Annotated in this window: 54 protein-coding genes and 3 pseudogenes (1 of these 57 running past the window's edge); 37 read left to right on the top strand and 20 right to left on the bottom strand. The window is 38.6% G+C overall.

Annotated elements, in window-relative coordinates:
• The 11 genes from aroB to ACXM0J_RS06290 all read left to right on the top strand — a co-directional run.
• Positions 1-72, top strand: partial view of a 3-dehydroquinate synthase gene (gene aroB, locus ACXM0J_RS06340; protein WP_479750345.1) — the final stretch only. Its footprint begins 1,011 nt before the window's first position; the window shows 72 of its 1,083 coding nt (coding positions 1,012-1,083); its start codon lies off the left edge, out of view; the stop codon is at positions 70-72.
• A gap of 16 nt (positions 73-88) precedes the next feature.
• Positions 89-970: a hypothetical protein gene (locus ACXM0J_RS06335; RefSeq protein ID WP_086264800.1), complete on the top strand. Its 882-nt coding sequence runs from the start codon at positions 89-91 to the stop codon at positions 968-970.
• A gap of 461 nt (positions 971-1,431) precedes the next feature.
• Positions 1,432-5,907, top strand: a complete 4,476-nt coding sequence (gene gltB, locus ACXM0J_RS06330) for a glutamate synthase large subunit (protein ID WP_171265331.1) — start codon at positions 1,432-1,434, stop codon at positions 5,905-5,907.
• 69 nt (positions 5,908-5,976) lie between these two features.
• Positions 5,977-7,398: a glutamate synthase subunit beta gene (locus ACXM0J_RS06325; protein ID WP_002117101.1), complete on the top strand. Its 1,422-nt coding sequence runs from the start codon at positions 5,977-5,979 to the stop codon at positions 7,396-7,398.
• Positions 7,399-7,570: 172 nt separating this feature from the next.
• Positions 7,571-8,458, top strand: coding sequence for a metal-dependent hydrolase (locus ACXM0J_RS06320; RefSeq protein ID WP_086264802.1), 888 nt, complete (start codon positions 7,571-7,573; stop codon positions 8,456-8,458).
• A 130-nt stretch (positions 8,459-8,588) separates the two neighbouring features.
• Complete coding sequence (locus tag ACXM0J_RS06315; RefSeq protein WP_086264803.1) at positions 8,589-9,179, top strand: LemA family protein; 591 nt, start codon at positions 8,589-8,591, stop codon at positions 9,177-9,179.
• 24 nt (positions 9,180-9,203) lie between these two features.
• Positions 9,204-10,286, top strand: a complete 1,083-nt coding sequence (locus tag ACXM0J_RS06310; protein ID WP_086264804.1) for a TPM domain-containing protein — start codon at positions 9,204-9,206, stop codon at positions 10,284-10,286.
• On the top strand, positions 10,280-10,840 hold the full coding sequence (locus ACXM0J_RS06305; protein ID WP_086264805.1) for a TPM domain-containing protein: 561 nt from the start codon (positions 10,280-10,282) through the stop codon (positions 10,838-10,840). The genes ACXM0J_RS06310 and ACXM0J_RS06305 overlap by 7 nt, the downstream gene beginning before the upstream one ends.
• Before the next feature lie 350 nt (positions 10,841-11,190).
• The gene (locus ACXM0J_RS06300) at positions 11,191-11,637 is read left to right on the top strand and encodes a pilin (protein ID WP_017400494.1); all 447 of its coding nucleotides are present in this window, start codon (positions 11,191-11,193) and stop codon (positions 11,635-11,637) included.
• A gap of 56 nt (positions 11,638-11,693) precedes the next feature.
• Positions 11,694-13,007 (top strand): O-antigen ligase family protein, encoded by a 1,314-nt coding sequence (locus tag ACXM0J_RS06295; protein WP_086376080.1) that lies wholly within the window; start codon positions 11,694-11,696, stop codon positions 13,005-13,007.
• A 106-nt stretch (positions 13,008-13,113) separates the two neighbouring features.
• The gene (locus tag ACXM0J_RS06290) at positions 13,114-14,742 is read left to right on the top strand and encodes a PglL family O-oligosaccharyltransferase (protein WP_086265010.1); all 1,629 of its coding nucleotides are present in this window, start codon (positions 13,114-13,116) and stop codon (positions 14,740-14,742) included.
• 43 nt (positions 14,743-14,785) lie between these two features.
• On the opposite strand, the gene bfr is transcribed toward ACXM0J_RS06290, so the two are convergent.
• Positions 14,786-15,250 carry a heteropolymeric bacterioferritin subunit Bfr gene (gene bfr / locus ACXM0J_RS06285; RefSeq protein WP_017387045.1) on the bottom strand — a complete coding sequence of 155 codons (465 nt, stop codon included), beginning with the start codon at positions 15,248-15,250 and terminating at the stop codon, positions 14,786-14,788.
• Between the two features lie 243 nt (positions 15,251-15,493).
• Positions 15,494-15,688, bottom strand: coding sequence for a bacterioferritin-associated ferredoxin (locus ACXM0J_RS06280; protein ID WP_000289091.1), 195 nt, complete (start codon positions 15,686-15,688; stop codon positions 15,494-15,496).
• A gap of 102 nt (positions 15,689-15,790) precedes the next feature.
• Between ACXM0J_RS06280 and ACXM0J_RS06275 the strand changes: the two are divergent.
• Positions 15,791-15,874: pseudogene (locus tag ACXM0J_RS06275) on the top strand (hypothetical protein); the annotation flags it as partial.
• Positions 15,875-15,906: 32 nt separating this feature from the next.
• Here ACXM0J_RS06275 and ACXM0J_RS06270 read toward each other — a convergent pair.
• The 5 genes and pseudogenes from ACXM0J_RS06270 to gmk form a co-directional block, all read right to left on the bottom strand.
• Entirely contained in the window at positions 15,907-16,290 is a 384-nt protein-coding gene (locus ACXM0J_RS06270; RefSeq protein WP_002116996.1) for a RidA family protein, read from the bottom strand.
• A gap of 144 nt (positions 16,291-16,434) precedes the next feature.
• Positions 16,435-18,540 (bottom strand): RelA/SpoT family protein, encoded by a 2,106-nt coding sequence (locus ACXM0J_RS06265; RefSeq protein WP_002116807.1) that lies wholly within the window; start codon positions 18,538-18,540, stop codon positions 16,435-16,437.
• A gap of 18 nt (positions 18,541-18,558) precedes the next feature.
• A pseudogene (locus ACXM0J_RS06260) lies at positions 18,559-18,711 on the bottom strand (hypothetical protein).
• A gap of 38 nt (positions 18,712-18,749) precedes the next feature.
• On the bottom strand, positions 18,750-19,028 hold the full coding sequence (gene rpoZ, locus ACXM0J_RS06255; RefSeq protein ID WP_002116990.1) for a DNA-directed RNA polymerase subunit omega: 279 nt from the start codon (positions 19,026-19,028) through the stop codon (positions 18,750-18,752).
• 72 nt (positions 19,029-19,100) lie between these two features.
• Positions 19,101-19,730, bottom strand: a complete 630-nt coding sequence (gene gmk / locus ACXM0J_RS06250; protein ID WP_005804544.1) for a guanylate kinase — start codon at positions 19,728-19,730, stop codon at positions 19,101-19,103.
• 122 nt (positions 19,731-19,852) lie between these two features.
• Here gmk and ispH point away from each other — a divergent pair, with 122 nt between their 5' ends.
• From ispH to rplS, 12 genes are all read left to right on the top strand, one after another.
• Complete coding sequence (gene ispH / locus ACXM0J_RS06245; RefSeq protein ID WP_002116992.1) at positions 19,853-20,803, top strand: 4-hydroxy-3-methylbut-2-enyl diphosphate reductase; 951 nt, start codon at positions 19,853-19,855, stop codon at positions 20,801-20,803.
• A gap of 169 nt (positions 20,804-20,972) precedes the next feature.
• Positions 20,973-21,446 carry a pilus assembly FimT family protein gene (locus ACXM0J_RS06240; protein ID WP_086265009.1) on the top strand — a complete coding sequence of 158 codons (474 nt, stop codon included), beginning with the start codon at positions 20,973-20,975 and terminating at the stop codon, positions 21,444-21,446.
• Positions 21,440-22,000, top strand: a complete 561-nt coding sequence (gene pilV, locus ACXM0J_RS06235; protein ID WP_086265008.1) for a type IV pilus modification protein PilV — start codon at positions 21,440-21,442, stop codon at positions 21,998-22,000. Before ACXM0J_RS06240 ends, pilV begins: the two co-directional genes overlap by 7 nt.
• A complete protein-coding gene (locus ACXM0J_RS06230) occupies positions 22,000-23,001 on the top strand; it encodes a PilW family protein (RefSeq protein ID WP_086265007.1) in 1,002 nt (333 codons plus the stop codon). Before pilV ends, ACXM0J_RS06230 begins: the two co-directional genes overlap by 1 nt.
• Positions 22,998-23,807, top strand: coding sequence for a PilX N-terminal domain-containing pilus assembly protein (locus ACXM0J_RS06225; protein ID WP_086265006.1), 810 nt, complete (start codon positions 22,998-23,000; stop codon positions 23,805-23,807). The genes ACXM0J_RS06230 and ACXM0J_RS06225 overlap by 4 nt, the downstream gene beginning before the upstream one ends.
• An 11-nt stretch (positions 23,808-23,818) precedes the next feature.
• The gene (locus tag ACXM0J_RS06220; protein WP_213034399.1) at positions 23,819-27,673 is read left to right on the top strand and encodes a PilC/PilY family type IV pilus protein; all 3,855 of its coding nucleotides are present in this window, start codon (positions 23,819-23,821) and stop codon (positions 27,671-27,673) included.
• 10 nt (positions 27,674-27,683) lie between these two features.
• Positions 27,684-28,166, top strand: coding sequence for a type IV pilin protein (locus ACXM0J_RS06215; RefSeq protein WP_086265004.1), 483 nt, complete (start codon positions 27,684-27,686; stop codon positions 28,164-28,166).
• Complete coding sequence (locus ACXM0J_RS06210; protein WP_086265003.1) at positions 28,163-28,588, top strand: type IV pilin protein; 426 nt, start codon at positions 28,163-28,165, stop codon at positions 28,586-28,588. Before ACXM0J_RS06215 ends, ACXM0J_RS06210 begins: the two co-directional genes overlap by 4 nt.
• Before the next feature lie 147 nt (positions 28,589-28,735).
• A complete protein-coding gene (gene rpsP / locus ACXM0J_RS06205) occupies positions 28,736-28,987 on the top strand; it encodes a 30S ribosomal protein S16 (protein WP_000260334.1) in 252 nt (83 codons plus the stop codon).
• A gap of 19 nt (positions 28,988-29,006) precedes the next feature.
• A complete protein-coding gene (gene rimM, locus ACXM0J_RS06200; protein WP_002116736.1) occupies positions 29,007-29,555 on the top strand; it encodes a ribosome maturation factor RimM in 549 nt (182 codons plus the stop codon).
• A gap of 42 nt (positions 29,556-29,597) precedes the next feature.
• Complete coding sequence (gene trmD / locus ACXM0J_RS06195; RefSeq protein WP_086265002.1) at positions 29,598-30,353, top strand: tRNA (guanosine(37)-N1)-methyltransferase TrmD; 756 nt, start codon at positions 29,598-29,600, stop codon at positions 30,351-30,353.
• 219 nt (positions 30,354-30,572) lie between these two features.
• Positions 30,573-30,941, top strand: a complete 369-nt coding sequence (gene rplS / locus ACXM0J_RS06190) for a 50S ribosomal protein L19 (RefSeq protein ID WP_002116654.1) — start codon at positions 30,573-30,575, stop codon at positions 30,939-30,941.
• A gap of 49 nt (positions 30,942-30,990) precedes the next feature.
• Here rplS and ACXM0J_RS06185 read toward each other — a convergent pair whose 3' ends face one another.
• Entirely contained in the window at positions 30,991-31,932 is a 942-nt protein-coding gene (locus ACXM0J_RS06185) for a lipase family alpha/beta hydrolase (protein ID WP_081325856.1), read from the bottom strand.
• A 115-nt stretch (positions 31,933-32,047) separates the two neighbouring features.
• Positions 32,048-33,079 (bottom strand): lipase secretion chaperone, encoded by a 1,032-nt coding sequence (locus ACXM0J_RS06180; RefSeq protein WP_479750340.1) that lies wholly within the window; start codon positions 33,077-33,079, stop codon positions 32,048-32,050.
• A gap of 153 nt (positions 33,080-33,232) precedes the next feature.
• Between ACXM0J_RS06180 and truB the strand changes: the two genes are divergently transcribed.
• From truB to ACXM0J_RS06165, 3 genes are all read left to right on the top strand, one after another.
• Complete coding sequence (truB, locus tag ACXM0J_RS06175; RefSeq protein WP_002116937.1) at positions 33,233-34,138, top strand: tRNA pseudouridine(55) synthase TruB; 906 nt, start codon at positions 33,233-33,235, stop codon at positions 34,136-34,138.
• A 19-nt stretch (positions 34,139-34,157) separates the two neighbouring features.
• Positions 34,158-34,934: a sulfite exporter TauE/SafE family protein gene (locus ACXM0J_RS06170; protein ID WP_081404667.1), complete on the top strand. Its 777-nt coding sequence runs from the start codon at positions 34,158-34,160 to the stop codon at positions 34,932-34,934.
• Between the two features lie 211 nt (positions 34,935-35,145).
• A complete protein-coding gene (locus ACXM0J_RS06165; protein ID WP_086265000.1) occupies positions 35,146-35,589 on the top strand; it encodes a hemerythrin domain-containing protein in 444 nt (147 codons plus the stop codon).
• A gap of 7 nt (positions 35,590-35,596) precedes the next feature.
• Here the strand turns inward: ACXM0J_RS06165 and ACXM0J_RS06160 are convergent, their stop codons facing one another.
• The 3 genes from ACXM0J_RS06160 to serA all read right to left on the bottom strand — a co-directional run bounded on the left by ACXM0J_RS06160 (position 35,597) and on the right by serA (position 38,766).
• Positions 35,597-36,460, bottom strand: coding sequence for an EamA family transporter (locus tag ACXM0J_RS06160; protein WP_005067148.1), 864 nt, complete (start codon positions 36,458-36,460; stop codon positions 35,597-35,599).
• A 90-nt stretch (positions 36,461-36,550) separates the two neighbouring features.
• Complete coding sequence (locus ACXM0J_RS06155; RefSeq protein WP_086264999.1) at positions 36,551-37,435, bottom strand: EamA family transporter; 885 nt, start codon at positions 37,433-37,435, stop codon at positions 36,551-36,553.
• A 98-nt stretch (positions 37,436-37,533) separates the two neighbouring features.
• The gene (gene serA / locus ACXM0J_RS06150) at positions 37,534-38,766 is read right to left on the bottom strand and encodes a phosphoglycerate dehydrogenase (RefSeq protein ID WP_002116919.1); all 1,233 of its coding nucleotides are present in this window, start codon (positions 38,764-38,766) and stop codon (positions 37,534-37,536) included.
• A gap of 378 nt (positions 38,767-39,144) precedes the next feature.
• Here serA and ACXM0J_RS06145 point away from each other — a divergent pair, with 378 nt between their 5' ends.
• Positions 39,145-40,554 carry an FAD-binding oxidoreductase gene (locus tag ACXM0J_RS06145; protein ID WP_002116692.1) on the top strand — a complete coding sequence of 470 codons (1,410 nt, stop codon included), beginning with the start codon at positions 39,145-39,147 and terminating at the stop codon, positions 40,552-40,554.
• A 94-nt stretch (positions 40,555-40,648) separates the two neighbouring features.
• Complete coding sequence (locus tag ACXM0J_RS06140; protein WP_017400479.1) at positions 40,649-41,017, top strand: hypothetical protein; 369 nt, start codon at positions 40,649-40,651, stop codon at positions 41,015-41,017.
• A gap of 45 nt (positions 41,018-41,062) precedes the next feature.
• On the opposite strand, the gene ACXM0J_RS06135 is transcribed toward ACXM0J_RS06140, so the two are convergent.
• On the bottom strand, positions 41,063-41,377 hold the full coding sequence (locus tag ACXM0J_RS06135) for a putative quinol monooxygenase (RefSeq protein ID WP_032004859.1): 315 nt from the start codon (positions 41,375-41,377) through the stop codon (positions 41,063-41,065).
• 13 nt (positions 41,378-41,390) lie between these two features.
• Entirely contained in the window at positions 41,391-41,978 is a 588-nt protein-coding gene (locus ACXM0J_RS06130) for an NAD(P)H-dependent oxidoreductase (protein ID WP_017481707.1), read from the bottom strand.
• A 237-nt stretch (positions 41,979-42,215) separates the two neighbouring features.
• Between ACXM0J_RS06130 and ACXM0J_RS06125 the strand changes: the two genes are divergently transcribed.
• Together ACXM0J_RS06125 and craA are read left to right on the top strand one after the other, a co-directional pair.
• A complete protein-coding gene (locus ACXM0J_RS06125) occupies positions 42,216-42,584 on the top strand; it encodes a hypothetical protein (RefSeq protein ID WP_086264998.1) in 369 nt (122 codons plus the stop codon).
• 368 nt (positions 42,585-42,952) lie between these two features.
• Positions 42,953-44,182: a chloramphenicol efflux MFS transporter CraA gene (gene craA / locus ACXM0J_RS06120; RefSeq protein ID WP_068563916.1), complete on the top strand. Its 1,230-nt coding sequence runs from the start codon at positions 42,953-42,955 to the stop codon at positions 44,180-44,182.
• 40 nt (positions 44,183-44,222) lie between these two features.
• On the opposite strand, the gene yccS is transcribed toward craA, so the two are convergent.
• From yccS to ACXM0J_RS06100, 4 genes are all read right to left on the bottom strand, one after another.
• A complete protein-coding gene (yccS, locus tag ACXM0J_RS06115) occupies positions 44,223-46,373 on the bottom strand; it encodes a YccS family putative transporter (protein ID WP_086264997.1) in 2,151 nt (716 codons plus the stop codon).
• A 203-nt stretch (positions 46,374-46,576) separates the two neighbouring features.
• A complete protein-coding gene (gene sodC, locus ACXM0J_RS06110) occupies positions 46,577-47,146 on the bottom strand; it encodes a superoxide dismutase family protein (RefSeq protein WP_086265011.1) in 570 nt (189 codons plus the stop codon).
• 125 nt (positions 47,147-47,271) lie between these two features.
• Positions 47,272-48,390, bottom strand: a complete 1,119-nt coding sequence (locus tag ACXM0J_RS06105) for an AI-2E family transporter (protein WP_086264996.1) — start codon at positions 48,388-48,390, stop codon at positions 47,272-47,274.
• Between the two features lie 124 nt (positions 48,391-48,514).
• Positions 48,515-49,159: a ParA family protein gene (locus ACXM0J_RS06100; RefSeq protein WP_005804567.1), complete on the bottom strand. Its 645-nt coding sequence runs from the start codon at positions 49,157-49,159 to the stop codon at positions 48,515-48,517.
• A gap of 158 nt (positions 49,160-49,317) precedes the next feature.
• Between ACXM0J_RS06100 and ACXM0J_RS06095 the strand changes: the two genes are divergently transcribed.
• Together ACXM0J_RS06095 and ACXM0J_RS06090 are read left to right on the top strand one after the other, a co-directional pair.
• Entirely contained in the window at positions 49,318-49,785 is a 468-nt protein-coding gene (locus ACXM0J_RS06095) for a Holliday junction resolvase-like protein (protein WP_046811866.1), read from the top strand.
• A 139-nt stretch (positions 49,786-49,924) separates the two neighbouring features.
• Positions 49,925-50,488, top strand: a complete 564-nt coding sequence (locus ACXM0J_RS06090) for a hypothetical protein (RefSeq protein ID WP_046811865.1) — start codon at positions 49,925-49,927, stop codon at positions 50,486-50,488.
• 52 nt (positions 50,489-50,540) lie between these two features.
• Here ACXM0J_RS06090 and ACXM0J_RS06085 read toward each other — a convergent pair whose 3' ends face one another.
• Complete coding sequence (locus tag ACXM0J_RS06085; RefSeq protein ID WP_005078420.1) at positions 50,541-51,071, bottom strand: hypothetical protein; 531 nt, start codon at positions 51,069-51,071, stop codon at positions 50,541-50,543.
• Between the two features lie 26 nt (positions 51,072-51,097).
• Positions 51,098-51,886 carry a class I SAM-dependent methyltransferase gene (locus ACXM0J_RS06080; protein ID WP_086264995.1) on the bottom strand — a complete coding sequence of 263 codons (789 nt, stop codon included), beginning with the start codon at positions 51,884-51,886 and terminating at the stop codon, positions 51,098-51,100.
• A gap of 127 nt (positions 51,887-52,013) precedes the next feature.
• On the opposite strand from ACXM0J_RS06080, the gene ACXM0J_RS06075 reads away from it, so the two are divergent.
• From ACXM0J_RS06075 to ACXM0J_RS06060, 4 genes and pseudogenes are all read left to right on the top strand, one after another.
• Positions 52,014-53,291 carry a hypothetical protein gene (locus tag ACXM0J_RS06075; protein WP_086264994.1) on the top strand — a complete coding sequence of 426 codons (1,278 nt, stop codon included), beginning with the start codon at positions 52,014-52,016 and terminating at the stop codon, positions 53,289-53,291.
• Positions 53,292-53,704: 413 nt separating this feature from the next.
• Positions 53,705-55,138, top strand: a complete 1,434-nt coding sequence (locus tag ACXM0J_RS06070; RefSeq protein ID WP_017481699.1) for an amino acid permease — start codon at positions 53,705-53,707, stop codon at positions 55,136-55,138.
• Between the two features lie 1,035 nt (positions 55,139-56,173).
• Positions 56,174-57,445, top strand: coding sequence for a Glu/Leu/Phe/Val family dehydrogenase (locus ACXM0J_RS06065; RefSeq protein WP_086264993.1), 1,272 nt, complete (start codon positions 56,174-56,176; stop codon positions 57,443-57,445).
• Positions 57,446-57,581: 136 nt separating this feature from the next.
• Positions 57,582-57,671 (top strand): annotated as a pseudogene (locus tag ACXM0J_RS06060) (aminotransferase class III-fold pyridoxal phosphate-dependent enzyme); the annotation flags it as partial.

Genomic DNA, 57,671 nt, shown 5'->3' with positions numbered 1-57,671 from the left:
CAAGCAGTAATTACTAAGGACTTTGATGTTGAACTCATGAAACAAGCTATTTTGGCGAATCAACACGGATAATAAATTAAGGTAACACATGACTGTATCACGTACACTTTGGCAGAATGTTCAACAATATATCTGGTTGGTGGGTGGTATTGTCTGCTTGTTTCTGGCTTTTATTTTCTGGGTAATGACTGATAGTAAAAAGCTTGTCGAAGTTGAAAAAGCAGCTGATTCAGATGCCCCAGTACAAATCCAGCCAGAGAAGGTAGCAACAACTGCAAATTTAGGGGCACTAGCTGATGAAGTGAGGCCTCTTGATTTAACAACCCGTACGGTTGCGTCTGGTCAGCATGAGGCAGAGTTCCGCGGTACAAAGTTTATTAATGAAAACAAGAAACAATGGACGCTTGAGCTTTTTCGTGCGTCTGATGAAGATATTATTAAAAACTTTTTAAAAAATCGTCCAGAGCGAAATAAATTTATCTATTTCCGTTTAAGTGGAGATAAGCAATCTGAACAATATGTTTTGACGTATGGCGTATTTAAACGTTCTGAAGATGTAATTCAGCAATTAACTCAACTGAATCTTGATTTACCTGAGTCAATCAAACCTCAACCACAACAATTTTCAACTTATGCACCATTAGTCAATGATTTAGGTGCGGATGAAATGAAAGGTGGAATGAGTCAAACTTATGAAGTGCGTTTACGTCCAGCTGCCTTGCCTAAAATTGATGAGTCTTTACTCATAGGGACTGGCGTAAGCGGAGCTGCGAATACACAACCTAAGGTGGCTGCTCCCGCAACAAACTCTACAACTCGAACAACAATTATTCGTCGAGATGCTGAGGGAAATGTTGTGGATGTACATCAGTCTAATTCGGCAGTTGATGTGCCTAAAAAGGCTCAACAGAATCGTACAACAGAGCCTACAGTAAAAAATGCAACAAATGAGGGCACGCGAGGGAATTAATTATAAGGATGCGTTGCACAAATATGGTGCAACAATAATAGTTACATATATTTTTTGATCACCTGTGGTGCATATTTAGTCATTTATTAAAATGATAACGCGAATAAAAACTATCTATTTTCAACAATTATAAATACTTAGATGTAAAAAACAGTATTGGCATGGTTTTTGCTTTATTCTTGTGCTTATTAATGTGCTGTAAACTATTTTAGCGCTCTAAAGAGTAAATTCTATGCTGAGTCGAGGGGTCGAACTGCTTTAAAAGAGTGCGAAATAAGTCAAAACATTTTTCTAGCAAAAACCAGTGTACGTAAAAATGGAACAGCGTATATTGGCTTATCAGCCCAAAATTTTTTTTTGTGAAACATTGAGCTAACTGTCGTCCGTAGGCACTATCGCAAAAAGAAGTTGTTTGTTTGACGCTCGAAAGAGCCTTATTGAAAGAAGGGTACGCTATGCACATGCCATCGCCTAATACTGTAGCTCCCGCTCAAGGTTTATATCAGCCTGATGAGTTTAAGGATAACTGTGGTTTTGGACTGATCGCCCATATGAAGGGTGAATCAAGTCATCATCTAGTTGAAACCGCGATTCACAGTTTAAGTTGCATGACGCACCGTGGTGGTATTGCCGCAGATGGCAAGACGGGAGATGGTTGCGGCTTATTATTGGCGATGCCAAAGCAATTTTTCCGTGATGAAGCAAAAAAACTGAGTGATATTACACTGAGTGAAATTTTTGCTGTGGGTACTGTATTTTTAAATACTGATCCGGCATTAGCGCAACATTCTAAAAATATTTTAACGAAAGAAATCGAGTCAGATGGCTTACGTGTACTGGCTTGGCGTGTTGTCCCTACAAATAACGATGCACTAGGTGAAATTGCGCTTCAATCTTTACCAGCTTTTGAACAGGTCATTGTGAACTGTCCAATGGGTGTGACTGAAGTCGAATTTAACCGTAAATTATTCTTGGCACGTCGTCGTGCAGAACAACAATTACAAAATGATTCTTCATTCTATGTGACTACGCTTTGTTCGACAGTAATCAGCTATAAAGGCTTGATGATGCCGGCTGCAATTGCTGAGTTCTATACAGACTTAGCAGATGAGCGCTTAAAATCACATATCGTGGTATTCCACCAACGCTTCTCTACTAATACATTACCGCGTTGGCCGTTGGCTCAGCCGTTCCGTTACCTTGCTCATAATGGTGAAATCAACACAATTACAGCAAACCGTAACTGGGCGTTGGCGCGTACTCCTAAATTTGAAAACCCATTATTACCAGGTCTTACTAAGCTTAACCCAATCGTTAACCGTACGGGTTCGGATTCTTCAAGCTTAGATAATATGCTTGAGATCTTAGTCGGTGGTGGTATGGATTTATTCCGTGCCTTACGTATGCTCGTACCACCAGCTTGGCAAAACGTAGAAACTTTAGATGCAGACTTACGCGCATTCTATGAGTTCAACTCTAAACATATGGAAGCTTGGGATGGCCCAGCTGGTCTTGTTATTCAAGATGGCCGTCATGCGATTTGTATGCTTGATCGTAATGGTTTGCGTCCTGCGCGTTGGGTAATTACCAAAAATGATTACATTACCTTGGCATCTGAAATCGGTGTTTGGGGTTATGAGCCTGAAGACGTAGTTTCTAAAGGTCGTGTAGGCCCTGGCCAAATTTTGGTAGTTGATACCTTAACAGGCAAAGTACTTGATACTAAAGATGTTAGTACACATTTGAAAAACATGCGTCCGTACCGTGAGTGGTTACGTGATCATGCGATTCGTTTAAATGCAAACCCAGAACTTGAAGAGCAATTAGTCGATAAAGGTTTAACTGGCGATGCTTTAAAAGCGGCTCAAAAAATGTTTATGGTGACATTTGAAGAGCGCGACCAGTTGTTACGTCCAATTGCTGAAAGTGGACAAGAAGCTGTAGGTTCTATGGGTGATGATACGCCAATGGCTGTATTGTCTCGTCAAGTACGCCACGTAACAGATTACTTCCGTCAACAGTTTGCTCAAGTGACAAACCCGCCAATTGACCCGCTACGTGAGTCAATTGTAATGTCGCTTGAAACCTGTTTAGGGCGTGAGCAGAATGTATTTGAGCAAGGCCCTGAGCATGCTGACCGTGTCATCATCTCTAGCCCAGTTTTGTCAAATTCAAAAATGCAGCAAATCCGTAGCATTGAGCGTCCGGGTTATGAAGCAGTTGATATCAATTTAAACTATGCCGAAGAAGAAGGCTTGCAAGCTGCGATCACGCGTATCTGTGAAGAAGCGGCACAAGCGGTTCGTGATGGCAAAACTTTAATTGTTTTAACAGACAAAAATATCCGTCAAGGTTTATTGCCAGCAAACGCAGCACTTGCAACAGGTGCGGTACATCATTACCTCATCAAAACTGGTCTGCGTACTGATGCAAACATCATGGTTGAAACTGGTTTTGCACGTGATCCGCATCAATTTGCGGTATTACTTGGTTTTGGTGCAACCGCAGTTTACCCATATCTTGCATATGATGTGATCAATGACTTGATCGCTAAAGGTGAGCTTTTAGGTGACCCAATTCATGCGCAAGCAAACTTCCGTAAAGGTATTGAGAAAGGCTTATTAAAAGTTCTTTCAAAAATGGGTATCTCTACAGTTGCTTCTTATCGTGGCGGTCAGCTATTTGAAGCAGTAGGTTTATCATCTGAAGTGGTAGATCAGTGTTTCTTAGGTGTTCCAAGCCGTATTCAGGGTGCAACATTTGCTGACCTTGAAAAAGACCAGAAAAAATTAGCAGCGACAGCTTGGTCAAATCGTAAGCCAATTGATCAGGGTGGTTTGCTCAAATTCGTATTTGATAAAGAGTACCATGCATTCAATCCAGATGTGATTAACGCATTACACAAAGCCGTTCGCTCTGGTAAGTACGAAGACTTTAAAGAATATGCTGAGTTGGTGAATAATCGTCCAGTAGCGACTATTCGTGACTTATTTAAGTTAAAAACAACGAACTCGATTCCAGTTGAACAAGTTGAATCAGTTGAAGATATCTTGCCTCGCTTTGACTCGGCAGGCATGTCTTTAGGTGCTCTGTCTCCAGAAGCACATGAAGCAATCGCAATCGCGATGAACACGATCGGTGGTCGTTCTAACTCTGGTGAAGGCGGTGAAGATCCTGTTCGTTACGGCACAATTCGTAACTCGAAAATCAAACAGATCGCATCTGGTCGTTTTGGTGTAACTCCTGCATACCTAACTTCTGCTGAAGTCTTGCAAATTAAAGTTGCTCAGGGTGCAAAACCGGGTGAGGGTGGTCAGTTACCAGGTGGTAAAGTAAATGGTTTAATCGCACGTTTACGTTACTCAGTACCGGGTGTAACGCTAATTTCACCTCCTCCACATCACGACATTTACTCAATTGAAGATTTGTCTCAGTTAATTTTTGACTTGAAGCAAGTTAACCCGAAAGCAATGGTATCGGTGAAATTAGTATCTGAGCCGGGTGTGGGAACAATTGCTGCAGGTGTTGCAAAAGCTTATGCAGACTTCATTACCATTTCAGGTTATGACGGCGGTACGGCTGCATCTCCACTTTCTTCAATTCACCACGCGGGTTCTCCGTGGGAATTGGGTTTGAGTGAGGCGCACCAAGCACTTCGTGTAAATGACTTGCGTGGAAAAGTACGTGTACAAACTGATGGTGGTTTAAAAACGGGTCTTGACGTGATCAAGGCAGCAATTTTAGGTGCTGAAAGTTTCGGCTTTGGTTCAACACCAATGATCGCTTTAGGTTGTAAATACCTCCGTATTTGTCACTTAAATAACTGTGCAACCGGTGTTGCAACTCAACAAGATCATTTGCGTCAAGAGCACTACATTGGCGAGCCAGAAATGCTCATCAACTTCTTCCACTTTATTGCGGAAGAAACTCGTGAATGGTTGGCTGCATTAGGTGTTTCTTCATTGAAAGACTTGATTGGTCGTGTTGATTTGCTTGAAGTATTACCAGGTGAAACTGAAAAACATGCTCACCTTGATTTAAGTGCTCTATTAACTTCTCATCCTTCTGCCGAAGGTAAAGCACAATACTGTCAAGTGGAAGGTAATGCACCATTTGATAAAGGTGTATTGGCTGAGAGAATGGTCGCTGAAATGCTTCCTGCAATTGAGTCAAGCGCTGGTGGCCAGTTCAACTTCAACGTCGTGAACTGTGACCGCTCAATCGGTGCCCGTGTTTCGGGTGAAATTGCTCGTCGCTACGGCAACTTGGGTATGGAAGCTCATCCAGTTGTAATGAACTTAACTGGTACAGCTGGTCAATCTCTTGGTGTATGGAATGCTGGTGGTTTACACATTCGCCTTGAAGGTGATGCAAACGACTATGTAGGTAAAGGTATGGCGGGTGGTCGTATTTCGATTTTCCCACCACAAGGGTCGCCTTTCCAAACACAAAACACAGCAATTATTGGTAACACCTGTTTGTATGGTGCAACCGGCGGTAAGCTTTTTGCAGCAGGTACAGCGGGTGAGCGTTTTGCAGTTCGTAACTCTGGTGCGTTTGCTGTAATCGAAGGTGCGGGTGATCACTGCTGTGAATATATGACAGGTGGTGTTGTGACTGTACTTGGTAAAGTGGGCCATAACTTTGGTGCGGGCATGACGGGTGGTTTTGCTTATGTACTTGACCTCGATAATGACTTCGTAGATTACTACAACCACGAGTTAATTGATTTAAATCGTATTTCAACAGAATCTATGGAAGATCATAAAGAGTTCTTGTTGCGTATTATCGATGAGCATATCAAAGAAACTGGTAGTGCTTGGGCTTATAAAATCCGCAATGAGTTCGATTTCTACAGCCGTAAATTCTGGCTTGTGAAACCAAAAGCTGCTAATTTGCAAACGCTTTTGAAAACAACACAAGCTGACCCACAATAATTCCACGACTGCAAAGACATAGGCAGGTGCGGGCAACAAGGAAATCCGCGCCTACCCACGGAGAGAGACATGGCAGAACGCCTAAATAATGACTTTCAATTTCTGGATGTACCACGCCAAGATCCAGAGAAAAAAGATATTACTGTCCGCAAAGCAGAATTTGTGGAAATTTATAAACCTTTTACATCGGAAACTGTCACTAATCAGACTCACCGTTGTTTAGGCTGTGGTAATCCATATTGCGAATGGAAATGTCCTGTACATAACTACATTCCAAACTGGTTAAAACTTATCGCTGAAGGCCAAATTTTCCAAGCTGCTGAGCTTTGTCACCAAACGAACACATTGCCTGAGGTATGTGGTCGGGTATGCCCACAGGACCGTTTGTGTGAAGGTGCTTGTACCTTAAATGATGGTTTTGGTGCAGTAACCATTGGTAATGCTGAAAAATATATCAATGACACAGCTTTTGCTTTAGGCTGGCGTCCAGATATGTCAGGCGTAAAATGGACTGACAAAAAAGTTGCAATTATTGGTGCTGGTCCTGCTGGTTTAGGCTGTGCGGATATTCTAGCTCGCGGTGGCGTTAAACCAGTTGTATTTGATAAGCGTCCTGAAATTGGTGGCTTACTTACATTCGGTATTCCAGAATTTAAAATGGAAAAAGATGTGATGAAACGCCGCCGTGAAATTTTCACGGGTATGGGCATCGAATTCCGTTTGAATACTGAAATTGGTAAAGACATCACGATTGATGAATTACTTGCAGAATATGATGCGGTATTCATGGGTATGGGAACTTATACCTACATGAAAGGTGGTTTCCCAGGTGAAGATCTTGATGGTGTTTATGATGCACTTGATTTCTTAATCTCTAACGTGAATCGTTGCCAAGGTTGGGAAAAAGATCCAAGTGAATACATTAGCCTAGATGGTAAAAAAGTTATTGTTCTTGGTGGTGGTGATACCGCAATGGACTGTAACCGTACTTCTTTACGCCAAGGTGCTCACGATGTAACTTGTGCATACCGCCGTGATGAAAGCAACATGCCAGGTTCTGCGCGTGAAGTAAAAAATGCCTACGAAGAGGGTGTGAAATTCCTATTCAATCGTCAACCAGTCGAAATTGTTGGTGAAAATGGCAAAGTGACAGGCGTAAAAGTGGTAACGACACAAATGGGTGAACCAGATAGTCGTGGCCGTCGTAGCCCTGAGCCAATCCCTGGTTCTGAAGAAGTATTACCAGCTGATGCGGTTTTACTTGCTTTCGGTTTCCGCCCAAGCCCAGCAGACTGGTTTGGTAATGTGAATATCAATCTTGATGGTTCAGGCCGTGTTGTCGCAGCTGAAAAACAAGAATTCAAATTCCAGACATCAAACCCGAAAATCTTTGCTGGTGGTGATATGGTGCGTGGCTCAGACCTAGTCGTGACAGCGATTTGGGAAGGTCGTCAAGCTGCTGAAGGGATTTTAGACTACCTTGGTGTTTAATAAATTAATTTGTTAAAACACTCAAAAAGCCTACTTCAAGTAGGCTTTTTTATTGTCTACCATTAGTCACTTTGATGTTTTTGGCAAATATAATAAGCTTTTTTGCCCTTTTTAGCTTTTTAAGCTCGCGACATACTCGAAACTTCCTTCTTCAATACAGTAGGTGTTGAATATGAACATCGCAGATATGACGGCAGAAAAATCATATTTAAATCGTCGAAAAGCGTTGGGTATTACAGTACGTCGTCTTGAATTTAATCCAAAGGCGATCAAGCGCCACTATTTTGCAAATTCACCCCTCATGTCGCATTTTTTAACTGCACTCTCATCAACGTTTCCGGTGGGTGAGCAATTTTTTGTAAATAGCGTACGTAATGTGCGTAATAAAGTCTCAGATCCTCAGCTACAAGCACAAATTGCGGCGTTTATTGGACAAGAGGCCATGCATTCCAAAGCACATGGTGAGTTTAATGAAGCTTGGCGACGTGATGATTATAATCTGGACAATTTTCAAAATTGGCTAAATGAGCGCGATAAATATTTAAGAACAATTCCACCTAAGCTGCAATTGGCGTTGACGTGTGCATTTGAACATTTCACTGCTTTACTTGGGGGATATGTTTTACAACATCCAGAGTTATTAAAAACCCTAGATGAAGATGCGCTAAAACTTTGGGTATGGCATGCGATTGAAGAAATTGAACACCGTTCGGTCGCATTTGATGTTTATCAACATGTATATGGTGATGATCGTATCCGTCGTTTACTCATGCGTAGCGTCACTACAGGATTTGCGAGCCTCGCTTTTTATGGGACAACTCGTTTATTTTGGCAAGATAAATGGAATAGCTTACCTAAAATGGGGGGTAATTTATTTGGATTATATTTACTGATTAAGATGCTTGTTCAGTTAATGCCTGAATACTTCGCATATTACAAAAAAGACTTTCATCCGAGTCAAAAGGATTATGGCAGGATGGTTAATTATTGGAAAAGCTCTTTAGCAGAAGAATATCAAATGGCAAGTTTTGAACAAGAAAAAGATCAGCGATTGAGCTAATAGATAACCGGATTTAAAAGTCCGGTTTTTTAAAATCAATAAAATAAAAGCAACACAATAATGTCTAATTCATCATACAATCAGGTAAAGAGGTTAAAAATATAAAGAAAAACTTGAGGATAATGTGACGATGAAAACGTTGAAACAATTTGCGATCGCAACAACACTTGCCAGTACCTTACTGTTTTCGGGATGTGGCTATAACACTCTACAAGTAAAAGATGAGGCTGTAACAGCAGCGTGGTCTGAAGTACAAAACCAATATCAACGTCGTTCAGATTTGGTACCAAATCTTGTGAACGTCGTTAAAGGTTATGCTAAGCACGAAGAGCAAGTCTTAACTGAAGTGACACAGGCACGTGCTAATGTGGCAGGTTTAAAAGTTGATAAAGAAGTTTTAGAAGATCCGGCTTTACTTGAAAAATATCAACAGGCTCAAAGTCAATTAACAGGGGCATTATCTCGACTCATTGCTGTTTCGGAAAATTACCCGGATTTGAAGGCCAATACTCAATTCCAAGAATTACAAGTTCAGCTTGAAGGTACGGAAAACCGTATTGCTGTTGCACGTAATCGTTACATTACAACAGTACAAGACTATAACTCATATGTGCGTCAGTTCCCTCAGGCAGTAACAGCAAAAGTAATTGGTATGCATCCAAAAGCCAATTTCTCTGCAGAAGCATCCGCACAACAGGCTCCAAAAGTTTCTTTTGATTAATTTTATAAATCAAAGGAGTGCCGTATGAGAAATACTCTATTGCTTCAATCAAAGCAAATTAAGGTCTTTATTTCGACCTTAATTTTGCTCTGTTGTGGTGTTCTTTTTCAGAATACGGCATGGAGTGAAAGTAATATTGCAACTGCTACCGATGAGGCAGACACAATAGTTGCTGGCAAAATTATTCAAAAGCAACAAACTCAAGCTACTGCAACTAAACTAGAAGGGCAAGCTGCTTCAAGCCCTGCTCCTCAAGTCCAAGTTGCGAATGATATGGCTGATGGCGAATCAATTCGTGGTTTGCCAACTTTAAACCAGCCTGTTATTGATCAAGCCAATATCTTAAGCGAGGCTGAGAAGCAGCAACTTGATCAAAAAATTCTAAGTTTATATCAACAAGGCAAAGCGCAGATTGGTGTCGTTATTGTTCCTACCACTGGCCAAGAAGATATCTTTGATTATGCGTTACGTGTTGGTGAAAAGTGGCAATTAGGATCATCTAAACGTGACAATGGATTACTCATTGCAGTCGCTGTAAATGACCGCCGTATACAAATACTAACTGGCTATGGTTTAGAAGGTGTGTTGCCGGATATTGTGGCAAGTCGGATTATTCGAAACCAAATTACACCTTATTTTAAACAAGCCCAATATGCGCAAGGTTTGAGTGCAGGTATTGATGAAATCGGAAGAATTTTAAATTTAGATCCAGAAGTTGCTCAGCAAGCTGCGCAAGATTTAAAAGAACGTCAGCATCAAGCTGCAGAAGAACAGCAAGCCAAGCAGACAACGCTGACAATGGCTTTATTTATCCTTGTTGCTGGAATTGTGGGTTCGTTTATTGTTGGTCGTCCGCTTAGTGCATCTACAGCAGGGGTTGCTGCTGCGGTAGCAGGATTCGTAAATGGGGCAGGGTTGGTCACTAGCTTACTACTTGGTTTTGGTATTTTCTTTTTACTCATTACATCAATTGCCCAACTTATTTTACAGGCCATTTTAAGTGGGTCTGGCGGTGGCGGACGCGGAGGTGGCTTCGGCGGAGGTGGCGGAGGCTATGGTGGCGGCGGAGGTCGTTTTGGCGGTGGAGGTGCTTCAGGCTCATGGTAACAACATCAGAAACAACACAAATTATTACTCAACCAAAAATTGATGAATCTGTAGAACCTAGCCTAAAGCGTTGGTTCAAGCACTTTTGTTACTTGCCAGCCAGCAGCCGATATTTTTCCAAACAAGATAAACAAGCTATTGCAGATGCTGTACAGCAGGCAGAACATGGGCATGTTGGAGAAATACAGGTTGTAATTGAAGGTCATATTCCATGTTCACAAGCCTATAGGCAAAATACACGTTTAAGAGCACAGCAATTATTTGCAGAACTAGGCGTTTGGGATACCGCCTTAAATAGTGGCGTATTGTTATACCTAAATTTATGTGAACGAACAGTAGAAATTGTATTTGACCGTGGCATTAGAAATGCGACTAACGATCAAATCTGGCAACAGATTTGTGAAGCAATAGTACAAAAGCTTAAACAAAAAGAATATCAACGAGCTGTAGTGATTGGCGTACAACAAATTGGGGAGGTGCTGTCAAAGTTTTATGACGAAAACATGCCTGATCAATCCAATGAATTGGGGAATGCTCCGATTATTCTTAATTAACTCACTTTTTAAAATTCCTATATTAGCTAATTCTCATAATTTTGTTTTTAAAGGTGACTGACAAAAAATGTCACCTACTTGTTTATTTTTTAAAGTGATTTTTTTCACACAAATAAATATAAAATTTGAATTGTGTAATTTATTTTTTTTAATGCGTGAGGTGTTTTTATAAAAAGTTATATGACATTTTTTGTCAATTACTTACACCCATTTAATATTTAAGAATAGTTGAATTTTCATTAAGTATTTGTTTTTTTAAATAAAATAAGAGTTGGCATGGATACTGCACTATAGTTGATAGCTGAAAAAGCTTATATAAAAACATACATACAATCTTTGGGGAAAAGGCTATGAATGCACAAAAAGGTTTTACATTAATTGAACTCATGATCGTAGTTGCCATTATTGGTATTTTAGCTGCAATTGCGATTCCGCAATATCAGAATTATATTGCACGTTCTCAAGTTACTGAAGCGATCAACTTATCTGCTGCTTTAAAAACAAATGTTAATGAAACATATGGCCAAATTGGGACTCTTGCTGGTATTGATTCATCATCCCATGGAATTCCTGCCGCTACAGAAGTGAAAGGTAAATATGTAAACAATGTCGCTGTAGATGAAGGTGTTATTACAGCGACTTTTGCCTCTACAGGAGTTTCTAAAGGTCTCCAAAGTAAGACATTAATATTAACACCTACTGCAGATTCTAGTAACAATCTAACTTGGACTTGTACCTCTACAGGTTCTACCAAAATTGAGCAGAAATATTTACCTAATACATGTACAGCTTCTTAATATTTAATAAAAAAGAGAGAGGTTTCGACCTCTCTTTTTTATTAAAGAAAATAAATATGTTAAAAAAAACTATTCTATTTATTCTAATAGTAATTTATCTTGTCGCAGCTTTATTAGGTTATCAAATTGGCTGGTCAGTTATCCAATATGATGAACTTCGTTTATTACAATTTCCCTTAGCATTATCTGCTTTATCGGTTTTAATATTTACCAAAAAAATAGAATATTCAATTTTTACTCAAATTACTTTTTTTCTGATTGGTGTATTAACTGCTATAAAGATAACAACTTATAGCATTTTTCAATTTCAAGAACTTTGGTCTGCGATAGCATTACTATTTATATTTTCTGCTTTGCCATATGATTTAAAGAATGTAAAAAATATAGAACACGGCTTAGCATTAGTCGTTTTTTCAGCATTTATTCCTTGTTTATTTATTTGTATTTCTATCACTAATTTTATTTTCTACAAACAATGGTTTGACTGGCAATTTAACTCTGGCACGATCCGAATTTATGACAGTGTTATCGTGCCTATATTCTTTTTTCTAATTTTTTTAAAAAATAAAAATTTCCCTTATTTTTATTACTTTTATCCATTTGCTAGTTTCTTTTTTGCTTTAGCATGGTTCTTTGACGGAGCCAGATCCGCCTTACTTGCTGTAGTGATAGGATTGTTAGTTTTCTTTATCTACTCTCGAGAAAATCGAAAGCTCATTTTGCAAAGCTGTATTTACATTTTTTTAGCTTTTTTAGTTTATAAAACTACTATTTATTTCGCTGATAAAAATACTATGACCGTAATGAGAGTGGGAACATCCATGCGTGCAGAGATGTGGAGTTTCGTTTTTGAGCAATGGAAAGAAAAGCCATGGACTGGAGTGGGGGGAGGGTATCTCTCAGAAATTCAATATAAATATGGACATCACATACATAACTTATATTTAAGGTTAATTTTTGAATGGGGAGTCGTTGGGTGTATTTTTTTAGTTTGGATGATATATCAAGTTCTTAAGTTGTTTCGAAATAAGAATGTTTTACCTATTGCGAAAGCTGGCTTAATTGCAATTTTAGTTGATGCGATGTTCTCAGGAAGTATGGTTTATCCTGCTTCACAAATGGCCTGTATATTATTTTTAGCATTTGCTTTTTCCCAGCTGGAGCAGTCTAAAGAATATTTGAAATATCCTTATAGACTGACGAAACTATTAATTGGTTTATGGGGAGCTTTATTTTTGTACATTACGATTATGTACTTAGGACAAGATTTAACTTGCTGGGAGTGTACGAGTTATGTCGGACGGATGGCACCAAATTTTTGGGAGTATGGTAGTACACAGCACTTGATACCAGCTTCACACATTCCTTAATTTTTTTATACTAAATTTTATTAAGATCTTTTCATTTAGACTTCATACATTCTTTTTTAGACTTCCATGTATAATTCCCACAAGTTTTGGTCTCTAACCTCTCACTATGCAAGTATTCTTCCTATTCCTCGCTGCAATCCTGTTGGGCTTCGCATGGTTGTCTCCATTTCACTACAGCCCTTGGGTCATGTTCTCAAGTGAAGTCAGTACTTTTGGGGCTGGGTTATGCGTATTAGCTGCCCTAATTCAACAAAATATTAAAATTCCTAGAGCACAGATATTGTTGCTCCCATTTACTTTAATTCCTATTGTGCAGTGGGGCTTTGGTTTAGTTTTTGATTTAAGTACGGCCTTATTAAGTTCATTTTACTTATTAGGTTTTTGGTTTATGGTCGTGACTGGCTACAATCTATCTTTAGATCAAAAAAAGAGAGATCAAATTTTTTCAGGTTTTAGCTTATTAGTAATTATTACATCGCTATTAACCAGTCTTATAGCAATTTTCCAGTGGCTGAATATTGAATCACATTTAATTTATACACTTCATCTAATTGGTAATCGTCCTTACGGAAATTTTGGTCAACCCAACAACATGGCGACATTCTTAATTATTGGATTATTAGGATGTTTGTATTTATATGAAAAAAATAAAGTAACACTTTGGTTATTATTGCCTTCAGCGCTGATTATTTTGTTCACAATTGCTTTAAGTCAATCACGAACATCATGGATCGTTTTTCCATTCTTATTCATCTACTGGATAGTTAAACAATTTGGAAAACAAAAAAGATTTGGATTTATTCAAGGTTTTTTGTGGTGTGTTGGTTTTTTTGTAATGGCAGGCATAGTATTGCCGTTTGCTACTAGTTTAATTGAAGCATGGGCAAGTACTGATGTAACCCAGGCAAGTAGTTTGGTTGAAAGAGCAAGCTCTGGGTATTTGCGCTTTAATATCTGGTCACAAATGTTGCTTGCCGTACAGCAGCACCCTTGGTTGGGTTATGGTTGGAATCAAACCAGTGTCGCACAAATGACGGTTTATCATGCTTTCCCAACAGGAGAGTGGACCACCAGTGCTCATAATGTACTGCTTGATCTAATTATCTGGAATGGTATTCCACTGGGTGCTGTAATCATTACCTACTTTGCTTGCTGGTTTATTTGGTTAAATCAACAGGCTAAAAATGCCATCTCGATTATAGCGATTATGATGGTATGTACAGTACTTATTCATGCCATGTTAGAGTTTCCACAACGTTATGCTTATTTCTTACTTACTTGCGGGTTCCTACTTGGTATTGTGCAAGCCCAGACTCCTGTTCTGAAAGGAATTATCCTCAACAAACATATTCTTCGCTTATCATGGGGTGTAAGTTTACTGCTTATTATTGCGATTTTACGTGATTATAATGTCTATGTTTTAAATAGTAATTTGCTTTTTAATAATAAGCGTCCAAATGCCGAATTTATGGGAAGCGGTAAAATTTTTGTTTTAACGCAGTTTGAGCAGCGTTTACGTTGGATTGAACTTAATCCCCACACACTATTATCTGAAGCTAATTTGGATCAATGGGAAAATTTTGTGAAGAATAAACCTACTCCATATAACTTGCGTAAATACGCAAAATTACTGGCTTATAATGGAAAAGTGGAGCAGGCACAGCAGCAAATATTTATTTTACAGCGACTCTATAAGCAAAAAATAACGCTATCAGGGTTATTAAAAGAAAAGTAATAAAAAAATCCCCTTGTACTCAAGGGGATTTTTTTATGAGAAATTACATTTTGCTCTGGATATAGTTTTCAATACCTACGCTGCCAATAAGATCAATTTGGGTATCTAACCAATCCCAATATTCTTCTTCTTTTTCTAAAATTTCTTGAACAAGGTCACGGGTGACATAGTCTTGCTCTGTTTCAGCTAAAGCAACCGCTTTTTGAATTGCTTCTATATTTTCTTTTACTTTACGAATGTCACAGTGCAGAACTTCTTCTGTGTGTTGACCAATATAAAGCTTACCTAAATGTTGGAGGTTAGGTAGTCCTTCTAAAAATAAAATACGTTCAATGATTTTATCGGCATGTTTCATTTGACGAATTGATTCTTTATATTCAGCAGAGCCAAGCTGCTCAATTCCCCAGTCATTAAACATGCGTGAATGTAAAAAGTATTGATTAATTGCAGTTAAATGATGATACAGCACTTGATTAAGCTGATTAATGACATCACGATTGCCTTTCATTGTAGCTACTCCAAAACAATTTCTGCCTCAAACTTAATTAAGGCAATCTATAAATCCATTTTAGTGAACAATCATGGAGATGGCGAGTAATTTATGGAACAGCAAATGAAAATCGCAATCAAAAACAACACAATATTAGAAAGGGTATTTTCATGCCAAAAAAAACCGCTTGAATGAGGAACTATAAATGTTCCGCAAAAAGCGGTGGAGGAGTCAATAAATTTTGTTAAATATTAATTTTTATTATGCAGCTACAGAAATGCGAGCAGCGATTTCTGCTAATTCTTCGCTAATGATAGCGCGAGCTTCTGGTGCACAGCGTCCACAGCATGTACCAAGATCAAGCAAATCGCGAATTTCACGATAGCTTTCAGCGCCATTTTCAATAGCGTCTTTAATATCCTGATCGGTAATGCCACGACACAAGCAAACGTACATGGGAGTGATCCCCAAATATAAATGCGATAATTGATATTATTGATAATTATTATCGTTTGTCAATGAAATTCATTTAAAATCTCATTTATCATTATTGGGATTTTGAATAAAAAAAGACCACCTAAGCGGAAATCCAAGAAGAATTTAGATTTTTATGCAAAAGTGGTTCGTGTTTTAAAAACTAAATAGTGAAATTTAGATATTCTGATTTTTATATCTTATTGATTAATAATTACAATTCCGTCCATTTCCACTAATGCACCTTTTGGCAAGCTTGCTACACCAAGAGCTGCACGTGCAGGGTAGGGCTGAGCAAAATATTCACCCATAATTTGGTTTACGAGTTGGAAATTTGATAGATCAGTTAAAAAAATATTGAGCTTAGCAATATCTGCAAGTGAACCACCAGCAGCTTCACAAACTGCTTTTAAATTATCAAATACACGGCGAATTTGAGCTTCGATACCTTCTACAAGTTCCATACTGTATGGGTCTAAACCAATTTGCCCTGAAAGATATAGCGTATTGTCTACTAAAATAGCTTGAGAGTATGTGCCGATAGCAGCAGGGGCATTTTCAGTATGAATGACTTGGCGGGACATTTGGTTCTCCTTGATTAAATCTATTTCCATCATAATCGATGATAGCTTTGGACAAAAGTATCATCGATTTAATTGATTAAGTGAATTTGGAAAGTTTGATTTTGTTAAGGAAACATAAATCTAGTCAATAGTCTCTATAGAAATTTAGCTTACTTTTGAAATTTCCATTTGCGGAGCAGGAGCATCTAAACGTTCAATGCGCGGGAAACCATAGTGCATGCGTAAATCACGAATGACTTTTGCAATATGCTTACGGTTATTCACTACAATATTCACAAAAGTTCTTTGCTCATTTGAGTGAACCATCTCTACCCCAGCGTTATTTTTACGACATTGATAGATCAGGTCTGATACTTGTTCATCATTCATCGCCATATAAATAGCAAGGTACGCTGTAAAACGGACATCATCTACATCATCTGCTTTCCATTGAAGCGGCATGATATTTTCAGGATGTAGATGCTGTTCATGTAGCAAGTTATGACAGCGAATACGATGCACAATTAACCCGCGACGTGTTAAATGTCCTTGAATTGGATCGCCTAGAATAGGATTGCAGCAGTGTGCATATTTAACGTCGACTCCTTCCGTGCTTTGAATAAGTCGATCTGAGTTTTCTACTTGCGGATGTTTATCATGAGCAAACAGGTGGTTTGCTACAAGTTGAGGTAGTAAATCGCCAACCGCAATTTGTTCAAACAATGTATTTTTATTATCGATATGGCGCCATTGTAATAGATCTAACCAGTCAGCTTCGGAAAGATCATTGATTGAACGATTAAAGAGTTTTAGTGCTCGAGAAAGCGCTTGTGCACCAACAAGACGTTGTTCTTCGATATCTTGATCTTTAAGCACATGCTGTAATGCACGACGCGCTTTTTGCGTATTAATAAAGCTTAGCCAGTCTGGGTTTGGTGTTGCTAAAACATCAGTAATAATCTCGATAACCTGACCACTAACTAGTGGGGTAGAGAGTGGTTTAATCTCTCCATCGACTTTTGCACCAACTGCATGGTTACCTAAAAATAAACTTGCTGAATAAGCAAAATCAACTACGGTAGCGCCTTGCGGTAGCTCATGCAGTTGGCCATGGGGCGTATATACCCAGATTTTTTCTTGGTGCAGATAATCAAGCAAATCATTAAAAGTTGTTTTAGCACATTCACCGTCAATCAATGTATTTAAGTTCTGCATTGAAGCCTGAATGGCAGAGCGACAAGTTTGCGGCGCATTTTCACCTAACACTACCCCAAAACGGGCAGCTTTACGCATGAGCTCAGTTTGAATGGTAAGAGATAGTGTTGTTTTTTCGCCTTTAAGTTTAATCAATAAAGACTGATTACCGCCGGGTAATGGTCGACGAATGTGGTCTTGGTACTGGATAACCTGAAAGTTTTCTCTTAATGCTTCTTCTAAGCGGTCACAGTCGGCAATGCTTTGTAGAACAATTTCAAAAGCATGACTATGGGTAAGCTCTTGGAGATCCATCTCGTTTTTAACGAAATGGCGTAATAATTCGATATTGTTATTTTTCTTTTTAATACGGCCTTGAATATGATAATTATGCAGAAGTTCAGCGAGGTTTTGTTCCCAAATACTTTGATATTTACAGCGTTCTGGCTTTGTCTGTAGCAGAGCATTCTGAACGTTATCAAACATATCAAGGTCAAGGTTTTGATAGCAGAGATTCTCTAGATTATCGCCCATTTCATTCATGCCGACTAATCTTGCCATCGGTACAAATATATCAAAAGTTTCTTGAGCGATACGGGCTCGTTTATCTGGGCGTAAAGCACCTAGAGTTGTCATATTGTGATAGCGATCTGCTAATTTAATAATGATGACACGTGGATCTTGTAAGGTCGCTTGCAGAATTTTTCGGAATGAAGCTGCTTTATTATATTCTTTATCGCTTGATTGGCTAAGTTTGGTTACACCATCGACTAGCTCTGCAACGGTTAGGCCAAACTTTTCAATAATATCTTCTTTTGTATATTGAGTATCTTCAATAACATCATGCAAAAGTGCTGCCATTAAAGTTTCAGCATCTAAACGCATGTTTGCAAGAATGCAACTTACAGCGATAGGGTGCAGAATATAGGGCTCACCACTTTTACGTGTAATGCCAGTATGCGCTAGATCGGCAAAATCGCAGGCAGCAAGCACTTTTTCGACTTCGCTTACCGATAAGTAAGGGTCGATAATTAATTTGAGCTGTTGCTTGGCTTGGCTGACCTCTTCGCCTGGCATAAATCACCCTTTTTCCTATTACTGAAAAACTAAATCTATCTGCTTCTTAATGAAAAGCATATTGCGGAACTTGTCAATTTTTTCATTTGAAAAACTGTATTTTTTTTTCAATGAAAATAATTGCTTTTCTCAATATCTTTAAATATGGCGCAAAGCCAAATAAAAAACCATCGCAGAAAAACGATGGTTTTTTTATGAAACAGAGTGAATTAGAAAGAAAAACCTTCTAAATTCAAGCTGTTTGTAGAAAGGGCAAGATCAAGACTAGAAGTTTGGTAATCTTGCTCACGTTGTTTAAGAATTTCTTTCGTAACGTGCCCTGCCGCGATTTCGCGCAAAGAAACTACAGTCGGTTTGTCGTTATCCCATTCTACAGTTGGCTCCATGCCTTGACGTGCCAATTGACGAGCACGTTTACTTGCAACGAGCACAAGCTCAAAACGGTTGTCTACATGATCTAAACAATCTTCAACGGTGACGCGTGCCATAAAAGTTCTCGTTTTGGAATGGTGAATTTGAACAGACTAAATAGTATAAAAGGCTTTCGATCTAGACTCAAGTTATTCCTGTTTTGGTTGAGGAGTAATCAAGTCCTGAATTAAAGCTTGATGACGTTTTGCTTGCTGAGATAGCACCAAACGGTTCGCTGTAATTACAGCTTCAAGCTCATGTAAGGCTTTATTAAAATCATCATTGATAATGATGTAATCAAAGTTCGTGTAGTGCTGCATATCTTCTACTGCACAGCTTAAACGATGCTCAATGACTTCAACTGAGTCAGTGCCGCGATTAGATAAACGCTGACGTAGATCAAATTGAGTTGGAGGTAAAATAAATATTTGCTTGGATTCAGGGAAAAGCTTGCGTACTTGTTCTGCACCTTGCCAATCAATTTCAAGTAAAACATCGTGTCCTTGAGCTAACTGTTGTTTTACCGTAGCTTGAGAAGTGCCATAGTAGTTACCAAATACTTCAGCGTATTCGATAAATCCATCATGGTTGACTTGGTCTAGAAATTCATCTTTTGTAGTGAAGTGATAGTGAACACCATCTAACTCACCGGGACGTTGACCTCGGGTTGTATGTGAGACTGAAACATGTAAATTGCTCACACGGTCAAGCAGGGCTTTCACCAAAGATGTTTTGCCCGTTCCTGATGCAGCAGAAACGACAAACAATAGACCCGACATGATATTTTTCCTGATATGATAAAATATCTTCGCTATTGTAGTGTACCGTGCGTTTAAACTGAATAGTTTTAATTGCAAATATTCAAGAGAAATTCCCCTGTTTTATTAATTTTGAGGCTGTTATGGAAATTGTGTTAGCTAATCCGCGTGGTTTTTGTGCCGGTGTTGATCGAGCCATAGCAATCGTCAATCGGGCTTTAGAATGTTTCAACCCTCCTATTTATGTACGTCATGAAGTTGTACACAATAAATTTGTGGTAGATGACCTACGTCAAAGAGGGGCCGTTTTTGTTGATGAACTAGATCAGGTTCCGGATGACTCAATTGTAATTTTTAGTGCGCACGGTGTTTCAAAAGCAGTTCAACAAGAAGCTGAACGCCGAGGTTTAAAAGTTTTCGATGCGACTTGTCCTTTAGTGACCAAAGTTCATATTGAAGTGACTAAATATGCGCGTGAAGGTACTGAAGCGATTTTAATTGGTCATGAAGGGCACCCGGAAGTCGAAGGTACAATGGGGCAATATGACAAATTAAAAGGCGGTGATATTTATCTGGTTGAAGATGAAGAAGATGTTGCTGCACTTACCGTACGACATCCGGAGAAACTTGCATTTGTAACTCAAACAACGCTTTCTATTGATGATACAGCTAAGGTTATTGATGCTTTGCGTGCAAAATTTCCGCATATTCAGGGCCCACGTAAAGATGACATTTGCTACGCAACTCAAAACAGACAAGATGCTGTGCGTGATTTAGCTGAAAAGTGTGATGTGGTTTTAGTTGTAGGTTCACCTAACTCATCAAACTCAAATCGATTACGTGAGCTTGCAGAGCGTATGGGTAAAGCCGCTTACCTTGTAGATAATGCTGATCAGTTAGAGCAATCATGGTTCAATGAAACTTGCAAAATTGGTGTTACCGCTGGTGCTTCTGCGCCAGAAATTTTGATTAAACAAGTGATTCAACGTTTACAAGATTGGGGGGCTCAAGCACCGAAAGAATTAGATGGGCGTGAAGAGAACATAACTTTTAGTCTTCCTAAAGAATTACGCATTCATGTGACTCAAGCGTAAAGTGTGATGTGTTTAACACACTGATTTTAAAAATTTAAACAGATAATTGTTGATGTGACAGTTATCTGTTTTTTTATACCCTTTATCTGCTTTGTATTTGTTTTGTAAACATAAGACGTAAAATTTAATTAATAAATAAAAAATTTTAAAGTTTATTTGGGGTGTGGGGATGAGGGGAATTATTGCGCAAGACGGGTTCACCTTGGTTGAACTTATGGTGACGATTGCGGTCATGGCTATTATCGCGATGATGGCTGCACCATCTATGTCGAATTTATTAGAAAGCAAACGACTAGATGGAAACCAACGAGATCTAATCAATACTTTATCGGAAGCAAAGAGCCAAGCCATACTTGGTCGACAAGACGTTTCTATTAATCTGAATTCAACAGCTTTAAATACTCCCACTTCCTTGAATTGGAAAGCTGATTCCAATAACAGTCTTGAGCTTAAAAATATCGCTGCTGATGGTACGCAGAGTTCGTTAACAGCGACGACTTTAACTTTTAATGCGAATGGGGTGATAACCAATATCGCCCAAGACACACTTTTCTCTATCTGTAATTCAAAAATAAATAAAAAGAAAATTCTTATTTTAACAAAGCTTGGCATATTAATTTTTAAAGCTGAGGAGACATGTTAATGCAGGGCTCTAAACAAAAAGCTCAAGTTGGGGTGGGTTTATTAGAAGTGTTGGTTGCCCTAATTTTAATTGCGATAGGGGTTTTAGGATATATTGCCTTGCAAGTCCGAGCTATGGATGCTTCTTCAGAGGCATTAAGTAAATCTCAAGCGATTATGATCATGAGAGGATTAGCAGAAAACATTCGCGTAAATAGTTCTCAAGCTAGTCAGTATCCTGCATTTGTCCGTAGTTATAGCAACTATTCATCTGCCACCACTGCTCCTACTTTGTGTTTCAATGCAGCTTGTACACCTTCTCAGCTTGCCCAATTTGATGCATATCAAGCAGCAAGAAATGCTGATCAACTTGGCATGAAAATCACAATGACGAATTGCCCAGGGGTTACAAGCACAATGGCCCAGCAGAGGCAATGTTTGTTTGTTTTTTGGGGAAAAACCGCTCCAGTAATTACAACAAATGAGCGAGTCACTAGCGCGGATGTGTCGAGTTGTATGAGTACAAATGGCGTTTATGTCAATAATTCGAACTGTTTAATGATGGAGGCATATTAATGGCTCACTCATTTGTATCATTGAAGCAGCGAGGCTTTACATTAATTGAGCTAATGGTTGCATTGGCTTTAGGTCTAATTTTGGTAGCCGCGGCGACTCAATTATTTATTGGTGGACTTCTATCAAGCCGTCTACAAAAAGCAAATGCTGAAATACAAGATAGCGGTATTTTTGGTTTGGAATATATTGCCCGTGATATACGCCTTCTAAATTATGGAAATGTAACCAACCCAATATTAACTGATACAACCCCTTGGGGCGGTGTTGTATTAACTGGCTCCACTGCAACAAATAACAACAATGTTAATTTTGTCCCTAACGTGGGAACAAATACCTATATTGCTGACACATTACTTAGTCGTGGTGCTGGCGATACGGTGAGTACCGTGAGTAATCACTGGAAAGGTCTTTCAAATATACAGAACAGTTCAAATGCAGCTGTGCAAAGTGATCAGCTGACTATCCAATTTATTGCGCCTACGAATATGACCAATTGTGAAGGTGTAAATGTACTTGCAGGAGATTTAATTGTAGAGCGTTATTTTTTACGTCTGGATAGTAATGGTAGTTCCCAGCAAGATTATGCACTTGCATGTGATGCAAATACTCCCTCGGCTGTAGCCACAGCTCAACCGACCACTATTGCTGGGTTGGGCGACGCTGGTCAAATTGTATTGCCGCGTATTGACCATTTTCATGTGCTGTTTGGTGCAAAAAATGCGGCTGGCAATTTTGCTTATTATACCATTCCCCAATATCGCGCTGCTGCACAGGCTGCACGAGATGCCACACCATCTGTGATGCCGCCACGAATTCTTTCAATACAAATATCTGTATTAGCGCGCTCTACTAATAATGCCCAAAACAAAGCAATAGATCCTGCGCAATCTTTTCTTATGTTAGATCAAACCGTGCATGCTTCTGATAATACAACTCGATTCTTACGCCGCACTTATAACTTAACAATTGCTCTACGCAATGCGATGGGGGAAAGTCTATGACCCATTTAATTCATAAAAGTCGATCTAAAGAAAAAGGGGCAACCCTTATTGTTGTACTGATTATTTTATTGATTGTTATTTCTGTAGGCGTTTTAGCAATAAGAGTGGCTATTGTTTCTTTAAAAGTTGCTACGAATAGCCAAGTTAGCCAATTAAATTTTCAGTCATCTGACACTCCTTTAGAACTCATTGTGCAGATGAATCCTACTACCCTAACTAATATTACTAATGTGATTGGTGCCGCGCTTAAAGAGCATGAAAGTAACCCGGGTGCAGAGTACAATTTTTGTTATAAGCCTGTTTCTACATCAACAAATTTTGCTCAGACCAGAGGCGCAAGTTTACTTCGAGCAGGAAGTGCCAATAATGCGGTTGTCGAAGATGGCGGAGTGGCGGGTTTCTGCAATTTAACAAGTGACTATGGTAGTAATCGTCAAGCAGTGGTTACCCAAGTTGCTGTAAGTGTTCCAACAGATGCTGCTAGCGATATTCCAGGTTCAAATTTACCACGAGGAACAAACACCTCGGAAGGTACGCAACTTCCTAAAAGCATGTTGTCTACGCAACGTATTCGAGTGATTACAACTGCTTTTTTACCAGCCTATGCTTCTACCTCTATTGAAACTTTACAAAGAGATTGCTTAAGCACGAGTTCGGCAAAAATTAGTGATAATTTTGATACCGCATTAACGGCTAAACAAACATTGGCGGAGTGTTTGGCAAATCATAACGTGCCTTTTAGTACTCAAGTTCAAGAATTTAACTATACCAATAAACTCACTCAAATTACGGCACCAGGTTCATAACGGGGAATATCGTGAAAATAAAATTGAAGAATTTTAAGCCAAATAATTTATGGTATGCCATCTGTTCGAGTTCGGTTGCTTTTACATGGCTAATGACAAGCTCCGTTGTGCAGGCGAGTGATTTACAAATTTATGCTTCACCTACAGCTGGTAAAAAAACCATTGTGATGATGTTGGATACATCAGGAAGTATGACTAACAATAGTTATGGTGAAAACCGTCTGGCCATGCTTAAAAATGGTATGAATGCTTTTTTAGCAAGTAATAATCCTGTTTTAAATGATACTCGTGTGGGGTTGGGAAATTTCTCTGCAAATGGTGATAGCCGAAGTGGACAAATTTTGGTGGCCGCTGCTCCCTTAGGGGACGCGAGTACTTTAAATACAGTGGGTTCTCAGCGTTATAAATTAAAACAGGCTGTTGCAAATTTAACTGCTGGCGGGTCAACGCCTTCGGCTCATGCTTATGCGGAAGCCGCTGCTTATTTGATGGGTACAACGACTTATTCAGAGGCGAATTATGCTATCCGAAAAGATAGCTATATAAAGCGTGTGCGAAAATCTGATAATAGAACGGAATACTCATATTGTACGAATTATCGTGATTCACAAATCGATACCACAAATCTATGGCAACCTTGTCGCTCTAATAACTATTGGAGTAACTGGTCAACTTCTAATCCAGGTGTGGATGCGGCAACTGCTTATGATACTTCGTCGGATTGGACTTATTCTTATACTTATTACTACACCACCTTTAATTATGCTGTAGCAAATGCAGATAGTGGTATCCCAAAATCAAAATCAAACGATACAGCCAGCAATCCGAATATTGTTGTAGATAGAAATGCCTCTAATTTAAATGCTATTTACCAATCTCCTTTGCCTGCGGTAGCCAATCGCCAGAGTTGTGATGGGCAAGGTATCTACTTTTTATCAGATGGGGAGCCTAACAATACAACAAATACGCGTTCGGCAACTGTCATGTCGACAGCCCTAGGCAGCACTTTGGGAGCAAATTTTACTTGTTCTGGAGGTTTGTCTAACACGACAGCAGACTCTGGTTGGGCTTGTATGGGGGAATTTGCAAAAAGATTATTTGATAAAACAAAAAACCCAGCTGGAGTTTCTATTCAAACAGCATTTGTCGGTTTTGGTAGTGACTTTTCTAGTTTAAGTTCTTCTGATGTAAAAAATGCCTGTCGTTTAAGTTCGAGAACCCAATCTGATCGTAAAAGTGATGATAATTGTTCGCCGAATCAGACCACAAATGCGGTCGCTGCACCTGGTTATGGAAATGGAGGATTTTTCCCTACCCAAAGTGCGCAAGGTGTAACAGATAGTGTTATCGCATTTATTAATAACTTAGATAAAGTTCCTTTAGAACCCTTAACCACAGGTGCTATCTCTGTTCCTTATGATGCACTAAATCCTAAAAATTTACAGGAATATGGTTACTTACGTGCTTTTGAGCCAAACCCGGCTAACACCTACTTAACATGGCGAGGAAATTTAAAGAAATATCATGTTGTTTTATCGGGAACAAATGCTGGCGCTTTTGAAGCTAATACTGGTGGGTTGGTTTACAACGCAACTGGGGCATTTAGAACGGGTACAAAAGATTATTGGAATAGCTCTACTTATAATGATGGAGGTAAAGTCTTTTTTGGTGGTTCATTTGCAAAAGTTCCTTTACCAATTGCGGGACAAAATGAAACACGTGATGAAGAAGGAAATATCACAAAATATTATTACGCAGTACAAACTAAAATCCGCAACTTATTTACTGATGTTTCCGCCGTCGCATCAGATGGTAGCTTAACGAAGCTATCAACTTCTGGAGCTAATTTGCTAAAAATTCCAGCTACTCCACCAGAAGGAACTAATCCTTTTGATAGTGTGGCTAATACAGCAAGTTATGTTTTAGGAAAATTTAATGCATCAACGGGACAAGATATTTTAAAAGCTTTCCCGATTAGCTTGAAATTAAAAATATTAAATTATCTAGGTTACTCAACTGATATTAGCGCTACGACTTTACCTTCGTCATTAGTTACATCGAATGAACCATATTTATCGATGGGCGGTAGTATTCACTCTTTACCGGTACAGCTTACCTATAATGGAACATTAGATGAAAATGGGAATTTAACATCTGCGCGTGAACAATCCATTCTTTATGGAACGATGGAAGGTGGTCTGCATATTGTGGATGCCTCAACAGGGGTAGAACAAATGGCTTTCGTTCCCGCTGATATATTAAATGATCCAGTTGCATCAAAAGCTTTAGTGGTTGGCCAAAGTGATGCCTCAGCTCCTGCTTACGGTATGGATGGGGCTTGGGTATCTGACCCTGCATATAGTATTACTACAACGGGAAGCGGTAGCTCAGCAGTATCAAAAGTAACTGCAAAGCAAATGAATATTTATGGTGGTATGCGAATGGGGGGCAGCAGCTATTATGGCTTAAATGTCTTAAATCCTGCTTCACCTAAGCTCCTGTTTAGAGTAGGAGCAGATCAAACTGATTATAGTCGTATGGGGCAGAGTTGGTCTAAACCTGTACTTGCAAATATACGTTATAACGGGGTTATTAAACGGGTTATGATTGTTGCTGGTGGCTACGACCAATGTTATGAAAACCCGAATATTACTTTGAGTAACTCTTGCTTTACGAATGGAAAAGCAAAAGGGAACGCTGTTTATATTATTGATGCTAAAACTGGGCAGCGCTTATGGTGGACTAGTGATACAGGCTCTAATATAGATAACTCTAATATGAAGCACAGTATTGTTAGTCGCATTAGTACCTTAGATCGAGATGCTGATGGTTTGGTAGACCATTTATATTTTGGCGATTTAGGCGGGCAAATTTTCCGTATCGATCTTAATAATAACCAGACAAAAACAAATTCAACTTATAGCAGTTTCGGGGTGCGAGTTGTTCGATTAGCTAATTTAGCAACGAATGACTCAACTTATGATGCTTCGAATGACTATACCGCTGGGAATGCGCCGCGTTTTTATGAACCGCCAACAGTGACAATTCACGATTACGGAATCCGCACTTTTATTACTGTAGGTATTGCTTCAGGTGACCGTAGTACACCTTTAGATGTTTATCCGCTTACAGGTCGTGAGGGGATGTCACCGAGCACGGCATTAAGCGGAAGACCTGTAAACAACGTTTATGGAATTATCGACAAAGACTTTATTAAAAAGAACTTAATGTCTTTAACAGATAGCCAGCTTGAAACAAAAGATATTACTCGATCGACGCTTCGAAAAAATCCACAAATTTTACGATCTGGAGAAACTCGAGTAGCACAGATTTTCTTTCCCAACACTGGGGCGGGACAAAATGGTTGGTATCGCTCGCTTTCTAGTATGAGCGATGGTACCGAGAAAGCTAATAATAGTTTCCGTATTAAAGGTGGGCTAAAAGCTTTTGAAGAGCCTATGGCAATTACAGGGACTTTAATTGTGCCTGTTTATGACCCGCAGGGAACAGGTATTGTAGCGGCAGATCCATGTTTACCCCGTGTAGTAGGTGAAACGGATCAACAGACTTACTGTTTACCATTTGGTGCCTGTCTTAATTCTGATGGAACGATTAATCGTGATAAAGAAGAGGATAGCGGGTTTCAAACACAAACGGGTAGTAACTGCCCAGCAGGAGTTTCTGAATGTAATAAAAACGTTATTGGCTCAGGTATCCGTGGCGTAGCATTTGTGCCAAAAAGAGATGAACCTCCAGTGACTAATAGTTGTGGAAAATTACAACTGGCTGGAAACGAGAGTGGAACAGGCGAGTGGCAGTGTACAAGTCATTTAGTTCCTACGCGTTGGTATGAGCGTTATCGCTAAGGGATTATTTATGAATAAATACTATATCCAGCGGTTTAATCAGGGTGTTACCTTGATTGAACTCATGGTTGTCATCATGATTGTCGCTATTTTTGCTTCGATTGCTATCCCTTCATATCAAAGTTATAGCCGCAGAGCGACTGCCTCTGCTGCTAAAGGTGAAATTCTAAAATTGGCAGAACAGTTGGAACGACATAAATCCAAGAACTTTACCTATAGAGGATTTACGACCACATCTGTAACGTTACCACGGAGTGGTTATACAATTGAAATTAGTGATGATACGACGACAGGAAATTTATTGACGAATGCTGCTGCAAATGGGCAAACATGGGTCATTAAAGCGACAACTACAGATTCAAGAAACTTTAATTTTATTGCTAAGAATTCAGGTTTGCGTTGCCAAAGTTTAACAGCTACGGCTGTTGATAATGACTGTGGTGGAACAGTCACTTGCAATGTATGTGAAACAAATAGTGAGAATTGGCAATGAAGAATGGTTTTACCTTAATAGAACTCATGATTGTAGTAGCAATAATTGCAATTTTAGCAGCTATAGCGACACCTTCGTATTTGCAGTATTTACGCAAAGGACATCGTACAGCTGTTCAATCTGAAATGATGAATATTGCCCAAACATTAGAATCAGAAAAAGTAGTTCACAATCGTTATCCGTCGAATGCGACGATTACTTCGATTTATGGGTCTAGTGTCAGCCCTCAACAAGGCCAAGCCTTATATAACTTAGCTTTTGCTAGCATAACTGATTCAAGCTGGGTGTTAACTGCTACACCTATTGCTACTAGTTCTCAAGCTGGTGATGGGATCATTTGTCTTAATGATCAAGGGCAAAAATTTTGGGCAAAAGGTGCAACGAATTGTGCGTTATCTGCCGCATCAAATTGGCTACAGTAATTTTAAATTCAAAACTGCGGATAACTCAAAAAATAATCTTTCTTTCAGGGCGAAAATCACGTAGAATGTCGCCCTCTATGAAAGGGGTTTGAAGTGTTGCCGATGGTCGGCGCAGGGATAATCCGTAAGAATTATAAGGCTTTTATCATGGTTGTTATTCGTTTAGCACGTGGCGGCGCAAAAAAACGTCCATTCTATCAAATCGTTGTGACTGACAGCCGCAATGCACGTGATGGTCGTTTCATCGAGCGTATCGGTTTCTTTAACCCGACTGCACAAGGTCAAGCAGAAAAACTTCGTTTAGACGCAGACCGTTTTGCTCACTGGGTTTCTCAAGGTGCTCAACCTTCTGAACGTGTTGCTTCTTTAGCTGCTCAAGCTAAAAAAGCTACTGCATAATTTTTGTAGTAGGTAGCCCATGACATCAACACAGAATGTTCCCGAAGATCGTATTCAGATTGGACAGTTACGTTCAGCTTATGGATTGAATGGGTGGCTCTGGGTGTATTCAAATACAGAACCTATGAGCAACATGTTTGACTACCTGCCTTGGTACATTGAGACCAAGGCCGGTTGGCAAACAATAGATGTAAAACGTTGGAAACCACATGGCAAAGGCCTAGTTGTTGCGTTGAAAGGTGTGAGTGATCGCACTGGAGCGGAAAGCTTGGTTGGCGCTAATATCTGGATTGCTAAGTCTCAACTGCCAAAAGCAGATGTAGATGAGTACTACTGGTCAGATTTAAAAGGCTTAACTGTGTTAGGTCTTGATGAAGAAGAACAGGAAGTAAACTTAGGGAAAATTCATGAGTTGTTTGAAACTGGAGCTAATGATGTGATGGTGGTGCATGCTACCCCTGACAGCATTGATTCAGAAGAGCGCATGATTCCTTGGCATAAAGATGTAGTACAACGTGTTGATCTTGAAGCTGGTCGTATTTACGTCAATTGGGGCGTAGATTATTAATCCCTTTAGGATTAATACAGCAGGAAAATAGAGGAGTCTGTAATGTTTTTTGCAGTCATTACGCTTTTTCCTGAAATGTTTGAAGCGATTACAGCCTACGGCATCAGCGGACGTGCGGCAAAACGAGATATTGTACAAGTCACTTGTATTAATCCTCGTGATTTTGCTGAGGGAAACTACAGAAGAGTGGATGAACGTCCATTTGGTGGTGGCCCCGGTATGGTGATGATGGCTGAGCCTTTGGCGAAAGCAATTTCATATGCCAAACAGCTTGCCTCACAAGCAGGACATGTTAATGTCCCTGTGGTGTATATGTCCCCACAAGGCAAAACCTTAAATGAACAGGCAGTAAAGCAGTTTGTCGATTATGACGGCTTAATCGTACTGTGTGGACGTTATGAGGGAGTAGATGAACGTTTGATCCAGCATTATGTTGACCAAGAATGGTCAATTGGTGATTATGTTTTATCTGGTGGTGAACTGCCCGCTATGGTGTTACTTGACAGTATTATTCGCCGTTTGCCGAATGTAATGTCAGATGAACAATCAGCAGTACAAGATTCTTTTGTTGACGGTCTTTTAGATTGTCCGCAATATACAAAGCCTGACCATTTTGAAGGGCTGGATGTGCCAGAGGTATTAAAATCTGGACATCATGGCAATATTGAAAAATGGCGTTTTTTGCAGCGATATCAAAGAACTCTAGAGCGCCGACCAGAGTTGGTTGAAAACGTAGAGTTGACTAAGCAGCAAAAAAAATGGCTAAAAGATACGCAAGTGAATAACGGTAACTCTTAATCGTTATTCTCAAGAACGAAAGTTCTGCAACAAGACGAGAAGCAATGCTTCGAGTTAAAGCATAATTCTATTTAATGAATAGTTTTATGTAAATTTAAAGGCTCTTTATAGACATATTGTCGTAAAGGGAAAGATAAACGGGTTGATATGCGCTTTAGCCTCTATCCCCAGCGGAAATTCAGACCTCTTCTGACTCCGCACATATTGGAGATTCCCACAATGAGTGGTAAACATCCTTTAGTTCAAGCTGTTGAAAATGCACAGTTAAAATCTGATATCCCTGCTTTTGCTCCTGGTGACACTGTCATCGTTCAAGTAAAAGTAAAAGAGGGTGACCGTGAACGTCTTCAAGCATTTGAAGGTGTTGTAATCGCTAAGAAAAACCGTGGTTTGAACTCTGCGTTCACAGTACGTAAAATTTCTAGCGGTGTTGGTGTTGAGCGTGTATTCCAAACTCACTCACCAGTTGTTGCTAAAATCGAAGTGAAACGTCGTGGTGACGTTCGTCGTGCTAAACTTTACTACCTTCGTGACTTGTCTGGTAAAGCTGCACGTATTCGTGAAAAATTACCAGCTCGTAAAGCGTAAGCTTATAGCGAGTAAAAAAATGCGCCTTTTGGCGCATTTTTTTTAAAAACTATAGTCCTTGAAGTTTCAGACGATTTGCATGTTGACGGTAAACCGAGACAGGATCGGAAGCAAAAATAGAACGTATACCAAGCACTTGGTTCACTTCATCTAAATGATTCCAGTTGTAATCATCACGAATTGTTTTACCAAATTTGGCACTGCATCGGGAAACAAGTCCATCATTATCACCAAATGGATCGACCACTAAACTGCTACCTGTAAGAGCAATATCAAATGGATCTAATGGATTGGTCAGCGCTTTATTCCCTGAGAAAGAATACATATAAATGCCTTTCTCTTGATATGTCCCTTCACCACAAGAAGTAGTTGGTACACCCATAGGGAACTGAGCATTAAATTGAGCTGAACCTTGAGTTGATAAGCTATGAGCACCTGCTAAAGAGTCGTGAGGATAGCTTGTTGGGTCTAGTCCTCCTGCCCAAGTAATTGCTGCTGAAAACCAGTTTACTAACGTTGCTATTCCAGACAGAGGAGTACCCTCAACTTTCAGTATAACATCTGCCATTGGTGATCCCTTATGAGGTGCACCTATCGTGGTGAGTGAGGCAACTTTCTCTGGCATGATGCCGGCCACATAACGAATTGTCGGGCCCCCATGGCTATGACCGATCAAGTTGACTTTAGGCTTACCGGTAATAGCAATGATCTCTTCTACTTGCTGGGCAAGTTGTTCACCACGCACTTCTGTTGAGTTAAAAGGTGACACTCTGGTTGCCCAGACATTTCCTCCATTACGAGCAAGATCCGGAAGAATTTGGTACCAGTAATCGAGACCAAGTGTATCTGTCCCAACTCGGTTAAAACCTGCCATACCGTGGTTAAAAACCAGTGGATATTTGGTTTGTGCGTAAGATGAATAGACGAACGAGTTTTTAACTTGTTCAGCATTGGTGGCATGGGCCGCTGAAATACTCAATCCTGAGAGCATTGCAGCGCAAAAAAACGTTAACTTCCTTTTCATTTTTTACTCACTATTTTTATTTTGTATGAAAAGCAGCTTCTTACTGCTAGTGCTTGTTTAGCCAGTCCCTAATAGGAAAGACTTAATAATTAAATGGCAGTTCACCTCCCTGATCATGGACCGTTTCAAAAGTTCGAAGTCTTAATTGTTCTTGTGCTGAATTAAATTGTTGTTGCCGTAATTGTTGTATGGCTTGATTTTTAGCACTATCACTCATATTGCTTTTAATAATTTCATCTCGTCCACTTAGGTAGCTTGTGACCCTCTGCTGCCAAGCACTACGCTGCGTATCTAAAGTTTCTAGCCTTTGAGTTGCTTCAGCTCCGACGAGTGCTGTACGCATTTGTCTAAGCTCTTCTGCTGAACCATGACGAGCTTTAATTTGTTTGGTCAGTGTATGTAAGTCATCGAGTTTAGAAAGTTCTTGTAGGTTTTGTTGCCAGTTTTCTGGTAGCTGTTCAAAGCGTTCTTTAAGCTTTTGAGCCGTTTCAATTTCGTTTAAAGAAGAGTCCTCAAGTATTTGCATACGATCTAGCGTGTAGTTCTGATAGATATCTTCATTTGAGAAGAGCCCTTCAATTTCAGCGGCCGAAAAGAAACGTTTTCTTAGATCTTGAATTGAATTAAAGATTTTTTGAAAGTAATTTTTATCTTGTTGTTTTGACGAGGGCGTTTGGATTTGAGCAAGCTGTTCACGATATTTTAAGTAGCGACCCCATAAATCCAGAATCTGTGAGCGAGCTGGCTCTAAATATTTTCCCTGAATAAATTGTCCAAAGTGATTTTTAATTTGCTCTAAATCATTTTCTCCATATTGGGTAATAAAATATTCAAAGCAGTCACGAGTTTGACTGTTAACAACCAAATGTTGGGAACTATCAATTTTTAACTGACAGTTAACTTCAGTATCTTGCTGACTTTTACTATGGTAAGCATCTGCATTTAGCGATGAATGATTTGTAGGTGGAATAGATGCTAAGCTTTTAGCTTCGTTCTGATTTAGTTGAGTCGATGTATTTTTTGATTCTGGGCTTAGCCAATATACACATGCAATGAGGCCCAAAATAAAAAATCCGAGCACGCACCACAATACCTTCTTCTGCATCCCTTGCATAAAGATATCTTCCTTAAGTTTTAATTTGTTGTTTTTTTACTCGATCATTAATGTGCCATAAAATAAGTGAAAAGGCACCTAAATATTGTGAAAATATCTTGCCGAATTTGCTAACATGTCGGCACTTTTTTCTAGCTTTGTGTTCCAGTAAAAATGACGACAAAAAATCAAAAAATTTCTCGTCGCCATATCAGTGGTGTATTTCTATTAAATAAACCATTAGGCTTAAGTTCAAATGCGGCTTTGCAAAAAGTGCGTTGGTTATATCGCGCCCAAAAAGCAGGCCATACTGGAGCGTTAGACCCCTTGGCGACAGGTTTGCTCCCGATTTGTTTGGGAGAGGCGACCAAGTTCTCACATTATTTGCTGGACTCAACAAAGCGTTATCAAACCACTGTTCGATTGGGACAGACCACTACAACAGGTGATGTGGAAGGGGAGATTTTACAAGAGCGTCCTATTCCGGTGCTTAGCCAAGAACTTATTGAACAAACCTTAGAGAAATTTAGAGGAGATATTCAACAAGTTCCACCCATGTATTCGGCTTTGAAAAAAGAAGGTAAGCCGTTATATGAGTTGGCGAGAAAAGGTATAGAGATTGAGCGTGAAGCGCGTCCAGTCACGATTTATGCTTTAGAGCTTATTGAGTTTACCGAAAATAGTATCACTCTGGATGTAACCTGCTCTAAAGGTACATACATCCGTGTACTAGGTGAAGATATTGGTGAAGCACTTGGTTGTGGTGGACATTTAACGATGCTAAATCGGACTCAAACAGGACATTTTGAGCTTATACCGAGTTATACCATTGAATATCTGGAAAGTTTAACAGAAGAGCAAAGAGAAGCTTTGCTACTTCCAGTTTATGCACCAGTTGACCATTTCCTAAAAATTCAAGTTCCGGAAGGGCGTGAAAAATATTTTTGCAACGGTTTAGAAAGCAATATTGAGCATTCAGCAGAAGCAGAAGTTTTGGTGTTTTCAGGTGAGCGCTGTTTAGGCTTAGCCGAGATTACCGATAAAAAACGGTTGGTACCTAAGCGTATCTTAAATTTGTAGTAGATGTAGAGTATAGAGCATGGGCATGGAATGGGATGTTATCCTTAGTTTGATCTTTTTTGCGTTTACTGCAGGAGCAATTGATGCTGCTGTAGGCGGCGGTGGACTCATCCAGATTCCCGGGATCATGAGCACTTTTCCTAACATGTCGACTGCTACGGTGATTGGTACCAATAAAGTCTCATCCATTTTTGGTACTGCATCGGCGGCTTATACATTTGCTAAAAAAGTAAAGTTGCAATGGAAGCTTCTAGCAGTTATTGCCATTTGTGCCTTGATTAGTTCTTTTGCCGGCGCGGCATGCTTATCACTTATTCCTCAATCGGTATTGCGTCCTTTCGTTTTCGTAATGTTGATTGTGATTGCGATTTATACCCTAGTTAAAAAGAACTTCGGTCAAGTTCATACCGAGCAAAAAATTACCACGAAAATGTTAATTTTAGCTGCTATTGGTAGTTTGGCGATTGGTTTTTACGACGGTATTTTTGGGCCGGGTACTGGCAGTTTCTTTATTTTCTTCTTTATCCGTTTTTTACAAGTTGATTTCTTGCATGCTTCAGCTTTGTCAAAAATCGGTAATTTTATGACTAACTTAGCTGCGCTGAGTTTTCTCATCCCAACTGGTCACGCTATTTTACATATTGGTTTAATGATGGCAGCGGCTAACGTACTTGGTTCTATTGTTGGGGTACGTACCGCGCTTAAGTACGGTAGTGGTTTTGTGCGTATTATCTTTTTAATCTTGGTGAGTATTCTGATTTGCCGTTTGGGCTATCAAATGTTTGTTACGGGTTAAATAAGATTGAAAGTATGAGCTGTCCCTAAAATGCAGTTCATACTTTTATGTATCATTTAAAGCTAGAAATATAAAAATCATTACAGAAATTTACTAGAAAGAAAACTGTGTAAAAAATAGTCTCATTTTAAGCTACTTAAACTTTATAAATTTCAACGTATGATAAACCTTGAAATAAAAAAGATTTTTTAGCTAAAAAATGAGGAAGAGAATGAATATTTTCGAAGTATTAAGAGAAAGCCATGAAAATCAACGTAACCTTTCTGAACAACTTATTCAGACACATGGTTTAACTGAAGAAAGAAAAGAACTATTTGATGCATTAAAAAATGAACTTTATGCCCATTCAGTTGCCGAAGATCGTTATTTATATATTCCTTTAATGTTTGACGATGTCGGTTTAGATATTACGAGACATGCTTTATCTGAGCATCACGAAATGGATGAGTTGGTTGAGCAGCTCGAAAAAACCGATATGAGTAGCCCAAGCTGGTTAGCAACTGCCAAACAGTTGAGTGAAAAAGTCCATCATCATTTAAAAGAAGAAGAACATAAATTTTTCCAGCAAGCTGGAAAAATTCTTAAAGACAGCGAAAAAGAAACGCTGGGTAATAAATATTTAAAGGAATATAAAAAGTATAAAAAGCAGCAGTAGATTAAACCTACGCAGCTTTTTTAGTACTTCTTAAAGTAACACCAATAGAGGCCAGCATTACGCAAGCCAAAGCCACCCATTGCAGCATGCTGATTTCTTCGTGAAGTAATAAGAAACCCGTTAATGCTGCCAATGCTGGTGCTAAACTCGTTAGAGTCCCATAAGTTAATTTATTAAGTTGTTTGAGAGCCATTAAGTCGAGTGCATATGGAATTGCCGTTGCTAATACCGCAATAAGTAAGGCTTTACCCCAGTACTGTGTTTCAAGTAATGCAGGAGCATTGTGCCAGATTCCAATTGGCAATAAGGCAAGTGCAGATACACCGATCCCAATCGTTAATGCATGCATCCCGATATTTTGGGTCACAACTTTATGACCGAAATAGATATAGAAGGCCCAGCAAAGTCCGGCACCTAGCGCACATGCTGCACCTACATACGAGAAATGGTGTTGAATGGGGTTTTGCCAAGGTACCATGAGTGCAATGCCTAACATGGCCAGTGCTACCCAAATGTAGTCGCTCTTTTGTTTAATAGAAAGAAGCGCAAGACCCAATGGACCAATAAACTCTAATCCAACAGCAATACCTTGGGGTAGTTTTCCAAGTGAGGTATAAAATAGGATATTCATTAAGCCTAAAGAAGCGCAGTACATCAATAAATCACGCCATTTTAAATAGGGTAAGCGTGACCAGATTTTCCAAGATCGGAACATAATTGCGACAATAACCGTTGCAAAACTCAGCCTTAAAACTGTAACGGTGAGAGGGTCTAATGTTGCAATGAGCTGTTTGGCAAATGAAGCGCTGATTTGATATGAGACCATAGACAAAATCATATACAGCACAGCAATAATTGGAAGATTTTGCATGGAAAATACTCTAGCGCTTCATCTGATGTCTAAAAATAATGGTGGACAATTATAACGAATACTATGTTTTAGCTGGCAGATTTCATTAAATTAACTTGCTGCTTTTTCACGTTCTTGGCGAGCTTTTTGGGTGGTTACGGTACAACCAACAGAGGCAGTGATAATGGTTGCAAGTGCTAGCCATTGATTCCATAAAAGATATTCACCCAAGAAGATAAATCCAGATAGTGCTGCAACTGCGGGCTCTAGGCTCATCAATGTTCCAAAGCTTAAAGGTGTCAAATTGCGCAGTGCTAACATTTCTAAAGAGAATGGGAGAGCACTGGCTAAAATGGCCAAACCAATAAAATAAAAAAGATAGGGAAGTTCAATCACTTGACCAATCGAGCCTGAAAAAAAGGTAATGGGTAATAAGATGCATGCACCTACACTCATTCCTAAACACACCGTATGATTACCAGAAATACCAGAAGGTTTCTGCCCGGCAATAATGTAAAGTGCCCAACAAGACCCTGCACTAATTGCAAATAAAACGCCGATCCAATCTAAACTATGTGCTTGATTAAAAGGGAAAAGTAAAATCAGCCCAATAATTGCGAAGCTGACCCAAACGAAATCATATTTTTGACGTGCGTGATATAACGCCACACTTAAAGGGCCAATAAATTCAAAAGCAACCGCAATTCCAATCGGTAAACGTTCGATCGACAGATAAAATAAGGCGTTCATACCTGCAAGCGCAAATCCATAAGCTAAGATTGCTTTCCAGCGAACCTGACTAAAATTAATTCGCCAAATTTGAAAAATAATCGCAAGAATAATTGCACCTAAACATAGGCGCATTGCTGAAACAGTCAGTACAGGAAAGTTCTGAAACAGAATTTTAGCTAAAGATGCACTGCTTTGTACGCTTAGCATAGCGAGGATGAGAAAACCCAAAGCATGTAGCTGAGATTTCTGGCTTAGAGTGGACATTTTATTATTTGATCGATTGGTATACTTTTCACATGATAATGTAAATGCCCATAAAAAAGCCACAGACAATGCTGTGGCTTTTGAATTTACAGTTCGTATTAGAACAATACGCGCACGCGAATTGTACCTTCAACTTCATGCAACATATCTAAAGCTTCTTGAGAAGCAGAAGCGTCAACATCCATGACGAGGTAACCGATGTCACCTTTAGTCATAAGTGACTGACCAGAAATGTTGATGCCTTGTTCAGCAAACAAGTTGTTGATTTTAGACAATACACCTGGCACGTTTTTGTGGATGTGCAATAAACGGTGTTGACCAGCTGTCAATGGTAATGCGATTTCCGGGAAGTTCACCGCAGAAAGTGTCATACCTTTGTCAGAGTAAGCAACAAATTTCTCTGCAACTTCTAAACCAATGTTTGCTTGCGCTTCCATGGTTGAACCACCAACGTGAGGAGTTAAAATCACGTTGTCTAAGCCGCGAAGTGGAGATTGGAATTCTTCACCATTTGCTTTTGGTTCTTTCGGGAATACGTCAACCGCTGCACCAGCAATATGACCAGACTTGATTGCATCAGCTAAATCTTCAATCACTACACATGTACCACGCGCAGCATTTAAGAAGATCGCGCCTTCTTTCATTTTCGCAAATTGTTCTTTAGTGAAGAAGTTACGTGTAGACGGAACATCTGGCACATGCAACGTTACAACATCTGCAGTTGCTAAAAGTTCATCTAGAGAACCAACTTGGCGAGCATTACCCATTGGTAATTTGGTTACTGCATCATAATAAATAACATGCATGCCCATGCTTTCAGCAAGAACTGAAAGTTGAGAACCGATGGAACCGTAACCCACAATACCTAAAGTTTTGCCACGAGTTTCAAAAGAACCGACAGCAGACTTGTCCCAACCACCACGATGACAAGCCGCCGATTTTTCTGGAACACGGCGAAGAAGAAGAATTGTTTCAGCAAGTACAAGCTCTGCAACCGAACGCGTATTTGAATACGGTGCGTTGAATACAGGAATACCACGTGCCATTGCTGCTTTAAGATCAACTTGGTTTGTTCCGATACAGAAACAGCCTACAGCGATCAATTTATTTGCAGCTTCGAAAACTTCTTCAGTCAATTGGGTACGCGAACGAATACCAATAAAGTGAGCATCTTTAATTGCTTCTTTAAGTGCTTCGCCTTCAAGAGCAGTTTTACGATAGTCAATATTGGTGTAACCCGCAGCGTTTAAAGTATCGACTGCGTTTTGGTGAACGCCTTCTAACAAAAGGAAACGGATTTTATCTTTAGGTAGTGAAAGATGTTGGCTCATTACGGCTCCGCTACAAAGGCCAAATTTGGTGGCGGTATAATAACATACTGGGCAGCGCTATAGATATTTCGTTTATACCATCGCCTTATGGCAATTTTATCTATGTCTAATCACTTCTGTTTATGGCTTGTCGAGCATTTTAAAATATGCTTGGTAGGGGGATAAATGTGATTTTTCTATGAAAGCCCTATAGAAAGCATTTATTTACGTTAAACATGTTTTGTAGTGACAGTATCTCTATTCTGAACTTTATCGCTTGCGCGGATACATGTAGAATATAGGAGTTCCTTGAACATTATGGCTTTGCTCAGGTGAGAACCTTGAGAATTATGAGGTCATAGTCCCACCACAGTTTACTTCTTGCTAGGTCTGCAAACGATGAATGCTCCAGTCGCTTTAACACCTGAGTTACTCACCCAATTAACAGCAATTGTCGGTGAAAACCGTATTAAAACTGATGCTGATAGTCTCGAAAACTGGGGTAAAGATCATACCAAGCATTTTAATCCGAACCCATCGGTCATCGTTTTTCCTTCAACGACTGAACAAGTTCAGGCGGTTGTTAAGCTTGCGAACCAGTTTAATGTTGCGATTACACCGTCAGGTGGTCGTACTGGTCTCTCTGCTGGTGCGGTAGCAACCAATGGTGAAATTGTCATTAGCATGGACAAAATGAACCAAATTCTTGAGTTCTTCCCAGCAGACCGTATGGTTCGAGTGCAAGCTGGTGTTGTGACTGAGCAATTGCAGAATTATGCAGAAGAACAAGGCATGTATTATCCAGTGGACTTTGCATCCGCAGGTTCTAGCCAGATTGGCGGTAATATCGGAACAAATGCCGGCGGTATTAAAGTCATTAAATATGGTATGACACGTAACTGGGTACTTGGCTTAACCGTAGTGACTGGTAAAGGTGACATCCTGCGTTTAAACAAAGGCATGGTTAAAAATGCAACTGGTTATGCATTACAGCATTTGTTTATTGGTGGTGAGGGTACATTAGGTTTAGTGACCGAAGCTGAAATTAAACTTGAGCGTCAACCACAAAACTTACAAGTTTTAGTTTTAGGTGTTCCTGATTTTGATGCGGTAATGCCTGTATTACATGCATTCCAAAAAGACATCGACTTAACTGCATTTGAGTTCTTTGGTGAACTTGCAATGCAAAAAGTTTTAGATCATGGACATGTACAACGCCCATTTGAAACACAATGCCCGTTCTATGTATTACTTGAGTTTGAAGCACCATATGAGCCGATTCTCGATAAAGCAATGGAAATTTTCGAGCATTGTATGGAGCAGGGTTGGGTACTTGATGGTGTAATGAGCCAGAGCCTTGACCAAGTAGAAAGCTTATGGCGTTTACGCGAAGATATTTCTGAATCAATCGCACCATTTATTCCATATAAAAATGATATCTCAGTATTAATTACTCACGTACCTGCATTTATTCGTGAAATTGACGCGATTGTTCAAGAAAACTATCCAGATTTTGAAATTTGCTGGTTTGGCCATATTGGTGACGGTAACTTGCACTTAAATATTTTAAAACCTGAAAACTTAACCAAAGATGAGTTCTTTGCGAAATGTCAGGTGGTTAATAAATATGTGTTTGATACTGTTAAAAAATACGACGGTTCAATCTCTGCTGAACATGGTGTAGGCATGACGAAAAAGCCATATTTGGAATATTCACGTTCGCCTGAAGAAATTGAATATATGAAAGCTTTGAAAAAAGTATTTGACCCGAATGGTTTGATGAACCCAGGTAAATTGTTTGATCTTTAAATTATATCTATTTTGTAGGACTACATAGTTTCTACAGAGTAACCGACAAAGCCATAGCATCATAAAGCTATGGCTTTTATTTTGGGTGATAAAAATGCAACGTTTATTTTTAATTTCAGCGCTTTGTGCTGGGCTTTTCACTGGGTGTGCGACGACCAGTAAATTAATTCCTTTTGTGGGTTCGGAAACTCCGATGCAACAAGTACTTAAAGCCCAGCCTGAGATCGTAAAAGAGCATAACAATACCTCAGTTCAGCAAGTATTTAACCGAGTAGAATCTCCAACAGTTTCCCGTATTACCGTTATCCAAACAGGTTTAATGGATGATTCTGTTTCTGCAATCCGAACAGAATATTCATTTAAGCTGGTTGATGAAAAGTGGCAATTGCAAAATAAGCAAAAGAGCTATCAATGCGCGAGAGGGAAAGGGTCTAGAGGTTTTCAAACTCAGCTTTGCTCTTAAAAATAAAAAAGACGATAAATATATCGTCTTTTTTTATAGTCTAAATTATACGCCGCTTTCTAAAATTTTAATTTTGACGTCAACGACATCATCTTTGACTGCTTCATGATGCGCTTGCATATGAGGCGTCGCTAAATGCGCTTCAAGATGGGCAACACTTTCCCATTTTTCCAACATCACAATAATGTCTGGGTCTTTGTTTTGGAAGCTTGCATTTGAGATGTGGTCAACTAAAGGTTCATAACCATGGCAACCATCTTCTGCTAAAACAGTTGGAATGATTTTTTGAAAGGCATCCAATACGTTCTGGCGATGCTGTCCACCCGATTTAGTACGAATTTCCGCAATAATGGTTAGCATGGATTTCTCCTTATTAGGCTGCTGCAAATACAGTATTTAAGTGTGCTTTATATTCTTCAACATAACTATCAACGTCAGGCATTTTAATCACGTCATTTACAATAAATGTCGGAAGGGTGCTCATGCCTAAGAACTGATTGGCTTTATGAAATGGTAAATAAACGCCATCTACACCTACGCCGTGGAAGAATTGATCTGTATCTTCAAATGCTTCCATTGGAGCATTCCAAGTCAATGACAGCATATATTTTTTGTCATGAATTAAACCACCTGAACCATATTTTTTTGAGGCATCAGAACGGCTACGCCCATCACTTGCATAAAGTGAACCATGACCAGTGGTAAAGACATCATCAATGTACTTTTTGACCGTCCAAGGTGCGCCCATCCACCAGCCTGGCATTTGATAAATAACAACATCTGCCCATAAGTATTTTTCAACTTCACTTTCAGCATCATAATTGCTGTCTGCACGGGTGACTTGAACTTCGTGGCCGAGTTCCGTGAGATGTGTCGTTGCAAGGGTGGTTAATGTGTCATTTAATTCACCGTTTGAGTGGGCAAATTGTTTAGCACCATTAATCACTAAAATCTTACTCATGGAGGTTGCTCTCATTAAATTCCTGTATTTGACGCATACTCTATGAGATTTACTGTTGTAGAAAAATGCATGAATAGGAAAAATATTGTTGATAAAAAATCAATAATTATTATTGGATTTCTATTTAAAATTAATCTATCTAATTAATATCAATAAATTTATGCCTATTTACAAAGCTCAAAAGGAAAAAGTGGCCTATTATCTTTAGCATTAATTTTGAGTAAATAGAGGGGAAGAGTGATGAAAAAGAATGGTTTGTTGATTATTTTCAGCCTAAGTATATTAACTGCTTGTGCTCCACCTCAAAATTCTTCTGCTCAACTCGCTGATAGTCCTATACAGGCTGTATTGCTCGATCAACCTGATCTTTTAAATAATGCAAGCAATTTAGATATTTCACAGCAAATGAATGCTTCGGATGATCCTTCCAATGCGCAAGTTACTATTTTGCAAACAGAGCCTAGTCCAGATGCTGTGTCGAAAACACGTACTGAATATTTATTAAAAAGAGATCAGCAAATCTGGAAAATTGTGAATAAAAAGCAAAGCTATCAATGTACAAAAGGAGAGGAAACTACAGATTTTCAAGTTAATCCTTGCCCATGATGCTTAATTTTTCATCGAATATGTGGATAACTTTGAGTTTGTGCACAACCACAATTTGCATGCCTTTTTGTGCAAAAAACTGAAATTTAAGCTTCTTAAAATTGCATGATTGCTGATCAATTTAAAAAGTGCTATTGTTGCGCTCGGCAATTGTGCCAATTGGTAAAAATTACCGAATCTCACGTCATATATTTTTTCTCGTTTTAGACACCTTGTGAATACGGTGTTTCACACTCTAAACATGCACTCTCACGGCATATAAAAACTTAACTAAAGATTGATTGACCATACATGTCATCGTCATGACTACATCTTATTTTATAGGTAGTCCTACAGACATATGGCCGCTATTTTGAAGTGTACAACTCATGAAAAATATTCAAACGACAACGTTGAACCGTACAACGTTGATGTTTCCTTTGGCCTTAGTGCTATTTGAATTTGCGGTTTATATTGGTAATGACCTGATTCAGCCCGCCATGTTGGCAATTACTGAGGACTTTGGTGTAAGTGCAACTTGGGCACCGTCTTCGATGTCATTTTATTTGTTAGGTGGCGCATCTGTCGCATGGTTACTTGGTCCTTTGTCGGACCGTCTCGGACGTAAAAAAGTACTATTAGCAGGAGTTTTATTCTTTGCTCTATGCTGTTTTTTAATTTTACTTACGACGCAAATCGAGCAATTTCTAGCTTTAAGATTTTTGCAGGGAATTGGCTTAACCGTAATTTCAGCAGTTGGATATGCGGCTATTCAAGAAAGTTTTGCTGAACGTGATGCGATTAAAGTCATGGCACTCATGGCCAATATCTCATTGCTTGCGCCCTTGCTAGGACCTGTACTTGGCGCTTTCTTAATTGATTATGTGTCATGGCACTGGGGCTTTGTCGCCATCGCTGTATTGGCATTACTCAGTTGGATCGGGTTGAAAAAACAGATGCCGAGCCAGCAAGTCAGTGTAACCAAGCAACCTTTTAGTTATCTTTTTGATGATTTTAAAAAGGTGTTTACCAACCGCCGTTTTTTAGGTTTAAGCCTTGCATTACCTTTAGTGGGTATGCCTTTAATGCTATGGATTGCTTTGTCTCCAATCATTTTAGTAGATGAGTTAAAACTCACCAGTGTGCAATATGGCTTAGCTCAATTCCCTGTGTTTTTGGGTTTGATTGTAGGCAACATTGTCTTAATCAAAATTATTGATCGTTTGTCCTTAGGTAAAACCGTCATGATGGGTTTACCGATTATGCTCACTGGTACACTTATTTTAATATTAGGTGTGGTGTGGCAAACCTATCTCATACCTTGTTTGCTTACAGGCATGACATTGATTTGTTTTGGTGAGGGGATTAGTTTCTCGGTCTTGTATCGTTTTGCACTCATGTCATCTGAGGTCTCAAAAGGAACTGTTGCAGCAGCAGTTTCAATGTTACTGATGATGAGTTTCTTTGCAATGATTGAGCTTGTACGTTATCTCTATACACAATTTCATTTATGGGCTTTTGCATTGTCTGCATTTACCTTTATTGCTCTTTGGTTTAGCCAACCGCGAAGTGCTTTGAAGCAGGAAATGCAAGAAAGACTGCAACAAGGCAACAATTAAATAAAAAATACCGGAAGTGATATTCCGGTATTTTTTTATTCTACTTAATCTCTTGTTCTAAAAGTTTGTCTTTAAGTGTTAATAGTTCTGGTAAGGTTTCTAGCAATAAACTGATTTGTTTTAACACGAGTGTGTAATTCTCTGAAAAGTGCTCATGAGTAGTTAGGCTTTGAATTTGTGCTAAGGTCTGCTCAAGGAAATTGAAATCAATATAAGCTGGATCAAAGAAGCTCTGTTTAAGAATTTGCTGACAATCCAGTAAGAGTTGTAATACCTGTTGATCATCAATTTTTTGTCGTTGGCTTCCTAACGCTGCTACGTAACTCAGTTGACTGTGACTATAAACCAAATAACGGAAAGCATAATGGATGAGTTGAGGGTTCGGGTTGGGTTCAGCGCTTAGGCTCGAAATCATGTTGGATAGCTCAATTTGAGCGTTATGCGCAGCACGACGAATTCGGCGGTACTCTATATCCTGATTTTTGCCATATTGATATTGCTCAACAATCACATTGAAATAATCTAAGGTCGCTTTGCTGCTTTTATTAATATTGTTGGGGATGTTCCGGAAGTTCCAATCGGGCCAAATAAAGTTTACGGCAAGCCATGCAATAAAGCAGCCTAATAAGGTATCTATCAGTCGAGGCAAAATAATACTGTAGCCAGCGCCTTTTAAGTTGAAAATTAATAGCACCATAAGGGTAGCCATGAGCGTAGCCAAAGCATATTTCTTTTGACGTAAGTAAAAAAAGCAGACTCCACAAATAATTGTAATGATGAGCTGGCCTTCAATACTCGGTACAAAATATAAAATAGGTATTCCTAATAAAACACCGAGTAAGGTACCAATCGTTCTTAATTTAAGACGACTTTTAGTCGCAAAATAAGTAATCTGACAGACAAACAAACTGGTGAGTAAAATCCAGTAACCATGCTGCGCAAAGGGTAACAGTGAAATTGCATAACCTGCGGCGAAAACCACAGCAATTCGTATGGCATGCCTAAACAGCGCTGACTGTGGCGTAAGTTGTTGCCGAAGTTTTAAGATAAGATCTGAAAATCCTTGAATATCATCATCAAGTAAATTTAAGTGTTCTTGTCTTGTTTGAGTGTTATTTTCAGGAACAGGTTGGGCATATTGCAGTTGTTCAAACTGTTCATGCATTCCTTTTAAATTATCAAAAATAAGTTTTAAATTTTTAACTTCAAAATTTTGTGGATGTTGTTGTATCCAATCTTTTAAAGAACTTTCCAAATGTCCCAATACTTTCTGACTTTCTTGCGAAGGCTGATATGGCTGGTTATATAAAATACATTGAGCTAAGTCTTGGCATGCTTGTGCTTGTAGGCGCAGATTTTTTTGGAAACGGAAAATAAGATCACTACGGCTAAAATTCTGTTGAATATGTTCGTAATGTAAATAATTTGAAGTGGCTTGCTCGTGAATATCTCGTGCGAAAAAATATAGGTTTAGCCAATAGATGCTTTTATTACTGACTCTGGAAGCTTTAAGCCGAGTAAGTAGTGAACTGCGTATTTGATTGAGGCTTTGGGCAACTTGCGTATTTTGTAGCGATAATTCATATAAAAGCTGTTCAACATTCTCTTTATTGTCCGGATCAAACAAACGAGCTTTTGCTTGTAGTAGAACAGAAATTTCTTTAAAAATTTGTGAGAGCTTATCTTGTAAGGGGAGTGTCGGTTTAATAATAAAAAATAAAATAGAAGTTAAACCGTACCAGAGAGCACCATAAACAAAATAAGTAGGTTGTTGATACCAATGTGTATATTCGCCTAAACCGAACATACTATAAATAGAGAGCAAAATAGTGCCAAAAGAAATCGTGGCATAACGTTGCCCTAAGGCGCCTAGTAAAATAAAAAAAGCGCTTGAGATAGAGAGATATAAAATAAAGAAAATTTTGTAAGGTGCTAAAAAGCCGAGAATGCTACTGACTGTAAAAAAGAGCAGGCAGACATAAACCAAGTTGCGTAATCGAATACTTAAACGATCATCAAAGTCTGTTAATGCTGCTGCAATTGCGCCTAAGGTCACGGGAACAATAAGTTGATTATAGCCCAGCCACAGCAAACCTAAAGTTGTGCCAGTGAGTACAATCAGAATTTGCAGGCAATAAATTAAAATAGAGTTTGTCTTAAAGCTATTAAATATTTGGGTCAGATAATTCACGGCTTTTGTTCTAAATTAGAGAATACGTGAGAAAGCAGTATGTAACTTTAAATTTTTATTACTTCAAAAATATTATTCTTTTTATCTACAAAAGTCAGTCATTTTTTAAGATTTTATTAGACTTAAACCAAGGTGTAACGATCAATAAATTAACAAAATTGTGGATATCTTTTTAGATACCCACAATTTGAAAAACACATAAATTATTTAATCACACCACACGCAATTCGTGCTCCGCCACCGCCAAGAGGTTGAGGTGAGTCTGAATAATTGTCGCCACCAGCGTGGATCATAATAGCTCGACCTTGAATATCAGCAAGTTTCAATCGAGGGGCGATTACGGCAGTTGTTGCAACACCTGTATTATCGACAACTAAAACAGGTAGATCGCCTAAATGGCCAGTGGTTGGAGTACCATGATGAGGGGCTTGGTTCGGGTTATAGTGGCTACCCGCAGCTAAAGCAGCGCCAGGTTTTCCATCTTTTACAGCAGGTGCACAAGAAGCGTTTTCATGAATATGGAAACCACGAGTACCACTTGGTAAGTCAGCAAGAGCAGGGGTAATAATTAAACCTTTGTCGCTATCTTGAAGGCTAATCGTACCTATTTTTTTGCCAATACCGTTAGCTGTCACTTCATTTACGTCGACCACTTTTTTAGTATGCATTGAGGTTAATGCTTGAGCTGTGTCAGATACAGTTTTAGTTACCGAACTACAGCCAACGGTAAAAAGGGCTGTAAGCACACAAACTGCGCTAATTTTATTAAACATCTGCATGATTGGATGTCCTTATAAATATATATGATCGTTTGATTCAAACAAACAGAGGTCTGACCTACAAGTTAATTTAAATAGTTAATTTGTATCTAGAAACATTTTTAAATTAAATCACTATGTCACTCTTTGTCATTGGACGATTCACTTTCAGAGTCATAAATCATAGTCGTTTTTGGCATAGGTTCAGGTTCAATCGTTTCATGTAACCATTCACGCCAAATTGCCAGTAAAATAGCCAAAATTACAGGACCAATAAATAAACCGACCAAGCCGAAACTCGCAATACCACCTAATACACCAAACATAATTAATAAGAACGGAATTTTGGTGGCGCCAGAAATGACGAGTGGTCTAATCACATTATCTGAGCTACTGACAATCACCACGCCCCAAACGACAACGCCAATAGCTTCCATGGTTTGTCCTTGAGAGAACAACCATAAACCTACGCCTAAATAGGAAATTGGGGTACCAAATGGAATTAAAGCCAATAAGAACGTAGCAATAGTGAGTACCATAGGGTTTGGTACACCTGCTACGAAGTAACTTAATCCAGCTAAAACGGCTTGAGCAATTGCAGTTAAACCTACGCCATAGACTACTGCACGAGTTGTCTCGGAAATCGTATCAAGATAGTGATGAATACGAGGGCCAATGACCATTTCTAAAGCTTTACTCACTTGAGACAAAATCATTTGACCATCACGGTAGAAGAAAAATAGGCTAAATACGGCAAAGCCAAGTTTGACAATATTTTTGCTAATCTCACCGAGCAGTACACGGCCATAACTTAAATGACTTTGTACCCAAGCTGCGATATTTTGAATGGTGCTATTAGGATCGTTGTTTAACTCATTAAGTGTACGAGAAATTTCTTTTCCTACAAAAGGAAGCTCGCGTATAAAATCTGGAATGCTTAAATGGCCCGAAAAAACCTGACGTTGTAAGTCAAAATATAAGTTGCGTCCTTCATGCTGCAAAATGAAAATAGCACATGTAAACGGTACACCAACAACCAAAATGACCAGACTAATCATTAGAGTTGCATTTAAAGTATTACGGGTTTCTCCAAAAAAGCGCTGAATTCTTAAATAAATAGGCCAAGTCATATATGCAATGATGGCAGCCCAAAGTACAGGAACAATAAAGTATTTCAGGATATTAAATCCTAAAAAAATCAAAATAAAAAACAGCCCAAACAATAAAACGCGCTGTAAATTAGGAGCGTATGGATGCACGAACAATATTTCTCTAATTTTCTATGTAGAATAAAGTCATATTAACTGAAAAATAACCTGAGGCAAATTTTAAGGTCACAATGTAAAAAACCTTATACATGCAGTTGTAGAGGCTAAAACTCCCTTAAAACCATTCAGCTTTATCTTCAATTAACTTGTTTAGAACAGGTTGCCATTGATTTTGGATACTAATAAAGTTCTTTTGCGGTTTATCAAAAATGCTTAAACCCTGCATTGCTAAGCTGCCATACGCAGTGCGTTCAGCAATCCATGCAACAGGTTCCTGTTCAATTTTTTCAAAGAACTGTTGGATATCTTTTGAACTTGCACTGTTTGGTTTTACACGATTTGCAAGAAGTAAAATCTGAACTTTACCTTTACGAATACGTTTAATGTCTTGTAAATGCTTTAAAAAACGACGAGTACTGTCTATATCAAAAAATGAAGGTTGAAGTGGAGTAATAATGGCATGCGCTTCACTAATAAGCTGTTCAGCATGCTCACCTGACAGAGCACCAGGCGCATCAATAATTAAATAGTCCAGATTTTTGGGTGCATCACCAATTGATTTTTCATGACGCCAGTCTAGGCTTTGAATCGTTGCAACAGTATCAGGGCGCTGTTTTAACCATTGTAAGGCCGATTTTTGATTGTCCGAATCTGCTAATGCTACTTTATATCCTTTTTGTGCCAATGCCGTTGCTAACGTAATGGCTGTCATGGTTTTTCCGCATCCGCCCTTTTGATTTGCAATAAGTATCGTTTTCATAAATCCAATTATTTTCAGCAGCACATTTGTTTATGTTTTATACCTTAGCATCTTTTTGTGAGAAGTAGATGACTGCATTTGACAAAAGTTTAAGCTGTTTCGTTATTTTAGATATGATTAGAGCTGTAATCTTAATTCGCGCTTTTTAAGGAAAATTTATGTCTGTATGGCTTGCCATGCTTATTGGTGCTGGCATTGGTATTATCATCACTACTATTATTTTATCAAATACACGTAATGGACGAATTAAGGCTGAATATGAGCAATATATTGCTGAACTTGAACTAGAGCATCAACAGGCGCTTACTCAAGCACAAAAGAGAAGTGTAAATACAAGTCGTGCGGTGTTGAAAGGAAAAATGGCAGAACAATTTGCTCCCGTTTTACCTGAATTTCAGTATTTACCAAGTGATGCAAAATTCATGGGCGATCCGGTGGACTATATTATTTTTGATGGATATACCGATTTCCGCGATGGCGATGGTACGGCAGAAGACATCAATATTATTTTGCTTGATGTAAAAAGTGGTGGAGCTAGACTTACGAAAGGTCAACAAGCAATTGCCCAAGCTGTTCAACAAGGTAAGGTTCGTTTCGAAACGTTGAGAATAGATTTCGAAGATTAACAAGCTGTTTAATTCAGCACAAAAATAGACGAAATTGATCTGTATTGTTACTAAATTTCGATATTTTTTTCATCGCTTAAAGCTATTATAAATTGAAGATCTAATCACTTTGATCTAGCAATATTTGAGGTGTAACACGATGAAAAAACAAAGTTTGATGATGGGCTTACTCGCCGTGATTGGCATGAGTTCAACATTTGCATCGACCTCAAGTGAATATAATATTGCCAATGGTTTGAGCCCGATAGAAAAAGATCAATCTATTTCTGTATTACAACCTTTTCAAGGAAATTTCAGAATCTTGGGTTCAAAAGTTTATCAAAATGATGAACAAGCTAAGTTTTCTCCTATCGACTATGCAGTAAGTTGGGGATTGTTTGCAAAGCCTGAGATCGCACGTCATATTTCAGTGAAACAATATGACCGTTATTTAAACTGGAAAATTCCTAAATTACCTGTTCCAGCAGAGCAAGCGATGCAAATGGTATCTAACATGCACATCATTCCTGCAAATCCTGAAATTGCTCAGCAGATTAAACAGGTTAAACGTGGTGATTTAGTTTATCTAAAAGGTGACCTTGTCGAGATTAAGGACAAAAATTTAGTTTGGAAATCCTCACTTACGCCGACTGATACGGGTGATGGTGCATGTGAGTTATTCCGCGTTCAGGCAATTCATTGGGTTGAAAAGCAAAATATATAATTTATAAAAAAGCCTTCATAAGTTTGAAGGCTTTTTTATAACCAATACATTGCTATTTCTGTTGCGATGCTTTCCAATATTTTAATTGATTTTGCGCTTGTAAATAGTCGGCAAGATCATTGATCTGTTCATCTTTATTGGCTTGCTTATCACTCAAGTGTTTTTCTTGGTTTTCCCAATATTGATAAAGTAGACCCTGAATGTAACGACCTTGCTCAGTTTTTAAATCTAAATCTTTTAACATGGTCAGAGAAGAGCGCACATTATCAAGAGTACGCTGTTGCTCAAACTCTGTAGTGAGGGTTCCAGCTTCATGCATTTTTGCTAATTCACTTTCCATCTCGTCACTCATTTCTGTAAAGCGACGATCATAATCCTCTAACAGCGCAATATCGTGTGCATCATCAGCAGTGGCAGGGAAGGTCTTAACAGGTCTTTCATTTAGTTTTTCTAAAACCTGATCGGTAGATGAGGTGGCAGAAGGTTGCTCCGTCTTAGCAGGCTCATCCGCTTTTTTACAAGCAGTCAGAAATAGGCTAGAGCAAAGCAAAGACATTAATATGATTTGAGGTGTTTTCTTCATAACTTTCAACCAAACCTATTCACTAATTATTTAACGGGTAACGTACTTTTTTGAAAGTGATATGCATACGTAACATATGGAAAATCAATCTGATCTTGAGGACCTAATCCAGTAAAATCATAAACAATTTTTTCAAACAGTGCTTTGAGTTGTAATTGATCTTTTTCAGTCATTGCAGCAATAAAGCTCGTAGAGAGTAAACGTTTACTTACGACTTGTTCGACAGAACCGTGTTGTGACTGCGTGAATGTTTGTAGGCTATCAAATAGGAATAAATCTTGTTGTTCAAATACGCGTTTCCACTTTTCACTATGATAACGAGGTGTGTCACCTTCAAGTGGGAGTAGGAAGTCAGCTAAAGCTTTGACCCAATCTGTACGTTCGTCTCGTTGATTCCAAACTAGCCCTAAATGTCCTTCTGGTTTTAATACTCTATGCATTTCTGTTAGGGTATCGAGGTTGTCAAACCAGTGAAAAGATTGCGCACAAATAATGGCATCAATTTTATGATCTTCTACAGGAATTGAATGGCTAAAAGCCTGTAATGTTTTGATATCAGGATAAACTTGTTGAAGCTGCTGTAACATCTCGCCAATTGGTTCAACTGCAATAACATCTGCATGTGTTTGTTTTAAGTAGGGTAAGAATTTGCCAGTACCTGATCCAAGATCAATAACAGTAGAGTTTTCCTGTATTTGTAGGCAATTTTGCAGCCAACTTACTATTTCTGCGGGATAATTGGGTCTAACTTGCTGATATAGTTCAGCAGCTGAACTGAAGCCTTTTTGAGCGGCAGGATGTAAGGATTGTGTCATATTTTGCGCTTTTTAATCTGACTGGCATCTATAAAATAAGATACTCCGCAATCATAAATTGGCAAAACACCTATTTTGTTTCATTTTTGACGTTGTATGTGGGAGTAAATTTTCTTTCGGTGTGAGCATGGATAAGCAAATTATTTTTGAAGACGAACACATTAGAGCCATTTTTTTACCAGGCGATTCTAATACATTGGTTCTCTCTTTTGGCGATTTGATTACCCGAGCGAGTGGCTTATCTATCAATGCTGAAAAGTCTCTAATTAAATACCAATATAATGTTATTGGGGTAATGCCAAAACAAAAATCATGGTTTCCTCAAGCAAGCATGATTGAGCTGGCACAAGCAATTTCGCCTATTCTAGAAGGCTTTAAAAATATTGTGGGTTATGGCGGTTCAATGGGCGGCTATGCGGCAATCAAATATTCTAATTTATTGAATATGAACCGTGTGATTGCATTTGTGCCTCAATATTCAATTGATCCAGAGCATGTTGAAGACCGACGTTACGCTGAGTTTTTTGATGCTATAGCAAATAAAGACATGCAGATTCAGCCACAAGATGTCGATGCAGTGCGTGAATACATTATTGTTTATGACCCATATTTCTCGATTGACCGTGAACATTACTTAAAAATAAAAGAGCTGTTACCAAGCTTACATACGATTCATTTGCCATTTACTGGTCATGAAGCATTGTCTGTATTGGCTAGTTCAAGTTTATTACATGATTTTATTGAACATGATTTCAATGAAATCTATTTTTATCAGCAAGTTCGTAAGGTCAAAAAACAAAGTAAGTTTTACTTCCGTAATGTACTTGCGCATGTTCTTACTCATCATGATGAAATGTTGTTAAAAATATTGCGTCAAAATGATTTTCAGTTAGATGAACGTTATTTTGATAACCCACTTAAACAGGCTATTACACGTAGTCTGATAAAAACAAATCAAGCAACTGAGTTGGACTTTCAAAAGCTCGGTATTAAAGTGCAGCGAATTCAAGAAGATGCAAATTATAAAGAAGGCTTGCAGACTAGCTTTGGTTTAATTTTGGTATTTAACCTCATCAATTCAAAGTTTGAAAGTTATACAGTAGATACTCTACTGGCGAATAAATCTTATTTGGTTCCAATTGTGGCTGAGCAAACTGGTGTAGTGCACATTGAATTAAATAATGAAATTTATTTGTTAGCGATGAATGATCGTAAGATTATTAAATTGTTCAAGCGTGAAGAGCCCTTAACATCGGATATGAGTCCGTTTGTAATCAAAAAATATTCGGATTCTTTAGCGATTAGCTATAAGCAATTAAATTTATCTTGTGATGAACAAGGGCTGTGTGAATTTACGGAAGGTTCAATTCAATCTACCGAACAGTTGAGCACCATCAGCTATTAAAGCTTTATAGTGTTTAAATAAAGCTCAGACCTTTAGGTTTGGGCTTTATTTTTTGCTTAAAAAATATTTTTTTATAAACTTATTTGTATATTATTTTAAAACTCATTATTTAAATAAATAGTAGGTTTGTTATATAGTGCTCTGCTGTATTTAAAGTAGGCATAACCAGTAATATATATAAATACTATGTTTAAAGATAAATGGGTTTTTCTACTACATAAATTATAGAAATAATATGAGATTAATTAAAATACAGATATAGCTATAAAAAAATATAACTAAATGTTTTTTCTATGTATTTTATTTTTACATGAAGAGCTTGGTTAAAATAAGTTCACTATTCAAAGATAATTGCATATTTATTTTTTTCTCCTAAAATGATTTTTTACTAAATTGTCGTTACAGTTTTTTATATGCAATCATTAAATTATCGGAATAATGATGCATCGCAACATGGAAGTTCTGCACCTTTGAAACGAGCAATGAGTACTCGACATTTGGTGATGATCTCCCTTGGCGGTGCCATAGGTACAGGTCTTTTTTTAGGGTCTGGTGATGTAATTTCCCAAGCAGGCCCAATTGGCGCAATTATTTCTTATTTTTTGGGCGGTTTAATTGCCTATACCGTGATGTTATGCCTTGGTGAACTTGCGGTTCATGTGCCGGAATCAGGTTCTTTTGGTGAATACGCACGTCGTTATATTGGTCCGGGTACGGGCTATATGATTACTTGGCTCTATTGGTTAACTTGGACTGCAACTTTAGGGACTGAGTTTACTGCAGCGGCTTTATTGGTGCAGGAGTGGTTTCCATCTACCTCGGTATGGGCTTGGACTCTTTTTTTTGGTGCCTTAGTTTTTTTCCTTAATATCAGTTCAACTCGATTATTTGCCGAATCTGAATTCTGGTTGGCACTCGTTAAAGTTATTACAATCATCTGTTTTATTGGTTTGGGTCTACTGGCAATTTTTGGTTTTATTCCTTACCACGGACATGAAACAGCGCCATTATTTAGTAACCTGACTGCCCACGGTTGGTTCCCAAACGGTCTCTTCCCAATTTTTGCCACTATGCTTATTGTTAACTTTGCTTTTTCGGGCACAGAATTAATTGGGGTAGCGGCGGGGGAAGCTGAGAATCCAGCACAGACAGTTCCTAAAGCAATCAATGCGGCTATTTGGCGGTTACTAATTTTCTTTGTTGGTACAATTGTGGTGATTAGTTCATTACTGCCGTTCCAACTTGCAGGCCTTAGTGCAAATGAAGTAAGTAATAGTCCTTTTGTGACGGTATTTAACTATATTGGTATTCCATATGCAGAAGATATTATCCGCTTTGTAATTATTACGGCTTTACTTTCTGCTGCAAATTCTGGTTTGTTTGCTGCTTCACGTATGATGTGGTCGCTTTCGGCGAAAAATCAGTTACCAAAAATATTTTCTAAATTAACTCCTTCTGGAACACCGATTGTTGCCATTACTGTAACTATGTTTGGTGCAATTCCTGGATTGCTTTCAGAACAATTCGCACCAGAAACAATTTTTAAGAATCTATTGGGGGTTGCAGCTTTTACGATGGTTGTGGTTTGGATTGCGATTTGTATTTCGCAGTTTAACTTCCGTAGACAGTGGTATAAGTCAGGAAAAACAGCAAAAGATTTGCGTTTCGCGGCACCTCTTTTCCCTCTTACCCCAATTGTGGGTGGGTTGTTCTGTCTCGTTACCTGCATCAGTATGGTCTTTGACCCATCCATGCAAGTTGGTTTTATCTGTTGTATTGTTTTTATACTTCTATGCTATGCAAGCTACTTCATTTTTTATCGAAAGAAAGATCTGGTGCAGAGCTGAGCTTTCTAGAGTCTAAAGAATGTTTTTTTAAAGGTCCCGTAAGGGGCCTTTTTTGTGTCTTACTGGAAGTTAAAAAAGAAGGAATTTATATATTTTTTTTTAAAATGAAGTTTTATTTTTAATCATGAAAACAAATATTGTTTTGTAAAATTACCATTTATCGGATTCTTATTAATATTTATTTATTATTAATATTTGATTAAGTCTATGTTTAGCTTGGTTATTTGATAAAGAGGTTTTTGAGATTTTATGAAATATGAATTAGAAATGGACTTATTATAGATTTAATGTAGAGAGGGTATAGTTTTTTGACAATTTTACGAAGGCGATTAATTTTTAAATTGTTGTTATTTATGGTTTTAATTTTTTGTATTTTTTTAAATTATGATTTTATGTTTTCTATAAAAATTTTTTATTAAAGTTAAGCTTTTTTTAATATTTGTTGTTTTTTTATTATAAGGATTAGTGCGATTTGATTATTTTTTCTCTGCTTATTTATTTTAAAATGTTCTAAATGAGTGTGCTCTATGCTATATTTATTGGAAGATTTTATAGCTATGTTCCGGCTTAATTTTAAGCGGTATGTGTAGAGATAATTAATCTGTAGCATTATTGAACAATGTTTATTTTTAAAAAGACTAATGGAGGGATCTATCGATTAGTCAAAATAATTTTTATGGACATATGATTTTTTTATAAATCATCGTTCTTTTTAACTCCCAAACGGTTATGCCATTTCTTTTGTATTTATATTTCAGCCGACTGGATTAAGTGGGTTGTGGTTAAACTTTGCTTTTATAAAGATAGCTTTATAAACAGTAAGTTAAATGAAAGAAAGCTTGTAAAAGATATCGATATATAAAAGTAGATCATACTTTTAGTATCAACAAATGGAATTTAAAAAACCTAATGCTTTAGAAGAGCAGAAGGTTTAGTAAATAAACTAAGACTTTGTTATTGCAAGGTTTTAGTTGCTGAATAATAAAGACTACGGATTTATCAAATCTGAGTCTATGAAGGTATATAGGAAAAAAGATGTCAGATCTTTCATACGTAAACGAACATAGCGATGCATGGCAAACTTACTTGGCACAAATTGACCGTGTAGCGCCATATTTAGAACACTTAGCTGATTATATCGATACTTTAAAACGTCCTAAGCGTGCGCTTATTGTTGACGTGCCAATCGTGATGGATGACGGTTCGATCCAGCACTTTGAAGGCTACCGTGTACAACACAACTTGTCTCGTGGTCCGGGTAAAGGCGGTGTTCGTTACCATCCAAATGTTGATTTGAATGAAGTAATGGCATTGTCTGCATGGATGACAATTAAAACTGCTGTTTTGAACTTGCCATTTGGCGGTGCAAAAGGTGGTATCCGTGTTGATCCACGTAAATTATCAACTCGTGAATTAGAGCGTTTGACTCGTCGTTATACGACTGAAATTGGTCATATTATTGGGCCTCAAAAAGATATCCCTGCTCCAGACGTTGGTACGAATGCCAATATCATGGGTTGGATGATGGATACTTATTCTACTAGCCAAGGTCACACTGTAACTGGTGTTGTAACTGGTAAACCAGTTCACTTAGGCGGTTCTTTAGGTCGTGTGAAAGCAACTGGTCGTGGCGTATTCGTTACAGGTCGTGAAGTAGCAGCAAAAATTAATTTACCAATTGAAGGCGCGAAAGTTGCTATTCAAGGTTTTGGTAACGTAGGTAGTGAAGCAGCTTTCTTATTTGTTGAATCAAAAGCGAAAGTTACGCACGTTCAAGATCACACTGGCACAATTTTCAATGCTGATGGTATTGATCTTGAAGCATTACGTGATCACGTAAATGCAAACCAAGGTGTTGGTGGCTTTGCTGGCGCGCAATCAATTGCTGACGAAGATTTCTGGACAGCTGACGTTGACATTATTGTTCCAGCTGCACTAGAAGGCCAAATCACTGTTGAACGTGCTCAAAAACTTAAAGCTAAGTTGATTTTAGAAGGCGCAAACGGCCCGACATATCCTAAAGCTGAAGATGTATTAGTTGAGCGTGGCATTGTTGTAGTTCCTGACGTGGTATGTAACGCCGGCGGTGTAACTGTAAGTTACTTCGAATGGGTTCAAGATATGGCGAGCTACTTCTGGAGCGAAGAAGAAATCAACGAACGTTTAGACAAGTTGATGGTTCAAGCTATGGATGATGTTTGGAATACAGCGAACAGCAACGCTTGTACTTTACGTACAGCAGCTTACATCTTGGCATGTGAGCGTATCTTAAAAGCTCGTAAAGAACGCGGTATTTTCCCAGGCTAATCTGCGGAAATTACTTTTAGAAAAAGTGGTTTGAGCAAATATAAAGGATGTTATAGGGTTTATTTGTTCATTCCCTTTTTCTGAATTATTTAAATTTAAGTGTTATCGAATATATTAAATAAATACTGAGGTAAGCATGGAACAGCCAATTTCTGTAACTCGAAGCAACTTTAACGACTGGATGGTTCCAGTTTTTGCACCGGCAAATTTCATTCCGGTACGTGGT

The sequence above is a fragment of the Acinetobacter sp. GRABPA_MV_2 genome, assembly GCF_056725885.1.
Note: the sequence above shows the minus strand (reverse complement) of the source record. Positions and strands in the feature narration are given on the sequence as shown.

What these genes read in the sequence shown, in the direction of transcription:
- ACXM0J_RS06335 (WP_086264800.1), top strand. Translation starts at nt 89, where the DNA reads ATGACTGTATCACGTACACTTTGGCAGAATGTTCAACAATATATCTGG.
- gltB (WP_171265331.1), top strand. Translation starts at nt 1,432, where the DNA reads ATGCCATCGCCTAATACTGTAGCTCCCGCTCAAGGTTTATATCAGCCT.
- ACXM0J_RS06325 (WP_002117101.1), top strand. Translation starts at nt 5,977, where the DNA reads ATGGCAGAACGCCTAAATAATGACTTTCAATTTCTGGATGTACCACGC.
- ACXM0J_RS06320 (WP_086264802.1), top strand. Translation starts at nt 7,571, where the DNA reads ATGAACATCGCAGATATGACGGCAGAAAAATCATATTTAAATCGTCGA.
- ACXM0J_RS06315 (WP_086264803.1), top strand. Translation starts at nt 8,589, where the DNA reads ATGAAAACGTTGAAACAATTTGCGATCGCAACAACACTTGCCAGTACC.
- ACXM0J_RS06310 (WP_086264804.1), top strand. Translation starts at nt 9,204, where the DNA reads ATGAGAAATACTCTATTGCTTCAATCAAAGCAAATTAAGGTCTTTATT.
- ACXM0J_RS06305 (WP_086264805.1), top strand. Translation starts at nt 10,280, where the DNA reads ATGGTAACAACATCAGAAACAACACAAATTATTACTCAACCAAAAATT.
- ACXM0J_RS06300 (WP_017400494.1), top strand. Translation starts at nt 11,191, where the DNA reads ATGAATGCACAAAAAGGTTTTACATTAATTGAACTCATGATCGTAGTT.
- ACXM0J_RS06295 (WP_086376080.1), top strand. Translation starts at nt 11,694, where the DNA reads ATGTTAAAAAAAACTATTCTATTTATTCTAATAGTAATTTATCTTGTC.
- ACXM0J_RS06290 (WP_086265010.1), top strand. Translation starts at nt 13,114, where the DNA reads ATGCAAGTATTCTTCCTATTCCTCGCTGCAATCCTGTTGGGCTTCGCA.
- bfr (WP_017387045.1), bottom strand. Translation starts at nt 15,250, where the DNA reads ATGAAAGGCAATCGTGATGTCATTAATCAGCTTAATCAAGTGCTGTAT.
- ACXM0J_RS06280 (WP_000289091.1), bottom strand. Translation starts at nt 15,688, where the DNA reads ATGTACGTTTGCTTGTGTCGTGGCATTACCGATCAGGATATTAAAGAC.
- ACXM0J_RS06270 (WP_002116996.1), bottom strand. Translation starts at nt 16,290, where the DNA reads ATGTCCCGCCAAGTCATTCATACTGAAAATGCCCCTGCTGCTATCGGC.
- ACXM0J_RS06265 (WP_002116807.1), bottom strand. Translation starts at nt 18,540, where the DNA reads ATGCCAGGCGAAGAGGTCAGCCAAGCCAAGCAACAGCTCAAATTAATT.
- rpoZ (WP_002116990.1), bottom strand. Translation starts at nt 19,028, where the DNA reads ATGGCACGCGTCACCGTTGAAGATTGTTTAGATCATGTAGACAACCGT.
- gmk (WP_005804544.1), bottom strand. Translation starts at nt 19,730, where the DNA reads ATGTCGGGTCTATTGTTTGTCGTTTCTGCTGCATCAGGAACGGGCAAA.
- ispH (WP_002116992.1), top strand. Translation starts at nt 19,853, where the DNA reads ATGGAAATTGTGTTAGCTAATCCGCGTGGTTTTTGTGCCGGTGTTGAT.
- ACXM0J_RS06240 (WP_086265009.1), top strand. Translation starts at nt 20,973, where the DNA reads ATGAGGGGAATTATTGCGCAAGACGGGTTCACCTTGGTTGAACTTATG.
- pilV (WP_086265008.1), top strand. Translation starts at nt 21,440, where the DNA reads ATGTTAATGCAGGGCTCTAAACAAAAAGCTCAAGTTGGGGTGGGTTTA.
- ACXM0J_RS06230 (WP_086265007.1), top strand. Translation starts at nt 22,000, where the DNA reads ATGGCTCACTCATTTGTATCATTGAAGCAGCGAGGCTTTACATTAATT.
- ACXM0J_RS06225 (WP_086265006.1), top strand. Translation starts at nt 22,998, where the DNA reads ATGACCCATTTAATTCATAAAAGTCGATCTAAAGAAAAAGGGGCAACC.
- ACXM0J_RS06215 (WP_086265004.1), top strand. Translation starts at nt 27,684, where the DNA reads ATGAATAAATACTATATCCAGCGGTTTAATCAGGGTGTTACCTTGATT.
- ACXM0J_RS06210 (WP_086265003.1), top strand. Translation starts at nt 28,163, where the DNA reads ATGAAGAATGGTTTTACCTTAATAGAACTCATGATTGTAGTAGCAATA.
- rpsP (WP_000260334.1), top strand. Translation starts at nt 28,736, where the DNA reads ATGGTTGTTATTCGTTTAGCACGTGGCGGCGCAAAAAAACGTCCATTC.
- rimM (WP_002116736.1), top strand. Translation starts at nt 29,007, where the DNA reads ATGACATCAACACAGAATGTTCCCGAAGATCGTATTCAGATTGGACAG.
- trmD (WP_086265002.1), top strand. Translation starts at nt 29,598, where the DNA reads ATGTTTTTTGCAGTCATTACGCTTTTTCCTGAAATGTTTGAAGCGATT.
- rplS (WP_002116654.1), top strand. Translation starts at nt 30,573, where the DNA reads ATGAGTGGTAAACATCCTTTAGTTCAAGCTGTTGAAAATGCACAGTTA.
- ACXM0J_RS06185 (WP_081325856.1), bottom strand. Translation starts at nt 31,932, where the DNA reads ATGCTCTCAGGATTGAGTATTTCAGCGGCCCATGCCACCAATGCTGAA.
- ACXM0J_RS06180 (WP_479750340.1), bottom strand. Translation starts at nt 33,079, where the DNA reads ATGCAAGGGATGCAGAAGAAGGTATTGTGGTGCGTGCTCGGATTTTTT.
- truB (WP_002116937.1), top strand. Translation starts at nt 33,233, where the DNA reads ATGACGACAAAAAATCAAAAAATTTCTCGTCGCCATATCAGTGGTGTA.
- ACXM0J_RS06170 (WP_081404667.1), top strand. Translation starts at nt 34,158, where the DNA reads ATGGGCATGGAATGGGATGTTATCCTTAGTTTGATCTTTTTTGCGTTT.
- ACXM0J_RS06165 (WP_086265000.1), top strand. Translation starts at nt 35,146, where the DNA reads ATGAATATTTTCGAAGTATTAAGAGAAAGCCATGAAAATCAACGTAAC.
- ACXM0J_RS06160 (WP_005067148.1), bottom strand. Translation starts at nt 36,460, where the DNA reads ATGCAAAATCTTCCAATTATTGCTGTGCTGTATATGATTTTGTCTATG.
- ACXM0J_RS06155 (WP_086264999.1), bottom strand. Translation starts at nt 37,435, where the DNA reads ATGTCCACTCTAAGCCAGAAATCTCAGCTACATGCTTTGGGTTTTCTC.
- serA (WP_002116919.1), bottom strand. Translation starts at nt 38,766, where the DNA reads ATGAGCCAACATCTTTCACTACCTAAAGATAAAATCCGTTTCCTTTTG.
- ACXM0J_RS06145 (WP_002116692.1), top strand. Translation starts at nt 39,145, where the DNA reads ATGAATGCTCCAGTCGCTTTAACACCTGAGTTACTCACCCAATTAACA.
- ACXM0J_RS06140 (WP_017400479.1), top strand. Translation starts at nt 40,649, where the DNA reads ATGCAACGTTTATTTTTAATTTCAGCGCTTTGTGCTGGGCTTTTCACT.
- ACXM0J_RS06135 (WP_032004859.1), bottom strand. Translation starts at nt 41,377, where the DNA reads ATGCTAACCATTATTGCGGAAATTCGTACTAAATCGGGTGGACAGCAT.
- ACXM0J_RS06130 (WP_017481707.1), bottom strand. Translation starts at nt 41,978, where the DNA reads ATGAGTAAGATTTTAGTGATTAATGGTGCTAAACAATTTGCCCACTCA.
- craA (WP_068563916.1), top strand. Translation starts at nt 42,953, where the DNA reads ATGAAAAATATTCAAACGACAACGTTGAACCGTACAACGTTGATGTTT.
- sodC (WP_086265011.1), bottom strand. Translation starts at nt 47,146, where the DNA reads ATGTTTAATAAAATTAGCGCAGTTTGTGTGCTTACAGCCCTTTTTACC.
- ACXM0J_RS06100 (WP_005804567.1), bottom strand. Translation starts at nt 49,159, where the DNA reads ATGAAAACGATACTTATTGCAAATCAAAAGGGCGGATGCGGAAAAACC.
- ACXM0J_RS06095 (WP_046811866.1), top strand. Translation starts at nt 49,318, where the DNA reads ATGTCTGTATGGCTTGCCATGCTTATTGGTGCTGGCATTGGTATTATC.
- ACXM0J_RS06090 (WP_046811865.1), top strand. Translation starts at nt 49,925, where the DNA reads ATGAAAAAACAAAGTTTGATGATGGGCTTACTCGCCGTGATTGGCATG.
- ACXM0J_RS06085 (WP_005078420.1), bottom strand. Translation starts at nt 51,071, where the DNA reads ATGAAGAAAACACCTCAAATCATATTAATGTCTTTGCTTTGCTCTAGC.
- ACXM0J_RS06080 (WP_086264995.1), bottom strand. Translation starts at nt 51,886, where the DNA reads ATGACACAATCCTTACATCCTGCCGCTCAAAAAGGCTTCAGTTCAGCT.
- ACXM0J_RS06075 (WP_086264994.1), top strand. Translation starts at nt 52,014, where the DNA reads ATGGATAAGCAAATTATTTTTGAAGACGAACACATTAGAGCCATTTTT.
- ACXM0J_RS06070 (WP_017481699.1), top strand. Translation starts at nt 53,705, where the DNA reads ATGCAATCATTAAATTATCGGAATAATGATGCATCGCAACATGGAAGT.
- ACXM0J_RS06065 (WP_086264993.1), top strand. Translation starts at nt 56,174, where the DNA reads ATGTCAGATCTTTCATACGTAAACGAACATAGCGATGCATGGCAAACT.